This is a genomic window from Mesorhizobium sp. M0983 (assembly GCF_040318975.1).
GTDB lineage: Bacteria > Pseudomonadota > Alphaproteobacteria > Rhizobiales > Rhizobiaceae > Mesorhizobium.
Window position 1 is genome coordinate 444,561 of sequence record NZ_JAMYNH010000001.1, and the last position, 56,530, is coordinate 501,090.

52 protein-coding genes (2 of these 52 only partly in view) are annotated in these 56,530 nt (G+C 62.9%); 23 read left to right on the forward strand and 29 right to left on the reverse strand.

Features of this window, described 5'->3' with window-relative positions:
- The 6 genes in view from NKH71_RS02325 to NKH71_RS02350 are tightly spaced (at most 17 nt apart) and all read left to right on the forward strand, a layout consistent with a single transcriptional unit that may run on beyond the window.
- Nucleotides 1-496 carry the end of an ABC transporter substrate-binding protein gene (locus NKH71_RS02325; RefSeq protein WP_352791243.1) on the forward strand. 509 nt of this gene lie to the left of the window's left edge, so 496 of the gene's 1,005 nt are visible here — the last part of the coding sequence; its start codon lies off the left edge, out of view; it ends in the stop codon at nt 494-496.
- A gap of 3 nt (nt 497-499) precedes the next feature.
- Complete coding sequence (locus tag NKH71_RS02330; RefSeq protein WP_023719906.1) at nt 500-1,342, forward strand: ABC transporter ATP-binding protein; 843 nt, start codon at nt 500-502, stop codon at nt 1,340-1,342.
- On the forward strand, nt 1,329-2,180 hold the full coding sequence (locus NKH71_RS02335; RefSeq protein WP_352495936.1) for an ABC transporter permease: 852 nt from the start codon (nt 1,329-1,331) through the stop codon (nt 2,178-2,180). The genes NKH71_RS02330 and NKH71_RS02335 overlap by 14 nt, the downstream gene beginning before the upstream one ends.
- 17 nt (nt 2,181-2,197) lie before the next feature.
- Nucleotides 2,198-3,496 (forward strand): cytosine deaminase, encoded by a 1,299-nt coding sequence (locus tag NKH71_RS02340; protein ID WP_352791268.1) that lies wholly within the window; start codon nt 2,198-2,200, stop codon nt 3,494-3,496.
- Nucleotides 3,496-4,893 (forward strand): FAD-binding oxidoreductase, encoded by a 1,398-nt coding sequence (locus tag NKH71_RS02345; RefSeq protein WP_084642772.1) that lies wholly within the window; start codon nt 3,496-3,498, stop codon nt 4,891-4,893. The genes NKH71_RS02340 and NKH71_RS02345 overlap by 1 nt, the downstream gene beginning before the upstream one ends.
- Nucleotides 4,890-5,471, forward strand: coding sequence for an NAD(P)H-dependent oxidoreductase (locus NKH71_RS02350; protein ID WP_352894224.1), 582 nt, complete (start codon nt 4,890-4,892; stop codon nt 5,469-5,471). The genes NKH71_RS02345 and NKH71_RS02350 overlap by 4 nt, the downstream gene beginning before the upstream one ends.
- Before the next feature lie 237 nt (nt 5,472-5,708).
- Here the strand turns inward: NKH71_RS02350 and NKH71_RS02355 are convergent, their stop codons facing one another.
- From NKH71_RS02355 to NKH71_RS02375, 5 genes are read right to left on the reverse strand one after another with little or no spacing between them, the layout of a single operon-like run.
- On the reverse strand, nt 5,709-8,183 hold the full coding sequence (locus NKH71_RS02355; RefSeq protein ID WP_352894226.1) for a GcvT family protein: 2,475 nt from the start codon (nt 8,181-8,183) through the stop codon (nt 5,709-5,711).
- The gene (locus tag NKH71_RS02360; RefSeq protein ID WP_023719911.1) at nt 8,180-9,361 is read right to left on the reverse strand and encodes a pyridoxal phosphate-dependent aminotransferase; all 1,182 of its coding nucleotides are present in this window, start codon (nt 9,359-9,361) and stop codon (nt 8,180-8,182) included. Before NKH71_RS02360 ends, NKH71_RS02355 begins: the two co-directional genes overlap by 4 nt.
- Nucleotides 9,361-10,260: a homocysteine S-methyltransferase family protein gene (locus NKH71_RS02365; RefSeq protein ID WP_023719912.1), complete on the reverse strand. Its 900-nt coding sequence runs from the start codon at nt 10,258-10,260 to the stop codon at nt 9,361-9,363. The genes NKH71_RS02360 and NKH71_RS02365 overlap by 1 nt, the downstream gene beginning before the upstream one ends.
- Entirely contained in the window at nt 10,257-12,710 is a 2,454-nt protein-coding gene (locus tag NKH71_RS02370) for a GcvT family protein (RefSeq protein WP_352791106.1), read from the reverse strand. The genes NKH71_RS02365 and NKH71_RS02370 overlap by 4 nt, the downstream gene beginning before the upstream one ends.
- Nucleotides 12,711-12,723: 13 nt before the next feature.
- A complete protein-coding gene (locus tag NKH71_RS02375; protein WP_352791108.1) occupies nt 12,724-13,317 on the reverse strand; it encodes a helix-turn-helix domain-containing protein in 594 nt (197 codons plus the stop codon).
- Nucleotides 13,318-13,590: 273 nt separating this feature from the next.
- Between NKH71_RS02375 and NKH71_RS02380 the strand changes: the two genes are divergently transcribed.
- A complete protein-coding gene (locus NKH71_RS02380; protein ID WP_023719914.1) occupies nt 13,591-14,289 on the forward strand; it encodes a nitroreductase in 699 nt (232 codons plus the stop codon).
- Between the two features lie 20 nt (nt 14,290-14,309).
- Here the strand turns inward: NKH71_RS02380 and NKH71_RS02385 are convergent, their stop codons facing one another.
- The 4 genes from NKH71_RS02385 to NKH71_RS02400 form a co-directional block, all read right to left on the reverse strand.
- A complete protein-coding gene (locus NKH71_RS02385) occupies nt 14,310-14,897 on the reverse strand; it encodes a sarcosine oxidase subunit gamma (RefSeq protein ID WP_023719915.1) in 588 nt (195 codons plus the stop codon).
- Nucleotides 14,890-17,886: a sarcosine oxidase subunit alpha gene (locus NKH71_RS02390; RefSeq protein WP_023719916.1), complete on the reverse strand. Its 2,997-nt coding sequence runs from the start codon at nt 17,884-17,886 to the stop codon at nt 14,890-14,892. Before NKH71_RS02390 ends, NKH71_RS02385 begins: the two co-directional genes overlap by 8 nt.
- Nucleotides 17,883-18,179, reverse strand: coding sequence for a sarcosine oxidase subunit delta (locus tag NKH71_RS02395; protein ID WP_023719917.1), 297 nt, complete (start codon nt 18,177-18,179; stop codon nt 17,883-17,885). The genes NKH71_RS02390 and NKH71_RS02395 overlap by 4 nt, the downstream gene beginning before the upstream one ends.
- Before the next feature lie 91 nt (nt 18,180-18,270).
- On the reverse strand, nt 18,271-19,530 hold the full coding sequence (locus NKH71_RS02400; RefSeq protein WP_352894230.1) for a sarcosine oxidase subunit beta: 1,260 nt from the start codon (nt 19,528-19,530) through the stop codon (nt 18,271-18,273).
- 216 nt (nt 19,531-19,746) lie between these two features.
- Here NKH71_RS02400 and NKH71_RS02405 point away from each other — a divergent pair, with 216 nt between their 5' ends.
- The 7 genes from NKH71_RS02405 to NKH71_RS02435 all read left to right on the forward strand — a co-directional run bounded on the left by NKH71_RS02405 (nt 19,747) and on the right by NKH71_RS02435 (nt 29,127).
- Nucleotides 19,747-22,236 carry a mechanosensitive ion channel family protein gene (locus NKH71_RS02405; RefSeq protein ID WP_352484517.1) on the forward strand — a complete coding sequence of 830 codons (2,490 nt, stop codon included), beginning with the start codon at nt 19,747-19,749 and terminating at the stop codon, nt 22,234-22,236.
- A 156-nt stretch (nt 22,237-22,392) separates the two neighbouring features.
- A complete protein-coding gene (locus NKH71_RS02410; protein ID WP_023676533.1) occupies nt 22,393-22,656 on the forward strand; it encodes a hypothetical protein in 264 nt (87 codons plus the stop codon).
- A 268-nt stretch (nt 22,657-22,924) separates the two neighbouring features.
- The gene (locus NKH71_RS02415) at nt 22,925-25,486 is read left to right on the forward strand and encodes a GcvT family protein (RefSeq protein WP_352791110.1); all 2,562 of its coding nucleotides are present in this window, start codon (nt 22,925-22,927) and stop codon (nt 25,484-25,486) included.
- 96 nt (nt 25,487-25,582) lie between these two features.
- Nucleotides 25,583-26,434, forward strand: a complete 852-nt coding sequence (locus NKH71_RS02420) for a DUF1194 domain-containing protein (protein ID WP_023719921.1) — start codon at nt 25,583-25,585, stop codon at nt 26,432-26,434.
- 111 nt (nt 26,435-26,545) lie between these two features.
- Nucleotides 26,546-27,496 (forward strand): ABC transporter substrate-binding protein, encoded by a 951-nt coding sequence (locus tag NKH71_RS02425; protein WP_023719922.1) that lies wholly within the window; start codon nt 26,546-26,548, stop codon nt 27,494-27,496.
- Nucleotides 27,497-27,568: 72 nt separating this feature from the next.
- Nucleotides 27,569-28,345, forward strand: a complete 777-nt coding sequence (locus tag NKH71_RS02430; protein WP_352484520.1) for an ABC transporter permease — start codon at nt 27,569-27,571, stop codon at nt 28,343-28,345.
- The gene (locus tag NKH71_RS02435) at nt 28,342-29,127 is read left to right on the forward strand and encodes an ABC transporter ATP-binding protein (protein WP_352791112.1); all 786 of its coding nucleotides are present in this window, start codon (nt 28,342-28,344) and stop codon (nt 29,125-29,127) included. The genes NKH71_RS02430 and NKH71_RS02435 overlap by 4 nt, the downstream gene beginning before the upstream one ends.
- Nucleotides 29,128-29,159: 32 nt before the next feature.
- On the opposite strand, the gene NKH71_RS02440 is transcribed toward NKH71_RS02435, so the two are convergent.
- The 3 genes from NKH71_RS02440 to NKH71_RS02450 form a co-directional block, all read right to left on the reverse strand.
- Nucleotides 29,160-30,098, reverse strand: a complete 939-nt coding sequence (locus NKH71_RS02440; RefSeq protein ID WP_302895626.1) for a GlxA family transcriptional regulator — start codon at nt 30,096-30,098, stop codon at nt 29,160-29,162.
- 348 nt (nt 30,099-30,446) lie between these two features.
- Nucleotides 30,447-30,593, reverse strand: a complete 147-nt coding sequence (locus NKH71_RS02445; protein ID WP_198030510.1) for a hypothetical protein — start codon at nt 30,591-30,593, stop codon at nt 30,447-30,449.
- A gap of 322 nt (nt 30,594-30,915) precedes the next feature.
- Nucleotides 30,916-31,101: a hypothetical protein gene (locus tag NKH71_RS02450; RefSeq protein WP_023719925.1), complete on the reverse strand. Its 186-nt coding sequence runs from the start codon at nt 31,099-31,101 to the stop codon at nt 30,916-30,918.
- A gap of 230 nt (nt 31,102-31,331) precedes the next feature.
- Between NKH71_RS02450 and NKH71_RS02455 the strand changes: the two genes are divergently transcribed.
- Entirely contained in the window at nt 31,332-32,231 is a 900-nt protein-coding gene (locus NKH71_RS02455) for a LysR substrate-binding domain-containing protein (RefSeq protein ID WP_023676521.1), read from the forward strand.
- A 6-nt stretch (nt 32,232-32,237) separates the two neighbouring features.
- On the opposite strand, the gene NKH71_RS02460 is transcribed toward NKH71_RS02455, so the two are convergent.
- The 10 genes from NKH71_RS02460 to NKH71_RS02505 form a co-directional block, all read right to left on the reverse strand.
- Nucleotides 32,238-33,221, reverse strand: coding sequence for an alpha/beta hydrolase (locus NKH71_RS02460; RefSeq protein WP_023719926.1), 984 nt, complete (start codon nt 33,219-33,221; stop codon nt 32,238-32,240).
- A 269-nt stretch (nt 33,222-33,490) separates the two neighbouring features.
- Nucleotides 33,491-33,673 (reverse strand): hypothetical protein, encoded by a 183-nt coding sequence (locus tag NKH71_RS02465; RefSeq protein WP_023719927.1) that lies wholly within the window; start codon nt 33,671-33,673, stop codon nt 33,491-33,493.
- 188 nt (nt 33,674-33,861) lie between these two features.
- Nucleotides 33,862-35,931, reverse strand: a complete 2,070-nt coding sequence (locus tag NKH71_RS02470) for an ASKHA domain-containing protein (RefSeq protein WP_023719928.1) — start codon at nt 35,929-35,931, stop codon at nt 33,862-33,864.
- A 113-nt stretch (nt 35,932-36,044) separates the two neighbouring features.
- Nucleotides 36,045-37,019 (reverse strand): methyltetrahydrofolate cobalamin methyltransferase, encoded by a 975-nt coding sequence (locus tag NKH71_RS02475; protein WP_023719929.1) that lies wholly within the window; start codon nt 37,017-37,019, stop codon nt 36,045-36,047.
- Nucleotides 37,020-37,099: 80 nt separating this feature from the next.
- Nucleotides 37,100-38,191, reverse strand: coding sequence for a methylenetetrahydrofolate reductase (locus NKH71_RS02480; protein ID WP_023719930.1), 1,092 nt, complete (start codon nt 38,189-38,191; stop codon nt 37,100-37,102).
- On the reverse strand, nt 38,188-38,811 hold the full coding sequence (locus NKH71_RS02485; protein ID WP_023719931.1) for a methylenetetrahydrofolate reductase C-terminal domain-containing protein: 624 nt from the start codon (nt 38,809-38,811) through the stop codon (nt 38,188-38,190). Before NKH71_RS02485 ends, NKH71_RS02480 begins: the two co-directional genes overlap by 4 nt.
- Nucleotides 38,804-39,106, reverse strand: a complete 303-nt coding sequence (locus NKH71_RS02490) for a virulence factor (RefSeq protein ID WP_023719932.1) — start codon at nt 39,104-39,106, stop codon at nt 38,804-38,806. Before NKH71_RS02490 ends, NKH71_RS02485 begins: the two co-directional genes overlap by 8 nt.
- Nucleotides 39,107-39,342: 236 nt before the next feature.
- Entirely contained in the window at nt 39,343-40,254 is a 912-nt protein-coding gene (locus NKH71_RS02495; RefSeq protein ID WP_352791114.1) for a fatty acid desaturase, read from the reverse strand.
- 47 nt (nt 40,255-40,301) lie between these two features.
- Nucleotides 40,302-41,084 carry a formyl transferase gene (locus NKH71_RS02500; protein ID WP_023719934.1) on the reverse strand — a complete coding sequence of 261 codons (783 nt, stop codon included), beginning with the start codon at nt 41,082-41,084 and terminating at the stop codon, nt 40,302-40,304.
- Nucleotides 41,085-41,166: 82 nt separating this feature from the next.
- Nucleotides 41,167-41,742: a DUF4893 domain-containing protein gene (locus tag NKH71_RS02505; RefSeq protein WP_023719935.1), complete on the reverse strand. Its 576-nt coding sequence runs from the start codon at nt 41,740-41,742 to the stop codon at nt 41,167-41,169.
- A 122-nt stretch (nt 41,743-41,864) separates the two neighbouring features.
- Here NKH71_RS02505 and NKH71_RS02510 point away from each other — a divergent pair, with 122 nt between their 5' ends.
- A complete protein-coding gene (locus NKH71_RS02510) occupies nt 41,865-42,779 on the forward strand; it encodes an NAD-dependent epimerase/dehydratase family protein (RefSeq protein WP_352791117.1) in 915 nt (304 codons plus the stop codon).
- 4 nt (nt 42,780-42,783) lie between these two features.
- Here the strand turns inward: NKH71_RS02510 and NKH71_RS02515 are convergent, their stop codons facing one another.
- On the reverse strand, nt 42,784-43,413 hold the full coding sequence (locus NKH71_RS02515; protein WP_023719937.1) for a DUF1638 domain-containing protein: 630 nt from the start codon (nt 43,411-43,413) through the stop codon (nt 42,784-42,786).
- 64 nt (nt 43,414-43,477) lie between these two features.
- Between NKH71_RS02515 and NKH71_RS02520 the strand changes: the two genes are divergently transcribed.
- A complete protein-coding gene (locus tag NKH71_RS02520; RefSeq protein WP_023676507.1) occupies nt 43,478-43,618 on the forward strand; it encodes an entericidin A/B family lipoprotein in 141 nt (46 codons plus the stop codon).
- Between the two features lie 81 nt (nt 43,619-43,699).
- Here the strand turns inward: NKH71_RS02520 and NKH71_RS02525 are convergent, their stop codons facing one another.
- Nucleotides 43,700-44,398, reverse strand: coding sequence for a cobalamin B12-binding domain-containing protein (locus NKH71_RS02525; RefSeq protein WP_023676506.1), 699 nt, complete (start codon nt 44,396-44,398; stop codon nt 43,700-43,702).
- A gap of 308 nt (nt 44,399-44,706) precedes the next feature.
- On the opposite strand from NKH71_RS02525, the gene NKH71_RS02530 reads away from it, so the two are divergent.
- Complete coding sequence (locus NKH71_RS02530) at nt 44,707-46,281, forward strand: trimethylamine methyltransferase family protein (RefSeq protein ID WP_023719938.1); 1,575 nt, start codon at nt 44,707-44,709, stop codon at nt 46,279-46,281.
- 89 nt (nt 46,282-46,370) lie between these two features.
- Nucleotides 46,371-47,057, forward strand: a complete 687-nt coding sequence (locus NKH71_RS02535) for a hypothetical protein (protein ID WP_352791118.1) — start codon at nt 46,371-46,373, stop codon at nt 47,055-47,057.
- Between the two features lie 45 nt (nt 47,058-47,102).
- Here the strand turns inward: NKH71_RS02535 and NKH71_RS02540 are convergent, their stop codons facing one another.
- The gene (locus NKH71_RS02540; protein ID WP_031194271.1) at nt 47,103-47,384 is read right to left on the reverse strand and encodes a hypothetical protein; all 282 of its coding nucleotides are present in this window, start codon (nt 47,382-47,384) and stop codon (nt 47,103-47,105) included.
- 304 nt (nt 47,385-47,688) lie between these two features.
- Here NKH71_RS02540 and NKH71_RS02545 point away from each other — a divergent pair, with 304 nt between their 5' ends.
- Nucleotides 47,689-48,249 (forward strand): RNA polymerase sigma factor, encoded by a 561-nt coding sequence (locus NKH71_RS02545; protein WP_023719942.1) that lies wholly within the window; start codon nt 47,689-47,691, stop codon nt 48,247-48,249.
- 2 nt (nt 48,250-48,251) lie between these two features.
- On the forward strand, nt 48,252-50,372 hold the full coding sequence (locus NKH71_RS02550) for a vWA domain-containing protein (RefSeq protein ID WP_352495950.1): 2,121 nt from the start codon (nt 48,252-48,254) through the stop codon (nt 50,370-50,372).
- Nucleotides 50,373-50,519: 147 nt separating this feature from the next.
- Here the strand turns inward: NKH71_RS02550 and bmt are convergent, their stop codons facing one another.
- A complete protein-coding gene (gene bmt, locus NKH71_RS02555) occupies nt 50,520-51,536 on the reverse strand; it encodes a betaine--homocysteine S-methyltransferase (protein WP_023719944.1) in 1,017 nt (338 codons plus the stop codon).
- A gap of 88 nt (nt 51,537-51,624) precedes the next feature.
- A complete protein-coding gene (locus NKH71_RS02560) occupies nt 51,625-52,467 on the reverse strand; it encodes a helix-turn-helix domain-containing protein (RefSeq protein ID WP_023719945.1) in 843 nt (280 codons plus the stop codon).
- Nucleotides 52,468-52,695: 228 nt separating this feature from the next.
- On the opposite strand from NKH71_RS02560, the gene NKH71_RS02565 reads away from it, so the two are divergent.
- Both NKH71_RS02565 and NKH71_RS02570 read left to right on the forward strand, forming a co-directional pair.
- On the forward strand, nt 52,696-53,706 hold the full coding sequence (locus tag NKH71_RS02565; RefSeq protein ID WP_352894234.1) for a fatty acid desaturase: 1,011 nt from the start codon (nt 52,696-52,698) through the stop codon (nt 53,704-53,706).
- Nucleotides 53,707-53,789: 83 nt separating this feature from the next.
- Nucleotides 53,790-54,590 (forward strand): phosphate/phosphite/phosphonate ABC transporter substrate-binding protein, encoded by an 801-nt coding sequence (locus NKH71_RS02570; RefSeq protein WP_023719947.1) that lies wholly within the window; start codon nt 53,790-53,792, stop codon nt 54,588-54,590.
- Nucleotides 54,591-54,697: 107 nt separating this feature from the next.
- Here NKH71_RS02570 and NKH71_RS02575 read toward each other — a convergent pair whose 3' ends face one another.
- Together NKH71_RS02575 and NKH71_RS02580 are read right to left on the reverse strand one after the other, a co-directional pair.
- Nucleotides 54,698-56,011, reverse strand: coding sequence for a M24 family metallopeptidase (locus NKH71_RS02575; RefSeq protein WP_023719948.1), 1,314 nt, complete (start codon nt 56,009-56,011; stop codon nt 54,698-54,700).
- Between the two features lie 25 nt (nt 56,012-56,036).
- Nucleotides 56,037-56,530, reverse strand: partial view of a glycosyltransferase family 39 protein gene (locus NKH71_RS02580; protein WP_352495951.1) — the 3' portion only. It continues 1,078 nt past the right edge of the window; 494 of the gene's 1,572 nt are visible here — the last part of the coding sequence; its start codon lies beyond the right edge, outside the window; its stop codon occupies nt 56,037-56,039.

Genomic DNA, 56,530 nt, shown 5'->3' on the forward strand with positions numbered 1-56,530 from the left:
CGCCAACAAGAAGTCGATCCAGCAGGGCTACGTCACCTCGGAGCCATTCGCCGTCCAGAAGCAGGGCGGTTTCACGCCGAACCAGTTCCTGCTGGCCGACTATGGCTGGGACACATATGCAACGACGGTCGAAACCATGCAGGAGACGGTCGACAAGCGGCCCGAGGTGGTCCAGTGCTTCGTCGATGGCTCGGCCAAGGGCTGGTACAATTATCTCTACGGCGACAACAAGGCCGCCAACGAGATGATCAAGAAGGAAAATCCGGACATGACGGATGAGCAGATCGCCTTCTCGATCGAGCAGCTGAAGAAGTTCGGCGTGGTCGATTCCGGCGACAGCGAAAAGCTCGGCATCGGCGCCATGACCGATGCGCGCATCCAAAGTTTTTACGACAAGATGGTCAAGGCCAAGGTAACACCGGCGGGCATCGACATCAAGAAGGCCTACACGCTGGCCTTCGTCAACAAGAGCATCGGGCTCGACCTGAAGAAGTAGGCCGTGAAGCTGGAGAAAGTGGCGCAACAGCCAGGAAGCGTATCGGGGCCGACGCTGTTGGCGCTGCGTGGCGTCGGCAAGGTGTTTTCCAACGGCGTCACCGCGCTCAGCAATGTCGAGCTGACGATCCGGGAAGGCGATTTCCTCAGCCTGCTCGGACCGTCGGGCTGCGGCAAGTCGACGGCGCTGCGGCTGATTGCCGGCCTGTCGACGCCGACCTCGGGTGTGCTCGACTGGCGCGGCAGCGGCGCCCTCGATCGTTCAAATATCGGCGACCGCTCGAATATCGGCTTCGTCTTCCAGGAGCCGACGCTGCTGCCCTGGGCCGATGTCTTCGACAATGTCTGGCTGCCGCTGCGGCTGAAGGGTGTGTCGCGGGCCAAGGCGGCGCCGGCGGTGATGGAGATGCTGGCGCGGGTTCACCTGACCGGCTTCGAGAATGCCGTGCCGCGCGAATTATCAGGCGGCATGAAGATGCGCGTCTCGATTGCCCGCGCCATGGTGACCAAGCCGCGCATTCTGTTGATGGACGAGCCATTCGCCGCACTCGACGAGATCACCCGCTTCAAGCTCAACAACGATCTTCTGGAGCTATGGCAGGATGAGCGTTTTACCGTCGTTTTCGTCACTCACAGCGTCTTCGAAAGCGTTTTCCTCTCCAACCGCGTCGTCGTCATGGCGGCGCGGCCGGGCCGGGTGTTTGCCGAGCTTGCCGTCGATGCATCCTATCCGCGCGACGAGGCGTTTCGCACCTCGCCCGATTATGCCGCGCTCTGCCGCCAGGCATCCGACGTGCTGATCGGCGCCATCAACTCAACTGCCGGACCGCATCATGACGGCCATTGAAGAACAAGTCCTGGCGCTCGACCCGGAGGAGGCGCGTCGCGTTCGCCAGGAGCGCTTCGAGCGCATCGGCAGGTGGCTGCTGCCGCTGGCGATCATGATCCTGGCGATCTGGCTGTGGGACCGCGTCTGCGTCTGGAACGACATCCCGAAATATATCCTGCCGCGTCCCGGCGTGGTGCTGCAGACGCTGCACGACGATGCCGGGCTGCTGTTCTCCTCGCTGCTGGTGACGCTCAGGATCACCTTCTTGAGCCTGCTTCTCGCCGTCATCGGCGGCGTCGGGCTGGCAGTGCTGTTCGCGCAGTCGAAATGGGTGGAGATGTCGTTCTTTCCGTTCGCCATCGTGCTGCAGGTGACGCCGATCGTCGCGATTTTTCCGCTGATCAACATCTATGTCGACAACCAGACGACAAAGCTGCTGCTTTGCGCCTGGATCGTCGCCTTCTTCCCGATCCTCTCCAACACCACGCTCGGCCTCAATTCCGTCGACCGCAATCTGCGCGATTTGTTCAAGCTCAACGGTGCCACCCGCTGGCAGCAATTGCGCTATCTGCGGCTGCCGGCGGCGATGCCTTATTTCCTCGGCGGGCTGAAGATCGCCGGCGGCCTGTCGCTGATCGGCGCGGTGGTGGCCGAGTTCGTCGCCGGCGCCACCGGCCAGTCGTCCGGCCTCGCCTCGCGCATCATCGAGGCCGGCTACCGGCTCAACGCACCAAGGCTGTTCGCGGCGCTGATCCTGATCTCGCTCACGGGCATCCTGATCTTCCTGGTGCTGTCGCTGATTTCGCATCTCATTTTGCGGCGCTGGCACGAGAGCGCGCTGAGGCAGGAGCGGTGATGGTGGACAGCGCCGCCTTGATACCAGCTTCTGGTTCCTACCATCTCGCCAAGGTTCGGCTTCATGCCTCACTGACGCCGGGCTTTTCTGGAGCCTTCGATACCGACGGGTTTGGGCTCGCGGATATCGCCATCGCCGATGGCAAGATCTCCGGGATTACGGCGCATCGATCCAACGCACAGGCAGGCGCCATCGACCTTGGCGGCCGGATCGTCTTGCCCTGCTTCGTCGACTGCCACACCCATATCGACAAGGGCCATATCTGGCCTCGAAAGCCGAACCCGGACGGCACCTTCATGGGCGCGCTGAACGCAACGGGCGCCGACCGCGCGGCGCACTGGAGCGCCGACGACGTTGCCCGCCGCATGGATTTTTCGCTGCGCTCTGCCTATGCGCATGGCACCAAGGCGCTGCGTACGCATCTCGACAGCGTTGCGCCGCAGGAAGAGATCTCCTGGCCGGTGTTCGAGACGATGCGGGAGAAATGGCGCGGCCGCATCGAGCTGCAGGCGGCCTGCCTGCTCGGCATCGAAGGCGTGCGCGACAGGAAATGGTTCGAGAGGCTGGCCAAGCGGGTGGCTGCCGCCAAGGGCGTGCTCGGCGTCGTCACCTATATGGTGCCGGACCTCGAGGAACTGCTTGACCAGGTGTTTGCGCAGGCGATCAAGCATGGCCTCGACCTCGATTTCCATGCCGACGAGACCGACGATGTCTCGGCGATCTCGCTCAAGAAGATTGCCGAAGCCGCCCTCTGGAACGGTTTTGACGGGAACATCCTGGTCGGCCATTGCTGCTCGCTGGCGCGCCAGCCCGATCTCGAGGTGCTCGACACGCTGGACAAGGTCGCCAAGGCCGGCCTGGCGGTGGTGTCGCTGCCGATGTGCAATCTCTATTTGCAGGACCGGCGCGGCGATAACACCACGCCGCGCTGGCGCGGGGTGACGCTGCTGCACGAGATGAAGGCGCGCGGCATTGCCGTCGCCGTCGCCTCCGATAATACGCGCGACCCGTTCTACGCCTATGGCGATCTCGACATGCTGGAGGTCTATCGCACGGCGACGCGCATCCTGCATCTCGACCATCCCGTCGCTGACTGGCCGCAAGCGGTGACAGCGACGCCGGCCAAGGTGATGCGGCTCGATGGTTTCGGCACGCTTGCCGCCGGAGGGCCGGCCGATTTCGTCGTCTTCAAGGGGCGAAGCTGGACGGAATTGCTGTCGCGGCCCGAATCGGATCGCATCGTGGTGCGCGACGGCCAGGCGATCGAACGCCAGCTGCCCGATTATGCCGAACTCGATGATCTGATGGTGGAATGATGGATATTGCGGCGCTCAAGCGCGACCTGGACGGCCTCAAGGTCGACGACCATCCGGCGATCGTCCAGCAGAAGAGCCGCGACTTCTACTGGTACAGCCCGGTGCTGAAGCAGCAGCTCGAGCATGTCACCGGCGACCTGATCGTGACGCCGAAAACGGAAGACGAGGTCGTCCGCGTGCTCGCCGCCTGCCACCGGCATGGCGTGCCGGTGACGCCGCGCGGCAGCGGCACCGGCAATTACGGGCAGGCGATGCCCCTGTCCGGCGGCGTCGTGCTCAATCTCGCCGAGATGAACGCGATCAAGGCGATCGCGCCCGGTCGTGTCGTCACCGGTCCCGGCGCCGTGCTCGCCGACATCGACAAGGCGACGCGGGCGCATTCCGGCCAGGAGCTCCGCATGTCGCCGTCGACCTACAACACGGCATCGATCGGCGGCTTCGTCGCCGGCGGCTCCGGCGGTATTGGCTCGATCCGCTGGGGCGGCTTGCGCGACCTCGGCAACGTCATCCGGCTGAGGACCGTGACGATGGAGGCACAGCCCCGCGTCATGGAGCTCACCGGCGAGGACGTGCTGAAAGTGATGCACGCCTACGGCACCAACGGCATCATCACCGAAGTCGAGATGCCGCTAACCGCCAGTTATGACTGGATCGACGTCATCGTCGGCTTCGACGATTTCATGGATGCGGCCGGCTTCGGCAACGATCTCGCCATCCAGGACGGCATCCTGGCGAAGCTGATCACGCCGATAGCAGCACCCATCCCCTACGATTACTTCAAGCGCCACCAGCGGTTTTTCCGGCGCGGCCAAAGCATCGTCGTCCTGATGATCGCGCCGCATGCGATGGATGCCTTCCTCGCCTTCACTGCGCGCAGTAAGGGCGAGATCGTCTTTCGCGCCGATAAGGAGGCCGATCTCAAGGGGCTGCCGCCGGCCTATGAGCTGACCTGGAACCACACCACGCTGCGCGCCATCCGGGTCGACCCGACGATCACCTATCTGCAGACCCGCTACCCGTCGCCGGACCACCTCGGTCACGTCAAGGCGATGGTCGAACGCTTCGGCGACGAGGTGCCGGCGCATCTCGAATTTATCCGCTTCGATGGCGCCATCGGCATCGCCGGATTGCCGCTGGTGCGCTTCACCACGGCGGAGCGGCTGTACGAGATCATCCGCATCCACGAAGACAATGGCTGCTGGATCTTCAACCCGCACCGCTACACGCTGGAAGAAGGCGGCATGAAGCGGACGGATGAAGTGCAACTGGCTTTCAAGCGTGAGACCGACCCGCAAGGGCTGCTCAATCCGGGCAAGATGATCGCCTGGGAAAACCCGGACTATGATTATCGCTCAGGCAAGTCGTTCCTGTTCAAGGGGCTGGAGAAGACGGGTTGAACGTCCTCGTCCTCTACGCTCATCCGGTCGAGACCAGCTTCAATGCCGGCCTGCACCGGACCATCGTCGAGCGCCTGAAGGCCGCCGGCCATGTCGTGGACGACTGCGATCTCTATGCCGAGGGTTTCGATCCCAGGCTGACGCGGGCCGAACGGCTGTCCTATCACGACGAACGCAGCGACGGCGATCCGGCGTCGCCTTATGTCGAGCGCTTGCTGTGGGCCGAGGCGCTGGTGCTGTCATTTCCGGTGTGGAACTTCGGCTATCCGGCCATTCTGAAAGGCTTTTTCGATCGGGTCTTCCTGCCCGGCGTGTCGTTCAAGCTGGTCGACGGCAAGGTGCAGCCGTCGCTGCACAACATTCGCAAGGTGGCGGCGGTCACCACCTATGGCGGCGGCCGGTTCCGCGCCATTCTGATGGGCGACCCACCGCGCAAGCTGGTCAAACGGGTGCTGCGTGCGACGATCAAGCCCGGCGGCTCGGTTTCCTACCTCGCGCATTACTCGATGAACCTGTCGACCGGCGAGACGCGGACGAGGTTCGTGGCGAAGGTCGCGGCCAGGATGGACGCGTTCTGACGCGGGAGGGGATTTTTCCTTCTCCCCTTCTTGTGGGAGAAGGTGGATCGGCGCGTAGCGCCGAGCCGGATGAGGGGTGCTGGAAGAAACGCGGCGTGGAAAGATCGAGGGATGGGTGCGCTAAATTGACGAGGATGGGAGCGCTAATTCTTTCGAGGTAGCGATCCTTCCAACACCCCTCATCCGACCGAGCTTCGCTCGGCCACCTTCTCCCACAAGGGGAGAAGGGAAGGTGCGCTACGCCCGCACCCGCTCCGCTTTCGGATCATACATAGGTTTCAGCGACGCTTCCGCCGCAAAGCGCTCGCCGGCGATCTCGATCTCGTAAGACGACGACAGCACATTCGCCTCGCTCTCACCCTTGCAAGGCACGTAGCCAAGCCCGATTGCGCCGCCGAGATGATGGCCGTAATTGCCCGAGGTGATCGGACCGACGATCTTGCCGTCGCGCAGGATCGCCTCGTTGTGGAAGAGCAGCGGCTCGGGGTCGTTCAGGCGGAACTGCACCAGCCGGCGTGACAGGCCGGTTTCTTTCTTCTTCAGCACCGCATCGCGGTCGAGGAAATAGCTCTTGGCCGTCTTCACGGCGAAGCCAAGGCCGGCCTCCAGCACATTGTCTTCGTCGGTGATGTCGTGGCCGAAATGCCGGAACGCCTTTTCGATGCGGCAGGAGTCCAGCGTGTGCAGGCCGCATAGCTTCAGACCGACATCGGCGCCGGCCTCTTCTATCGCCTCGAAGACGTGGGCGGCCTGATCGGTCGAGACATAAAGCTCCCAGCCGAGCTCGCCGACATAGGTGACGCGGTGGGCGCGGGCCAGGCCCATGCCGATCTCGATCTCCTGAAACGTTCCGAACGGATTGTTGTCATTGGAGAAATCATTCGGGCTGACCTTTTGGATCAGCTTCCTCGAATCCGGGCCCATCAGGCAAAGCACCGCTTCGGCAGCGGTCACATCGGTAATGACGACGAACTCGTCGGCAAGATGTTTTTTCAGCCAGGCCAGATCGCGCTGCAGCGTGGCGCCCGGCACGACGAGGAAGAAGGCTGTTTCGGACAATCGCGAGACGGTCAGATCGCTCTCGATACCGCCGCGCTGGTTGAGCATCTGGGTGTAGACGATCTTGCCCGGCGCCACGTCCATGTCGTTGGCGCAGAGCCTTTGCAGGAAGGCGCAGGCGTCGCGGCCTTCGACGCGGATCTTGCCGAACGAGGTCATGTCGAACAGGCCGACGCCGTTCCGGACCGCCAGATGCTCCTCGCGCTGGTTGTCGAACCAGTTCTGCCGTTTCCACGAATAGCGGTATTCGCGCTCCTGGCCGGGCCTAGCGAACCAGTTGGCGCGCTCCCAGCCGGCGACCTCGCCGAACACCGCGCCGCGCGTCTTCAGGTGCTCGTGCAGCGGCGAACGCCTCACGTTCCGCGAGGTTGCCATCTGCCGGTAAGGAAAATGATCGGCGTAGAGCAGGCCGAGCGTTTCAGAGACGCGCTCCTTGAGATAGCGGCGGTTCTTCTGGAACGGCTGGGCGCGGCGGATGTCGACCTCCCAGAGATCGAACGGCGCCTCGCCGTCATTGATCCATTGCGCCAGCGCCATGCCGGCGCCGCCGGAGGAGACGATGCCGATCGAATTGTAGCCGGTCGCCATCCAGTAGCCGGAAAGCTCCGGCGCCTCGCCGAGATAATAACGGTCGTCGGGGGTAAAACTCTCTGGGCCGTTGAAGAAGGTGTGGATGCCGGCGGTGGCCAGCATCGGCATGCGGTTGACGCCCATTTCGAGGATCGGCTCGAAATGGTCCATGTCCTGCGGCAACTGGTCGAAGCAGAACTCCTCGCTTATGCCGTTCATGCCCCACGGCTTGGCCACCGGCTCGAAAGCGCCGAGCATCATCTTGCCGGCATCTTCCTTGTAGTAGGCGCATTCGTCCGGCACGCGCAGCACCGGCAGGCGGGAGAGCCCCGGGATCGGCTCGGTGACGAGATAGAAATGCTCGCAGGCGTGCAGCGGGATGGTGACGCCGTTCTGGGCGCCAAGTTCGCGTGCCCACATGCCGGCGCAGTTGACGACGATATCGGCTTCGATCGTGCCTTGCTCGTCGCCTTGCGCCCAGGAGACGCCGGTGACGCGGCCGGCCCTGGTATGAACCTTGGTGACCTTCACGTTCTCCAGGATGGTCGCACCGCGCTGACGTGCGCCCTTGGCCAAGGCCATGGCGATGTTGGCCGGATCGCACTGGCCGTCGAGCGGCAGATGCACGGCGCCGACAACATCCGAAACATTGAGATGCGGGTACATCTCCTTGACTTCACCTGGCGAAATCTCGCGCACGTCGACATCGAAGGCGCGGGCGAGAGACGCCTGCCGATAGATCTCGTGCTTGCGCTCCTCGGTAAGCGCCACCGTGATCGAGCCAACCTGGCGCATGCCGGTGCCGACATCGGTCTCGGCCTCGAGCTTGACGTAGAGATCGGCCGAATACTTCGCCAGCCGGGTCATGTTCTGCGAGCCGCGCAGCTGGCCGATCAGGCCGGCAGCGTGCCATGTCGTGCCCGATGTCAGCTGCTTGCGCTCGAGCAGAACGATGTCGGTCCAGCCGAGCTTGGCCAGATGATAGGCGACCGAGCAGCCGGAGACGCCGCCACCGATGATGACCGCCCTTGCTTTGGGAGGAATGGCCTTGGTCGGTATGGTTTTGGCGGGCGGCGAGTTCATGCGGCTTCGCGGCGGTAGCTGGAGGCGAAGCGGCGCAGGCGCGTGGCAGCCTCCATCAGCACCGGCTCAGGCTGGCAGAGGCTGAAGCGGATGTGGCCGGCTGCAGCTTCGCCGAAGCTCGAGCCGGGCATGACGCCGACCTTCTCCTGGTCGAGGAACGCCCAGGCGAATTTCTCATCGTCCGGCTCGATCGCCGATATGTCGAGCATCACGTACATGCCGCCCTCGGAGCCGCGCACGGTGATGTTGTTCATGCCGCGCATGGCATCGAGAACGACGGCGCGCCTTGCGGCATAGCGCTCGGCGATCTCCTTGACGCCGTAGCCGTTTTCGAGCGCCTCGGCGCAGGCGAGGCTGATGAAGGCCGGCAGGCCGTAGGTCATCACCAGATTGAGGTCGGTCAGCAGCGAGACCATTGGTTCGGGCCCGGTCAGCCAGCCCATGCGCCAGCCGGTCATGCCGTGGCTCTTGGACATCGAATTGATGACCAGCGTACGTTCGGCCATGCCGGGCAGCGAGCGTGGTGAGACGTGCTCGCCGCCACCCAGCGTCCAGTAGACCTCGTCCGACAGCAGCCATAGGTCATGCTCGCGGCAGATCTGCGCCAGCTCTTCCAGGCGCTCGCGCAAATAGACGGCACCGGTCGGGTTGTTCGGCGTGTTGATCAGAATGGCGCGGGTGTTCGGCCGTAGGGCGGCGCGGATCTCGGCGGCGCGCGGCTGAAAGCCATCCTCGGCGGGTGTCTCGACGACGCTGAACGCGGCGCCCGCCGCGCTGAAGGTATTGGGATAGGTGGCGTAATAGGGCGCGACGACGATGGCATGGTCGCCCTGGTCGAGAACAGCTTGAATAGCTGCGTAAAGCGCGGCCTGCCCGCCCGGCGTGGCGATGACCTGGTCGGGGCTGGTCGCAACACCGGTGCAGAGCGTCGAGGCCGCCGCCATCGCCTTGCGCAGCCGCGGAACGCCGGCAAGTGGGGTGTAGTGGTGATTGCTGGCGCGGACCGCCGTCACGCAGGCTTCGATCGTCTCGCTCGGCGTGTCGAAATCATGGTCGCCGACCGACAGCATGATGATGTCCTCGCCGGCCTGCTTGCGCGCCCAGGCAGCGGAATGAACCTCCCAGCCATCCTTGCCCGAAGGCACGATGCCGGAAATGCGCGATGATGGCCTGGGCATTATGCTACTCCCGAAATTTCGTAGCCGGCCTGTTCGAGCCGGTCGCGCAAGGCGGCGATGTGGGCCGGTCCGACTTCGCAGCAGCCGCCGACGATGCCGGCGCCGGCCTCGACCCAGCCGATCGCCTGGCCGGCATAGGCGTCCGGATCGAGGTCGTGGCGGGCGTGCAGCACTTCGACGGTGCCGCCATGCTTGAGCGCCTCGACCGAGGTGAAGCCATTGGCATAGGCGCCGACCGCACCGCCGAGAGCGATCAGTCCGGGCAGCGCTGCAGCGATCGCTTCGGGCCGACAGCAATTGATCAGCCGGGCCGCGACGGGTAGGCCGTCAAGAGCGCCCGACGCCGCCGCAATGGCTTCGCCGCTGCGCAGGCGCGGCATGCCGTGATCCGCGAGCGTCCACGACACCCAGACAGGCTTGCCGCTTTCCGATGCCGCGGTGACGGCGGCGCGCGCCTCTTCGGCCGACGCCATGGTTTCGCACAGAAACAGATCGACGCCGTCCGCCTGCTCGGCAACTATACGGCGATAGATGTCGAGCGTATCCTGGAAGGATATCGTCAGCGCCGGCGCATAGCTGCCGAACAGCGGCGATAGGCAGCCGGCGATCGCCGCGTCGCCGGTCTGGTCGCGTGCTTGCCTTGCCAGTTCGATGCCGCGCTTCTGCAAAGGCTTGAACAGCTCTTCCGCGCCCTCGCGCGCCAGCCGCTCCGGCGTTGCGGAATAAGTGTTGATGGTGATGACGCGGGCTCCGGCGCGGATGAATTCCGCATGCAGGTCGCGCACCAGATCCGGTTCGTCGATCAGCACCCTGGCCGACCAGAGCGGCGTCGGCTCGGAGCTGCTGCGGCGGACCAGCTCCTGGCCCATGCCGCCATCGGTGAGGATGACTTTCTTCATGCTTTGAGCCTCTCGTTCTTCGGATCCCATAACGGCTCATCCTTCTGCACGATCGCCCGAAAACGTTCGCCGAAGATCTCGACCTCGACCGCGGTTCCCGGCTCGGTGAGGTCGGCGCGCAGCATGCCGAGCGCGATCGACTTGTCGATGCGATGACCCCAGCCGCCGGATGTCGTCTCGCCGACGATCCGGCCGTCATGCCAAAGCGTCGACATGTAAGGTGTGTCGCAGTCGCCGGGATTTTCGACGACCAGCGTGACGAAGCGTTTCTTGACGCCTTGCTGCTTTTCGCTCTGCAACGCCGCCTTACCGCGGAAGTCGGACTTGTCCCATCTGACGAAGCGCTCCAGCCCGCCCTGCAGGATCGAGTAGTCGGTCGACAGATCGCCCTTCCACGTACAGTAGCCTTTTTCGAGCCGCAGCGAATCCAGCGCGTACATGCCGAATGGTTTCAGGCCGTGCCTCTGGCCGGCCGCCCAGACAGCGTCGAAGATGACTGCGGTATCGTCGACCTTGCTGTGGATTTCCCAGCCGAGCTCGCCAGCGAAGGATACGCGCACCAGCTTGGCCCAGCGCCCGGCGATCGATGTTTCCTGATGCGTCAGCCAGGGCAGGGTGAGGTCGGCCGCGCAGAGTTCGGCGAGGATGTTTCGCGAGTTGGGTCCGGCGAGGATCTGGGTCGAATACTCTTCTGTCCGGTCAGTCAACTTGAACGTCGCGTCCTTCGGCATGCGCGATTTCAGCCATTCGAAATCGTGCCACTGCGCCACCGCGGCGGTGATCAGCGTCATGTGATCTTCGTCGTGACGCACCACCGACATCTCGGTGACGACGCGGCCCTTGTCGTCGGCAAAGTAGACGAGGCCGATGCGGCCGGGTTTCGGCACCAGGCCTGTCACCTGGAGGCTCAGCCATTCGGCGGCACCCGGACCGTCTAGATTGAACCGGGAAAATCCCGGCAGGTCCAGAATGCCGGCGGCATCGCGGACGGCGAGGCATTCCTCGCGCACACGATGCTGCCAGGGGCCGTCACGGCGGAAGGTCAGCGTGGATTGTTCGGAGATGTCGTCGCCTGGCTTCGCATACCAGGTGGCGCGTTCCCAGCCATTATAGGCGTCGAACCGGGCGCCGAACGCCTTGATGCGGCCGTGGAGCGGCGACAGCTTGCGGTCGCGCCCAGCCGGCCAGGCGTGGCGCGGGAATTGGATGGCATACTCGTTGCCGTAGATCTCCATGCCCTTGGCGACGCAGTAATCCGGCGCCGACGCAAAGGCGGTGAAACGGCGTGGATCGCAGGACCACATGTCCCATTCGGTCTGGCCCTCGGTCACCCACTCGGCCAGCACTTTGCCGGCGCCGCCGCCCTGGGCGATGCCGAAGGTGAAGACGCAGGCCTCGAAGGCGTTGGGCACGCCGGGCATCGGGCCGATCAGCGGGTTGCCGTCCGGCGCATAGGGGATCGGCCCGTTGATGACCTTGGACAGCCCGGCGGTGCCGAGGATCGGCACGCGGGCGACGGCATCGGCCAGGTAATGTTCCAGCCGGTCGAGGTCGTCGGGAAACAGCTGGAACGAAAAGTCGTCCGGCATCGGGTCGTTGTGGCCGACCCAATGGGCGCGGCAATTGCGCTCATAGGGGCCGAGGTTCATGCCGTTCTTTTCCTGGCGCAGATAATAGGACGTATCGACGTCGCGCAGCAGCGGCAGCTTCTTGCCTTGTTCCTTCGACCACGCCGCCAGTTCGGGGATTTCCTCAAACAGGATGTATTGATGGCTCATCACCATCATCGGCACCTCGCGGCCGAACATCCTGCCGACTTCGGCGGCGCGGTAGCCGGCGGCGTTGACGACGATCTCGCAGCGAATCTCGCCTTGCGGCGTCTCGACCACCCACTCGTCGTTCTCGCGGCGCACGCCGGTGACCGGGCAGAAGCGGATGATCTTCGCACCCATGTCGCGCGCCCCCTTGGCCAGCGCCTGGGTCAATTGCGCCGGGTCGATGTCGCCGTCGCTCGGATCGTAGAGCGCGCCCTTCAGCTCATGCGTTTCGATGAAGGGGTAGCGGCGCTTGATCTCGTCGGGGCCGACGACATTGATGTCCATGCCCTGATAGCGGCCCATGCCCTTGGCGCGCTGGAATTCCTGCATACGCTCGATCGTATGGGCGAGCCTGAGCGAGCCGGTGACATGATAGTTCATGGGATAGCCGACCTCGTCGGCCAACCGGCGATAGAGCTCGGTCGAATAGCGCTGCATGTTCATCAGCGACCATGACGAGGAGAACGTCGGCACGTTGCCGGCGGCATGCCAGGTCGAGCCGGAAGTCAGCTCGTTCTTCTCCAGAAGCACGCAGTCGGTCCAGCCCGCCTTGGCGAGATGATAGAGCGAGGAGGCGCCGACGGCACCGCCTCCGATGATCACCACGCGTGCCGTGGTCGGCAAACTGGCCATGTTCTTCTCCAGATCAATAGACGGGCGGCGAAACCACCCAGATCACCACAGCCGGTTCCGCTCCAGGATTGCGCCAGCGGAACGGCTTGCCCTCAAAGCGGAAGGAGTCGCCTGCTCCAAGCCGGTGCCAGACGCCGGCGATTTCGATGTCGAAGCTGCCGGACGCGACGTAGCCGGCTTCCTCGGTCGGCCGGCGGGCCTCGGTCTTCAGCTCGGCACCGGGGGCGAAGACCGAACGCAGCATCTCGAAGCTACCGCCGAGATCCGGCGACAGAAGCTCCTCCACCAGGCCGGAATCGCTTGTGCCAAGGGTGCGCCGGTTGCCGGCGCGCACGACCACGCCGCGTTCGGTCTCGACAGGCACGTCATGGCTGAAGAACAGGCTGACCGGCACGCCGAACAATTCGGCGAAGGCCCTGAGATCGCCGAGCGACGGGATCGACAGGCCGCGCTCGACCTGACTGACCCAGCCGACGGAACGGCCGAGCTTCAGCCCGATTTCGGCAAGCGTCAGGCCGCGCGCCTTGCGCAACGCGCGAATGTCGCCGGCCAGCAGCCGTTCGCCGTTATCTTGTTCCGGTGTTGCGGCGGTTGAGGGCAAAGCCATCCCTGTCTCGATGAAAAATTCCCAGCAAATTTCATGTGACCGCAGGTCTGTGAAAAAATCAAGATGATTTTCATGAACCCACAAGATTTACTTGCGCCATTTTGACGGTTCAGGCAAAGGCTCGGCACACGAGCGGCGAGTGGGGCGTCCGGTCGAGGCGGATAGGGCGTCGAGCGTTCATAGAAACTCGCAAGGATGCTCCATCACTTCTAGTCGGCGCATGATCCTTTCCGGAAAAGCCGGGTTCCAGGATTATGCGCAAAGGGACGGCCCATGCTGGAAAACAACTCCCGGATTGCGGCGGCGATCGTCGATGACGCGATCACCTCGCGCCGGTCCGTACGCGCCTTCTTGCCTGACATGGTCGATGACGACACCATCCGCGATATTCTCGCCGTTGCCGCGCGCGCGCCTTCAGGCACCAACATGCAACCCTGGAAGGTCTATGTGACCAAGGGCGAGGTCAAGCAGCGCATCACCGACGCCATTCTCAGTTCGGGCATCCGCGCCGAAAAGGCGGAGTGGGACGAGTACCGCTACTATCCTGACCAGTTCTTCGAACCCTATCTGACGCGACGGCGGGCCAACGGCTTCGGCCTCTACGGCGTGCTCGGCATCGGCCGGCGCGAGGTCGACAGGATGCGTGCGCAACACGACCGCAATTTCGTCTTCTTCGATGCGCCGGTCGGCTTGATCTTCACCGTCGACCGGCGGCTGAACAAGGGGTCGTGGATCGACTACGGCATGTTCCTGCAGAACATCATGGTCGCGGCGCGGGGCAGGGGCCTACACACCTGCCCGCAGGCCGCCTTCGCGCCCTATCACCGGCAGATCAGGCCCGTGCTCGACATTCCCGACGAGGAGATCGTCGTGTGCGGCATGGCGCTCGGCCACGAGGATACGTCCAAGCCTGAAAATGCCTTCCGCACCGATCGCGCGCCGCTGGAAGAGTGGGTGACGTTCGCCGAGTAAGGTGAAGACGCGCCGTCTAGCTACTGCACTTCGTAGCCGACTTCCTCGCTGGCGTGGCAGAGTGCCTTCCAGAACGAGCGTGCGAACGAGCGGAACACATAGATGTCGAACTGATCGGCGCCGGTGCGCTGGATCTGGGCGAAGACGTCGTGATGCATGGTTGAGCGGCCGGCGCCGATCGGGAAGGCCGGCAGCGCGAAGTCGATGGCGAAGAATTTTGCCAGGACCCACTCGGCCTTTGGCCCGGCGATACGGATCGCGGTGCGGCCGTGCGAAAGGTCGGTCACCGTACCGATGGACGGAGTGACGACGTCGGCAAAGGCCGATGCCAATCCCTCGGCCTCATCGACCATTGTGAACTTTCCCGGCGCAAAGCCGAACACCGACCTGACGCCGTCCGTGACACCGCCGCCGGCGCCGTCGGGCAAAGCTAGGCCGGTAACAGTGCGGATGCCGGCCATCAACGCCTTCTCCTGGCCGGGCCAGGCGGCGAGCTGCAGGATCGAACCCGGCCTGGTTTCGGAGAGGATGATTTCGACACCGTGCTCGAAATTGCCATGCGAGCCTGGATGCAGCACCGGCTCAAGCGGTGATTGGCGCTCAACCATGCATGCGGCTCCCGTCCGGATCGAAGAAATGGTTGGAGACGATCTCGACCGGCCCGAACCGGTTGCGCAACGGGTCGGAGACATAAGCGCGCGTGCCGCGCCGCGCCTTGCCGCCCTTGACCAAGGCAAGCGCTATATATTTGCCGAGCGCCGGCGAATAGCAGCAAGCGGTGATGTGACCGAGCGAGCCGTGCGGATTGGCTTCGTCAAGCTCCTCGACGATGTGTGCGCCGCCGTTTAGCGGCTGGTTGTCGAGCGAAACAATACCGACGAGTTCCAGGCGGTCGGGCGCGATCAGCCCCTCGCGATCCATCATCGCCGAACCGATAAACGGCTTCTTCTTCGACAGCATCCAGTCGAGATGCAGGTCGCGCCCCGTGGTACGACCGTCGATCTCGGCGCCGGTGACGTGGCCCTTCTCGATGCGCAGGGTGCCCAGCGCCTCCAGTCCGTAGGTCACCAGCCCGAACGGCTTGCCGGCTTCGATCAGCGCCTCCCAGACATGGGTGCCGTAACCGGCGCCGGAATAGACCTCGAAGGCCATTTCGCCGGAGAAGGACAGCCGGCAGATCATCACCGGCACGCCGGCGATTTCGCCGTGGACGATGCCCATGAAGGGCAGGGCGGCATTGTCGACAGCGGTGCCGCTGACGCAAGCAGCCAATATCTGCCTGGCGTTCGGCCCGCCGATGGCGGCACCGGCCCATTGGTCGGTGACCGAGGTGACGTGGACCTTCAGCTCCGGCCAGATCACGTCGAGAAAATACTCCAGATGCTGCATTACCTTGCCGGCATTGGCGGTGGTGGTGGTCATCAGGAAATCCTGCTCGCCAAGCCGCCAGGTGGTGCCGTCGTCGAAGGCGAGGCCGTCCTCGCGCAGCATTAGCCCATAACGCGCCTTGCCGACGGCCAGCGTCGAAAACATGTTGGTGTAGACGCGGTCGAGGAATTCCGCCGCGTCCGGGCCTTGCACCGCGATCTTGCCCAGTGTCGAGACGTCGACAATGCCGGCGCTCTCGCGCGTGGCTCTCGCCTCGCGCACATAGGCCTGCTCGATCGTTTCACCGGGATGGCCGTAGATCATCGGCCGGTACCAGAGGCCGGCCGAATACATGGTGGCGCCGTTGGCGACGTGCCAGTCATGCATCGGCGTCAGCCGCTCGGGCTTCAGATCGCCGAAGCGTTCGGCGGCAAGCGAGCCGATCGACACCGCCGAAAAAGGCGGACGAAAGCGCGTCGTGCCGACCTGCGGGATCGGCTTGCCCAGCGCCTCGGCCATGATGGCGAGGCCTGGTATGTTGGAACTCTTGCCCTGGTCGGTCGCCATGCCGAGCGTGGTGTAGCGCTTCAGATGCTCGACCGAGACGAAGCCTTCGCGGTGTGCCAGACGCACGTCGTCGGCCGTCACGTCATGCTGGAAGTCGACGAAGCTTTTTCCTGCGGCCTTGATCTCGAACACCGGTGCCGGATCGGGATCGCCAGGTGCTGCCCCGACGGCAGGCAAGGCCGCCGGCGTGGCTGTTGCGCCCGCAGCGGAAAGGCCGGCGGCGCGACCTTCGGCGATCGCCTCGGCGGTGGAGAAACTGCCGGTGAAGGCGCCGGCGCCGATCCATTGCCGTGTTGTCGGTTTCGGCGGCAGGAACGCTTGTAACGCTTCGTTCCATTCCGCTTTGGCTCCGGCCTGGCTGGCCAGATGGATGGTCGGCGACCAGCCGCCCGACATCAGCAGGCAATCGGCGTGGATGCTGCGCGCATCGCCGGAAAGCGCACCACTGGCCATGTCGAAGCGCTGCACCTTGAAGCCGGAAAGCGCCTTGCCGCCCTCGGTGGCTATCACCGCGTGGCCAGAAAAGATCTCGGCTTCGGTCTCGCCGGCCAGCTTGCGCATTTCGCTCGAAAGCTCTGGGCGCGCGTCGACGATGGCGACGACCGCGGCACCGGCCTTCTTCAACGCCAGTGCTGCGCGATAGGCGCTGTCATTGTTGGTGAACAGCGCGACCCTGTGACCCGGCAGCACGCCATATTCATTGGCATAGCGCTCGGCCGCATGCGCCAGCATCACGCCTGGCCGATCATTGCCAGGAAAGACCAAGGGACGCTCCAGGGAGCCGGTGGCCAGCACCACCGATTTGGCGCGGATGGTCCAGTAGCGATGGCGCGGCTCGCCTTTGTCCGGCGTTTCCTTATGGTCGGTGACGCGTTCGATCGCGGCAAGCGTGTTGCCGTCGTAATAGCCCCAGACGGTGGTGCGCGGCAGCAGGCGAACATTGTCATGGCCTTCGAGCTGGCCGGCGGCGCGCGCCGCCCAGTCGGCGGCCGGCATGCCATCGATCGTCTCGCCCGACCAATTGGCCGAGCCGCCGAAATGCGGCTCGAGCTCGGCCAGGATGACGCGTGCACCCTGATCGGCGGCCGCCCTGGCGGCCATCAGCCCGGCCGGGCCGGAACCGACCACCAGCACGTCGCAAAACGCGTTCATGCGTTCGTAGCGCGCCGTATCGGGAGCCGTGCCTGCCTTGCCCAGGCCGGCGGCACGGCGGATGAAATGCTCGCAGAACATCCAGAAGCGCGTGCCCTTCAGCGGACCGACCACGGGTCCCATGAAGGTCTTGTAGTAGAAGCCGGCCGACAAAAGCTTGCCGCCGAGCTGGTTGATGGCATTGACGTCCCAGGCAAGCGAGGGGAAGCGGTTCTGGCTCATTGCGGCCAGCCCGTCATAGATCTCGACCATGGTGGCGGGAATGTTCGGCTCGCGAACCTCGCCCCTCAACACAGTCACGAGCGCGTTTGGCTCCTCGACGCCGGCAGTCAGCACGCCGCGCGGGCGGTGATATTTGAACGAACGCCCAAACAGGGTGACGCCGTTGGCCAGCAGCGCCGAAGCCAGCGTGTCGCCGGCATGGCCGGTATAAGGCGCGCCGTCGAAGGTGAAGCGGATGGTCCGCAGCCGGTCGATGCGGCCGCCGGTCTCGGTACGGCGCGGGCTCATGACTTGTCCTCGGCCCTGTGCCGCGCAACCGAGTTGTGGTCGCCGCGCGCGAAGGCAGTGCTGGAGATCTCGTGCGTCAGCGTGTTGCGCACCACCCTGAGATGGGCGCGGCAGCCGCCGGAATGCTGCCAGATCTCATTGTGGTCGCCGGCGGGGTTCAGCCGGTCGTAGACATAAGCGTTCCAGGCGTCGAGGTTTTGCGACGCGGGCTGTGGGCGCTGGCGATTGCCGTCGCCCTGATAGGTGAATTCGATAACGTCGCGCGGGCCGCAATAGGGGCAGGTGATGAGCATGGATCTCTTAAACTTCTCGTTTGACCATGATCTTGTCCGAAAACCGGTTTCCACTTTTCGCTGACGCGGACCTGCGGTTCGGGATCATGGCCTAATGCAGCCGGGGCGTGGCGCCCTGGCCCTTGTCGTCGATCACCATGCCACGGTAAAAGCGGTCGAGCGTGAAGGCCGCGTTGAGATCGTGCGGCTCGTCCTTGGCAATGGTCCAGGCAAAGCACCAGCCGGAAGCCGGCGTCGCCTTGAAGCCGCCATAGCACCAGCCGCAGTTGAGATACATGCCCGGCAGCGGACCGGTGGTGATGATTGGCGAGCCGTCCATCGACATGTCGCAGACGCCGCCCCATGAGCGCAGCATGCGGACGCGGGCGAGCCCCGGGAACAGCGCCAGCATCTCGCTCATCACCTCATCGACGATCGGCAGACTGCCGCGCTGGGCGTAGCTGTTGTAGCCGTCGAGGTCGCCGCCATAGACAAGGCCGCCCTTGTCCGATTGCGACATATAGAAATGGCCCATGCCGAAGGTCAGGACCGTATCGATAAACGGTTTCAGCGATTCCGTAACGAAGGCCTGCAGCACGTGGCTCTCGATCGGCATTGTCTCGATGCCGGCAAGCCGCATGACCCGCCCGGTGCTGCCGGCCACCGCGACCGCTACCTTTTTAGCGCGGATTTCGCCGCGGGTCGTCGTGACGCCGGTGATGCGGTCGCCGTCGCGCAGGAAGCCGGTGACCTCGCAGTTTTCGACGATGTCGACGCCGCGGCGATCTGCGCCACGCGCATATCCCCAGGCGACCGCATCGTGGCGGGCGGTGCCGGCGCGTCGCTGCATCAGGCCGCCGACGATCGGGAAACGCGCCGTGGCGGAGACGTCCAGCGCCGGCACCAGGCGGGCGATCTCCGCCGTGGTCATCAGTTCCGCGTGGACGCCGAGATGGCGCATGGCGTTGCCGCGCCGGGCATAGTCGTCGAGCTGAGCAGGTGTGTGGGCGAGGTTCAGGCAGCCGCGCTGCGAGAACATGACGTTATAGTTGAGGTCATGCGACAGGTTCTCCCACAGCTTCATCGAATGTTCGTAGAAGCGCGTGTTGGCGGGCAGCAGGTAGTTGGAGCGGACGGCCGTCGTGTTGCGGCCGACATTGCCGGAACCGAGCCAGCCCTTCTCCAGCACCGCGACATTGGTGATGCCGTGCTCCTTGGCGAGATAGTAAGCGGTCGACAGGCCATGGCCGCCGCCGCCGATGACGATGACATTGTAGGACGCCTTCGGGTCGGGCTTGCGCCAGGCCGGCCTCCAGTCCTTGTTTCCGGTCAGCGCGTTCTTGAGAAGCGAAAAGGCCGAATATTCCGCCATTCTTATTGTCATCCATTTCAGGCTTGGCGGCAGACTATAGAGCAGGCGGCCAACGCAAAGCCAAGATTGCGCCATCGCTTTTCGACTCCCCGACTTCGATTGGATATGGCCGACTTCGAAAGCGGGCCGTCAGGGACGGCTTGCCCCAAGATATGTCGGTCTTTATCAAGAGCGGGCCTTTAGAACGCCTTATCGCCCGTGAGTCGCCAGACAATCATGTTTTTCCGACTGCTCCGCTTCGTTCTGGTCCTGATGCTTGTCGCCTCGGCGCCGCTTTCGTTGCGAGCGGTGGCGCAAGGGCTTGGCCAGGCGCCCGCGGGACTGGTCAGTGATCAGCAGAAAATCCTCCAGGACCTGACGACGAAGACCGACAATCTCGAAACGAAGTTCCAGCAGGACGGCGACGATGACGCCAGCCTTGTCGATATTCGGCTGCAGCTGGAAGAAATGTCGCGTGCCTCGCTCAACAGCGCGCTCGCTTTCCGGCCGCGGCTGAGCGAGATCAACAGCCGGCTAGAGCAGCTAGGCCCGCCGCCGGCCGCGGGCCAGCCGGCCGAGCCCGATATCGTGACCGGCGAACGCCAGGCGCTGGCCTCCGAAAAAGCCGAGATCAATGCCGTCATCGCCACGGCGCAAAACCTGTCGATCCGCATCAGCGGGCTGATCGAGAAGATCGGCAATATGCGCAGCGAGCTTTTCCGCAACCAGCTCACCAAGCGCTACGTGCTGTCCGATGCATTGAGCCCGGAGGTCATTTCCGATGCCAACAACGAATTTACCAGTTTCTACAAGGCGGTGTCGTCCTGGCTGAGCTTTGCCTTCAAGTTCAAGTTCCAGGCCGTTCTTGCCGCGGCCTTGATGGCGCTTGCCTTGGCCGCCGTGCTTTTCGTCGGCGGGCGGCGCCTGTTCGGCCGTGTGTTCGAAGCGGACCCCTCGGTGGAGGATCCCTCCTATCTCAGCCGGCTGTCGGTGGCGTTCTGGTCGACATTGCTGCCGACGCTGGCAGTCGGCGTCTTCCTTGCCTCGACCATTTTCTTTTTCAATTATTACAACGTCTTGCGCGGCGATATCGGCATCTTCCTGAATGCGCTGGCTGCCGTTGTCGCGGGTGTGTTCTGCGTCAACCGGCTGACCAATGCGGCGCTTGAGCCGCGACTGCCGAACTGGCGTCTGATCCCTGTCGAAACCGGCCCGGCGCGCTGGCTGGTGCGGCTGACGACGGCCATGGCCGTCGCCATCGGCATCAATTATTTCCTGTCGGTCGTGAACGACAAGATGGGCTCGCCGCTGTCGCTGACCATCGCCAGAAGCTTTGTCGCCACCATCATCGTCGGCGTCATCCTGATCCTGATGGGCCTGCTGAAGCCGTTCAAGGCCGCCGACGGGATCTGGCGGCCGTGGCCGGCGTGGCTGCGTTACACCGCCGTGGCGCTGGGGCTGTTCACCATCGCGTCGGCGCTGTTCGGCTATATCGGCCTTGCCATGTTCGTCTCGGTGCAGGTCGTGATCACCGGCACCATCCTGGTCACCGCCTATATCGGCTTCCTGTCGGCGCGGGCGATCGGCGAGGAAGGCGGCTTCGCCAATAGCTCGATCGGCCGTTGGCTATCCGCCAATTCAAGCTATGAGCCGACCGCGCTCGACCAGCTCGGCCTGGTCGTCAGCGTCGCCATCAACGTGATGATCGTGCTGGTGTTCCTGCCGCTGATCCTGTTGACGTGGGGCTTCCAGCCCGGCGACATCCAGGCTTGGGCCTACAAGCTGGCAACGGGGCTGACCATCGGCTCGGTGACGATCTCGATCACCGGCATCCTCTCAGGCGTCGTTGTCTTCATCATCGGCTATTTCCTGACGCGCTGGTTCCAGGGATGGCTGGACGGCTCGGTGATGGCGCGCGGCCGCGTCGACACCGGCGTGCGCAATTCGATCCGGCTGGCGGTCGGCTATGCCGGCGTCGCCGTCGCGGCACTGGTCGGCATCTCGGCCGCCGGCATCGACCTCTCCAGCCTCGCGCTGGTCGCCGGTGCGCTGTCCCTCGGCATCGGCTTCGGCCTGCAGAATGTCGTCTCGAACTTCGTCTCGGGCCTGATCCTGTTGGCCGAGCGGCCGTTCAAGGTCGGCGACTGGATCGTCGCCGGCGACATCAGCGGCACTGTCAAGAAGATCAGCGTGCGCGCCACCGAGATCGAGACGTTCCAACGGCAATCGGTGATCCTGCCCAATTCAAACCTGATCAACAATGCGGTCGGCAACTGGACGCACCGCAACAAGCTCGGCCGCGTCGACATCAAGGTCGGCGTTGCCTATGGTAGCGACGTCAAGCACGTGCATGGCGTCCTTTTGGAGATCGCACGCAGCCATCCGCTGGTGCTGAAGAACCCGGAACCCTTTGTGCTGTTTTCCAATTTCGGCCCGGCCGCGCTCGAATTCGAGATTCGCGTGTTCCTGGCAGACGTTCTTAGTGGCAATATCGTCCAGAACGACATCCGCTTTGCAATCTTCGATGTGTTCGCCGACCAGCATATCGAAATTCCGTCGGCGCCGCGCGCCGTCGTCGAGACCAAAAAGCACGAGGCGTGGCCGATCGACGACGACAAGATCGAAGTCGAATTCGCCGAGCGAGAGCAAGCAAAAGCACTGGCAGTGGCGGAGGCGAAACGTCTCGCCAAGTCGGGACGCAAGGTGCGGAAGCCTGATCCTGACTAGCTGTTTGGAGCTTGCCTTCAAGCCTTCGGAAACCAATTGCGGCATGAATGCGGCATTCAGTTGCCGTTCAGCTTGCATTGCATATAAGCTCACCTGCAAACGGCGAGAATGCCTTGCAAAATGCAACAGAGGCGGTGGCAACACCGATACTGCAAAATGTGGAAGTCTCTCGTCGCCGCCATCGCTTTTCTGGCCGTGGGCGGTTCGGCCCATGCCGCCAGCGCGGTCAACAAGGACGCTGAGACCCGCACGCTGATCGTGACCGAAGGCGGCGGCAAGACCGAGCTGGCGCTGGCCGCCGGCGAAACCGTGGAATTTTGCCCGAGCGGCTGTTTTGTTACCTTGCCGAATGGCGACCTCGAGGCGCTGACCGGTTCGGAGACCATTGAGATCTCGGGCGGCGTCGCGCGCATCAAGTAAAGTCGACGCCATGATTTTTTGAAGGCCGGGCAAACGCCCGGCCTTTTATTTGCTTCCGGTAATCGGCGATGAAGGTATGCACTTTTCTTCGAAGCTGCGCAGGACGGGCTGTAGCAGCGCCTTCGTACTGAGCAGGGCGAAGGCGTAGGTCTAACTGCATTCGACGGGCTGGTGGCGCGGGCTTTTTTGGCGATGTCGCAAACAGGCTGCAAGCGCGGCGCGGCGCCGCCCTATAGTCTGGCGCAATAGCATCTTGGAGTCGCGGGCAATGGCAGGGTTTCCGGAAAAGGCGAAGGTCGTCATCGTCGGGCTTGGCGGCATCGTCGGCGCATCGGTCGCCCATCACCTGATCGAGCGCGGATGGGACGATATTGTCGGCATCGACAAATCAGGCATCCCGACGGATATCGGCTCGACGGCGCATGCCTCCGACTTCTGCTACACGACCAGCCACGATTTCCTGTCGTGCTGGACGACGCTCTATTCCATCGATTTCTACGAAAAGATGGGCCATTACGCGCGCATCGGCGGCCTCGAGGTCGCCCGCGTCGGCGACGACGCCCGCATGGCGGAGATCAAGCGCAAGATCGCCTCGGCGAAGGCCTTCGGCACACGCGCCCGCCTGATCGATCCCGCCGAGATCAAGGAAAAATTCCCGCTGATCGAAGAACAGATGGTACAGGGCGGCCTGTGGGATCCCGACGCCGGCCTCGTCATCCCGCGCTCGCAGACGGTCGCCGGCAAGCTGGTCGACCAGGCGGAAGCCTCCGGCAAAGTCAGGGCGTTTGCCAATACCTCCGCCAAGTCGCTCGTCATCGAGAACGGCCGCATCAAGGGCGTGGTGACCGACCGCGGCACTATCGAAGCCGACTATGTCGTGGTCTGCACCGGAATCTGGGGACGGCTTATCGCAGAAATGGCGGGCGAGGACCTGCCCGTGATGCCGATCGACCATCCGCTTACCTTCTTCGGGCCGTACACCGAGTTCGCCGGCACCGGCAAGGAGATCGGCTGGCCGCTGCTGCGCGACCAGGGCAACTCGGCTTACATGCGCGATACCGGCGATCCCAAGACGGCCGAAGGCGGGCAGATCGAGTGGGGCTACTACGAAGAGACCAATCCGCGCCTTTGCCATCCGCGCGGCATTCTCGAGAAAAATGAGGCACGGCTTTCGCCGTCGCAGCGCGATCTCGACATGGAGCAGATCATGGCGCCGCTCGAGCGCGCCATGGAACTGACGCCGATCCTGGGCGAGTTGGGCTACAATGAGAGCCATTCCTTCAACGGGCTGTTGCAGGTGACGGCGGACGGCGGCCCGTCGATGGGCGAAAGCCAGAAGGTCAGGGGCCTCTGGTATGCCGTTGCCATCTGGGTCAAGGATGGCCCGGGCATGGGCAAGCTCATCGCCGACTGGATGACGGACGGCCGCACGGCGATCGACCACCACGCCATCGACTATTCGCGCTTCTATCCGCACCAGACGAAAGAGCAGTTCATCTGGGACCGATGCACCGAAACGGCGATGAAGGTCTACAACCCGGCGGTGCATCCGCGCGAACCCTTCTCCAAGGCCCGCAATGTCCGCCGCTCGCCCTTCTGGGAGCGCGAGAAGGAACTCGGCGGCTATTTCATGGAGCTCGGCGGCTGGGAGCGCGCCCATGGCTACGCCGCCAACGAGCATCTGCTCGAGAAATACGGCAACCGGGTGCCGATGCGTCAAAACGAGTGGGACAACCGCCATTTCTGGCGCGTCTCGAACGCCGAGCATCTCGCCATGAGCGAGGATTGCGGCATCGTCAACCTGTCGCATTTCGCCATGTACGACGTCGAAGGCCCCGATCACGTCGCGCTGATGGAATGGCTGTGCGCGGCAAAGATCGGCGGCGACGGCAATATCGGCAAGGGCATCTATACCCATTTCCTCGATGAGGAAGGCATGGTGCGCGCCGACCTGACCGTCATCCGCATGGCCGACCGCTGCCGCGTGATCGACGGCGCCGATGCCGGACCGCGCGACTTCCAGTACATGCGCCGGACGGCAGAAGACAAAGGCTTCGACGTTACCGTCACCGACGTGACCGAGAAGTACGTGACCGTCGGCATCTGGGGTCCGAATGCGCGGGCGGCATTGAGCAAGGTCGTGGAAAATCCCGACGGACTGACGCCGGAGAATTTTCCCTTTGCCGCCATCAAGCCTGTCAGGATCGCCGGCAAGGACGTGACCGCCTTCCGCATCTCCTATGTCGGCGAGCAAGGCTGGGAACTGCATATGCGCTACGAGGACGGCCTGGCCGTCTGGGACGCCCTGCGGTCGACCGGCGTAATGGCCTTTGGCGTCGAGACCTATGCCAACAGCCGCCGCATGGAAAAGAGCCTGCGCCTGCAGAACGCGGATCTCTTGACCGAGTACAATCTGCTGGAGGCTGATCTTGCCCGGCCGAAGGTCAAGGAGGCCGATTTCTGCGGCAAGGCAAAGCATCTGGAATATCGCGCCCGGGCGCATCAGCCGGCCATGCTTTGCACCCTTGTGATGACGGACAATACCGATTCCAACGGCGTTCCCCGCTATCCGGTCGGCACGATGCCGGTGATGGACCCGCAAACCGGCGAGACGCTGGTCGACGAGCTCGGCCGTCGGTCGTTCACGACCTCGGTGGCCTATGGTCCGACCCTCGGCAAGAATATCGCGCTCGCCTACCTGCCCTGGGCTTATTGCCAGGAGAGCCGCAAGTTGAGCGTCGAATATTTCGGCGAGAAATACCCGGTCGAAGTGGCCGCCGTCGGCTACAGGCCGCTCTACGACCCGGAGAACCTCAATCCGCGCAGCTGAACTTAGAGACGTGCTCGCAAAAACGTGACTGGAACAGCCGCGCTCTCGGCCGGGCTTTCCTCTTTGTCGGTCGTCGATTTTAGCTTACCGTGCGGCATGTCTGCTTTTGCCTGTGCAAGACATCTCGTCTCGGGTGCCGCCGCGCTGGCGTCGGTGCTATGGCCGGCGGCAATCTCCCGCGCCGCCGAGCCGGTTGACGTCGAACTGGTGCTGGCAGTCGACGTGTCCTTGTCCATGTCGCCCGACGAGCTCGAAATCCAGCGCCACGGCTATGCGGCGGCGCTGACGCACGACGACGTGCTGCAGGCAATCGGCGACGGCGCTCACGGCAAGATTGCCGTCACCTACGTCGAATGGGCAGGCGCGACCTGGCAGCAGGTCGTTGTGCCGTGGACGGTAATCGCCAACCGTGCCGACGCCGAGCGGCTGGCAGCGCAGCTTTCCGCTCATCCGCCGGCCAGTGCCAGGCGCACCTCCATCTCCGGCGCGCTGGAATTCGCCAGCGATCTGTTCGCCGAAAGCGGCTTCCAGGGCGTCAAGCGGGTGATCGACATTTCGGGCGACGGCCCCAACAACCAGGGCGCACCTGTCGACATCACCCGCGACGCCGTGATCAAGCAGGGCATCACTGTCAACGGCCTGCCGCTGATGACCAAGGGCGGCGGGTTCAGCAGCGCTTACGATGTCAACAATCTCGACCGTTACTACAGCGATTGCGTCATCGGTGGGCCGGGTTCCTTCATGATCCCGGTCAATGACTGGACGCAGTTTCCGGAGGCCATCCGCCGCAAGCTGGTGCTTGAGCTTGCCGGTCCGGCCTCGCCGCAGCGAGCGGCGGAAGAGGCGGCGCATCCGCCATTGGTCTTGGCACAGGACAGCCCCGTCACCGACTGCCTGGTCGGCGAAAAAATGTGGCGCGACCGCAGCTGGATGTACAACACGCGCTAATGGCGAAGTTTGCTGCCGGCGGTGAGATACCGCAGTGCAGCATCGGCTTCATTGACAAGCCTGCGGGCGTCTGTGACACAATTCCGATCCGAACAAAAAAGGGGAACCGACATGAACAGGATCGGAATTCTTGCCACAGGCTTGACGCTTGTCGCTGGGTTGTGCGCGCCGGCGATGGCCGCCACATCGGTCAGCATCGGCATCAGCGGATGGACGGGCTTTGCGCCGCTGACGCTCGCCAAGCAGGCCGGCATCTTCGAAAAGCATGGCCTCGACGTCACCTTGAAGAAGGTGCCGCAAGCCAGCCGGCCGCTCGCCATCGCCAGCGGCGACTTGCAATGCGCCGCCACCACGGTCGAGACCTGGCTGGTCTGGAACGCCAACGGCGTGACGACCAAGCAGATATTCCAGCTCGACAAATCCTACGGCGCCGACGGCATCGTCGCCCGCAACGACATCAAGACCGTTGCCGATCTCAAGGGTAAGTCGGTCGCGTCTTCGGCGCCGGGCACGTCACCCTATTTCATGCTGGCCTGGGTGCTCAACAAGAATGGCATGTCGACCAAGGACGTGACGGTCGTCAATCTGGAGCCGGATGCCGCGGCGCAGGCGTTTCTTGCCGGACAGAACGATGCGGCAGTCACCTATGAGCCGTTCATCTCGGCGGTGCGCGAAAAATCCGAGCAGGGGCATATCCTCGTGACCACTCTCGACTATCCGATGGTGCTCGACACCGTCGGCTGCACGCCGGAGTTCCTCAAGGCCAATCCGGATGCGGCCAAGGCGCTTGCCGACAGCTATTTCGAGGCGCTCGACCTGATCAAGAGCGATCCGGCGAAATCCTATGAGACGATGGGCGCCGACGTGAAGCAGTCGGCCAAGGAGTTCGAAGAGTCGGCCAAATACCTGAAATGGGCCGACAAGGCTGAAAACAAGCAGTTCTTCACCAAGGAGTTCCAGGACTTTTCCAAGACCGCCGGCGAGCTTCTGCTGCAGATGGGCCTGATCAAGGAAGCGCCCGACGTCTCGACATTGGCCGACACCAGCGCCGTCGCCGACTGACCGGCAGGATTGTCGCCCGGCGGCGGTGCCCTGCGCCGCCGCTTTTTCATTCAGATCAAAGGACGGTTGACGATGCCGCGCCCCTTGCATCCGGTCTCGCCCGGCATTCGAACCGTGCTCGGCATCTCGTTCTTCGTGCTGTTCGTGGCGTTCTGGGCGTGGATCACGCTTGGCGGCCACGTCAATCGCATCTTCCTTGCCGATCCGCTTTCGATGCTGAGAGACGGCTGGCGGCTGCTGGTCGAGGACCGCTTCTGGCTCGACATCCTCATCACCATCTGGCGCGTCTTCGGCGGGTTTCTGATGGCAGCCATCGTTGCCGTCCCGCTCGGCATCGTGATGGGCGCCTGGAAGCCCGTGGAGGCGTTCCTGGAGCCGTTCGTCTCCTTCGCCCGCTATCTGCCGGCATCGGCCTTCATCCCGCTGCTCATCCTGTGGGCGGGCGTCGGCGAACTCGAAAAACTGCTGGTGATCTTCGTCGGCTCGGTGTTCCAGATCATTCTGATCATCGCGGTCAAGGTCGGCGGCACACGGCGCGACCTGGTCGAGGCGGCCTACACGCTGGGCTCGTCCGACAACGGCATCGTGCGGCGCGTGATCATGCCGGCCAATGCGCCGGAGATTGCCGAGACCCTGCGCCTGGTGCTCGGCTGGGCCTGGACCTATGTCATCGTCGCCGAGCTGATCGGCTCGTCGTCGGGCATCGGTTACATGATCATCAACAGCCAATCGCGGCTGGCGACGGGGCAGATCATCTTCGGCATCATCGTCATCGGCCTGATTGGGCTGTTGTCCGATTTCGCCTTCAAGGCGCTCAACCGTTGGCTGTTTCCATGGAGCCTGGCGTGAGCAAGCTTCTTATTGAAGGCGTCTCGCGCACGTTTGCCGGTGTCGGCGGCGGGCAACCGGTCCAGGCGCTGATGCCGATCGATCTGGCGGTCGCCGCCAACGACTTCATCACCATCCTCGGGCCGTCCGGCTGTGGAAAATCGACGCTGCTCAGGATCGTCGCCGGCCTCGAAGCGCCGAGTGAGGGCCGCGTGTTGCTCGACGGCAAGGCGGTGGACCGGCCGGGTCCAGACCGTGGCATGGTTTTCCAGTCCTATACGCTGTTCCCGTGGCTGACGGTCGCCGAGAACATCGCCTTCGGCCTGCGCGAACGTGGAATGGCCGAGCGCGAGCGCAGCGACATCGTCGCGTCCTATGTCGATCTGGTCGGTCTGAAAGGTTTTGAGAACCATTGGCCGAAGCAGCTTTCCGGCGGCATGCAGCAACGCACGGCGATTGCCCGGGCACTGGCCAACGATCCGGAGATCCTGCTGCTCGACGAGCCGTTCGGCGCACTCGACAACCAGACCCGCGGGCTGATGCAGGAACTGCTTCTCGGCATCTGGGAGCGCCGGCAAAAGACGGTGCTGTTCGTCACCCACGACATCGAGGAGGCGATCTTCATGGCGTCGCGCGTGGTGGTGATGACGGCGCGGCCCGGCCGCATCAAGTCGGACGTTGCCGTCGACCTGCCGCATCCGCGCCACTATACGCTGAAGACCAGCCCGGAGTTTTCGGCACTGAAGGCGCGGCTGACGGAAGACATCCGCGTCGAGGCAATGCGCACGGCCGAAGCGCATTAACTCAGTGGACTTTCTTCAGCTGATGGCTCGGATCAAGCCGCCAGAAGCTGCTTGCGGTCGACGCGTTCTTGTTGCGGCGAGCGGGCATAGAGTTCGCGATAGCATTTGGAGAAATGCGAGGCGGAAACAAAGCCGCAGGCGACTGCCACTTCGACCACCGGCAACGACGACTGGATCAGCAGGTGCCGGGCGCGGTCGAGGCGGATTTCCAGATAGTAACGGGCAGGGGAGCGCCCCATCTCGGTGCGGAACAGGCGCTCGATCTGCCGGCGCGACAGGTCGACATGGTCAGCGATCTCGATCAGCGAGAGCGGCTCGGAGAGATTGGCCTCCATCAGCTCGATAATGGTCAGAACCTTGGAATTCTGCACGCCGAGACGGGCGCGTAGCGGCAGGCGCTGGCGGTCGGTCGGGCTGCGCACGCGATCGGTCAGCACCTGCTCGCAGACGCGGTTGACGAGGCTCTCGTCGAAATCGTCGCCGATCAGCTTCAGCATCATGTCGAGCGCGGCGGTGCCGCCGGCGCAGGTGTAGATGTTCTGGTCGATCTCGAAGAGGTCGGCGAAGACATTGGCCTTGGGGAACGCCTCGGAAAAGCCCGGCAGGTTCTCCCAATGGATGGCGCAGCGCTTGTTGGACAGCAGGCCGGCGGCGGCCAGGATATGCGCGCCGGTGCACAGGCCACCGACGGCAACGCCGCGATTGTACTCCTCGCGCAGCCAGGCAAAGGCCGATTTGTTCTGGTAGCGCTCGACATTGATGCCGCTGCAGACGATGGCCATGTTCGGCCGGTCCGGTCCGGACATTTTCTTGCGCTCTTCCTCCAGCGAGGTGTTGACGGCGCATTCGACGCCATTCGAGGCGCGCACCGGCTTGCCGTCGATGCTGGCGAGCCGCCAGCGATAGGCTTCATAGCCGAGCATGCGGTTGGCCGAACGCAACGGATCAAGCGCCGTCGCGAAGGCGATCATGGTGAAATCGGGGATCAGGAAGAATACAAACGATCGCCGGATCGGGTGCTTTACGACGTTCACGGGTAGATCCTCACGCTGCAATGGCGCGAACAGGATGTCGCGATCAGCATAGCGACATCAGGAAAAACGTTTCCTGTCAATTGGCTAGATGGCAACGGAAAGACTTTATTTGCGACATGGGTCGCAAATGGGCAATCGCTATGCGGCGAAGGGCACAACGTGCCGCCGGATTGTCCAAACGAGCCGAACAGTCTGCGCACACGAAAACGCCGCCTCGGCAAAGCCGAAGCGGCGCTGGATCGACTTCGAAGCAGCGCTAGGCTGCTTCTGCCAAGATTTGCTGTTTCAGGCGACAAAGCCGAGGCGCGCGGCGGCCATGGCACCGGTCTGGCCAGGCATGGTGTTAGCCAGGCGCTGGCGCTCGAGCGCGGTCGTCAGGTTCATTTCGCGGCGGGCAAAGAGGCGGGCAAAAAGCTTCATGATCATCTCCATTCGGTTGCTCAGACGGGTCGCCTTCGCTTGATGGAGTGGGGCAGCTCGTTTGTTGATGATGATATAGGCTTAGGTGAGGGGAAACTAAATCGCAAAAGCGAAGCACTTGATATGAAAAGCGACACGGAATGCGACAAATTTGGGCATTCTGCCCAGGATTTACGATTATTTACAACGTGTTGATTGCCGGCGCGGGCTGCTATGCGACTTGCTCATATGCGTCATGCGGCGGCGACATGGCTCGGGGAAATCATTTGAATACAAACAAAAAGGCCTGCCGGGCTGATCTGCGCGGCAGGCCTTCAGCTGTTGATACACACGGTTACTTTGCTCCGGCCCAAGATCCCACACCATGGCGAGTGCCAGTCTTGGCATCGGCAGCTTCGGGCCAGCCGATATCCTTCTGCAGTTCAATCGGCAGCGCGCGGATGGCGCGTTCCGTCTGGTAGCGGGCACGGGCCTCGCTGAACTCGGTCGCGATCCGACCGATGGATGACAGGATAGACATCTCATTCTCCTTCGCGTTGGGCCGGGATTGTCCCGGCGCTTGCAGCGTCAGGCGGTACACCGGGTTTGTTTCAGCTTCATTTCGTGTCGATTGCAGGTCCGTGTCATGGTTGTTTCGGGACCACTTCTACGTGTCTTGCCTTCGATGGAGTTGACTATCCTCCCAAACTGATGTTCAATCAAACGAAATGGAATGATGGTTTGCATCAGAAAAATTGAAGGTCGCTCCCCATGAACGCCCCACTCAATCATCCACTGCCGCTGCTCGATCTCGATGTTCTGCGCACTTTCGTCGCAATCGCCGAGACCGGCAGTTTCACCACTGCGGCCAATGCGGTCTTCCGCACGCCGTCGGCCGTCTCCATGCAGATCAAGAAGCTGGAGGACATTCTCGGCCGCTCGGTGTTCGCGCGCGACGCCCGTTCGGTGACGCTGACCACCGATGGCGAGATGCTGCTCGGCTATGCGCGCCGGCTGCTGTCGATCAATCGCGAGGTGGTGTCGAAGTTCATCATTCCAGACATTGTCGGGGTGGTGCGGCTCGGCTCGCCGGACGATTACGGCGAACGTGTGCTGCCGCATGTGCTGAAGCGGTTCGCACAATCGCATCCATCGATCGCAGTCGACGTCACCATCGACCAGAGCGTCAATTTGCGCCGGCGCATGGACGACCGGGCGCTCGACATCACGCTGCTCACCAACTCCTACAAGACCAGCGCGATCGGCGCCGAAGTGCTGCTCACAGAGCCGATCGTCTGGGCCGGTGCCAAGGGCGGTTGCGCGCATCTGCGCGAGCCGCTGCCGGTCTCATTGTGGGAAGAGGGCTGTGCCTGGCGGGCAGGGGCATTGGAGGCGCTTGGCCGCGAGGGCCGCAACTACCGCATCGCCTATATGAGCGCACACACGGCCGGCCAGCGCGCCGCGATCATGGCGGATCTTGCAGTCGCGCCGCTGCCGAAATCGTTCCTCGGCAGTGACATGGTCGAGTTGTGCCCGAAGGACGGTATGCCTGACATCGGCACCTACAATCTCGCCATGGTGGTGACGCCAGACGCCAGCGCGCCGGTGAAGGCAGTCGCCGACCATATCCGCGCGACGTTTGAGATGTTCAGGGAAACTGGGAAGTTCTGACCCAAACTACGACCTGAGCGGCGCAACCAGATCGCGAGGGGTTCCGTCGCGGTCTGTCCTCTGCAGCGACAACACGCCTGCCGTGGCATGATAACTGTCAGTTTCGTTGGTCAAGAAGGCCACTATACTGTCCCGCGCGCGTCGCGCCTCCGGCATGTCGATCAACGGCCAGACATGGAACATGCCTTGCTCGTGGACGACCTCAATTTCGACGCCGGCCGCGCGTGCCTTTTCAGCGAAGATCAGATTGTCGGGGGTGAGCAGATCGCGTGAACCGGTCAGCAGCAACGTTTTGGGCAGCACCGACAGGTCGCCGTAAACCGGGCTGATGCGCCAGTCGGTGGGATCTATACCGGCGCTGTAAAGCCGGATCGCCTCGCGGCCGCCAGCAATGCCCAGCCACGGATCGTTGCGTTCAGCCTCATACATTTCTGGGTTGGCGAGCGACACGTCGAGGCCGGGCGAAATCAGCACGTGGCGTGATGGCAAGGGCAGGCCGTCTTGCGCAGCCATCATGGTCAGCACGACGGCCATGTTTCCGCCGGCGGAATCGCCCATGAAGATGATGTCATTCGCCCCGGTTTCGCCGAACATCTGGCGGTAGACGGCGCCGACCATGCCGAACATGGCGTGGAAATCGTGTTCGGGAGCAATGGGATAGATCGGCACAGTGATGCCGAACCCGAGACGGTCGGCCATGTCCGCGATCAGCCGCCAATGATAGGGTGTGATTTCAAAGACGTAAGCGCCGCCGTGCAGGTAGAGAATCCGCCTCCGCTCGCCAGCCTTGGGCGCGATCTCGTAGACGGGGAAGCCGCTGATCGTGCGGGTTGTGATCTCCAGGCGCGACTGCAGCGACGCAGGCGGCTGATGGTTTTCAGTCTTGCGCGCATAGGCGATCCAGCGCTGCAGGTTCTCCGGGCTGGAAAACGCCTTCTTGCGGCTGTACCTGAGGACGAACGACACGACGTGGCTTTTGAGGCTGGGCATACAGATACACGGACTTCGGCTGAGCCGACTAAGAGAACCCCCGACTATTTCGAAGATTGTGTCGCCACCAAAAAAGTCAAGATTTATGCGATCTCAACACGGTGGTTTGATCCCGGCCGGCGACAAAGTGTCCGGCCTATGGAGTCCCTGGCCCAGCGGCGCAGCTCAACGCCGGGGCAGTAATGCGGCGCGCAGCCAATTGCTGGGTGCAGCCGGAGCCGCATTGCGGCCCCGGCGAATACCGAGCAGCTTGCATTTGTCGGTGAATTTCATCCGCGCTGCATGCCCCAGCCGACCGAAAGCTGCTTTTTGCTCGATCGCGGCGACACCGGCCAGCCAATGTCCTTCTGGATCTCAGGCGGCAGGCTGTTCAGGATGCGCAGTGACTTGCGCGCTTCGCGTGCTTTCTTGAAGGCCGCACCATAGCGGCCGAGGCTTTCGAACATCGACATCTTGATCTCCTTTGGAGCGTTGCGGTGGCCGGAAACTGGTTCTGCCTGCCGTTCGATGCCGGTTAAATGCACCGCCTATGTATCTGGCGGATTTCACGAAAACGCGATTTCGTTTCCAGATCGGCGCGATCTGGAAACATTTGCATACAAATGAAAATGGAAGGTATGACAGGCCTAGCGGGGGCGAGTCATCCCCGCCCGCGCCGCGCGGCGTGGCCTTCGCGCGAACGCCGCCGCGGGGCGGCGTCGCCGGCAATGCCGTCTTCGCTCACCGTCTTGCGCGGCGGCAGTTTGACCGCCGCCGAAAGCTTGGGGAACGGGTCGATCTTGTTCGGCAGCGCCATGGCGTAGACGAAATGCTCCTGGAATTTCGGCTCCAGGGCCGTCTCAATCTTCTCGATCCTGCTGACGGTTTCCTCGATCTCGCGGCGATAGCCGCGGTTCAACAGCGCCATGCGGGCACCGGCGCCGGCCGCATTGCCAACGGCCGAGACCTTGTCGAGGTCGCAATCCGGGATCAGGCCCAGCACCATTGCGTATTTCGGGTCGATGAACGAGCCGAATGCACCGGCGAAGTGGATGCGGTCGACATGATCAGTGTGCTGCTTTTCCATCAAAAGCTTGGTGCCGGCATAAAGGGCGGCCTTGGCAAGCTGGATAGCGCGCACGTCGGTCTGGGTGATGGTGATCTTGGGCCCGCCTTCCTTCAGCACATAGGAGAAGGTGCGGCCGTTGGCGACGACGCGCGGCGAGCGGGCGCTCAGCGATCCGTCGACGACACCGTCCTCGGAGATGACGCCGGCGAGATACATCTCGGCGACTACCTCGATGATGCCGGAGCCGCAGATGCCGGTGACGCCGGTCGCCTGCACGCTGTCGAGGAAGCCCGGCTCGTCGGACCAGAGTTCCGAGCCGATGACGCGATATTTGGGCTCCAGCGTTTCGGGATCGATACGGACGCGCTCGATGGCACCCGGTGCGGCGCGCTGGCCGCCGGAGATTTCCGCGCCCTCAAAGGCCGGGCCGGTCGGCGAGGATGCCGCCACGACCCGCTGGCGATTGCCGAGCACGATCTCGGCATTAGTGCCGACATCGACGATCAGCATCATTTCGTCCTGGCGGTGCGGCCCCTCCGACAGCGTCACCGCCGCCGCATCGGCGCCGACATGGCCGGCAATGCAAGGCAGCATATAAAGCCTGGCGCCCTGGTTGAGCTTCAGGCCGATATCCGATGCCTTGATGTGGACGGCGCCGGAGATCGCTAGCGCGAAGGGAGCGCCGCCGAGCTCGGTCGGATCGATGCCGAGGAACAGATGGTGCATGATCGGATTACCGACGAAAATGGAATCCAGTATGTCGTTGCGCTGGACGCTGCCTTCGGCGCAGACCTTGTCGACGAGGCCCGAAATGGCCTCGCGCACGGCGACTGTCATGCCTTCGCGGCCGTCCGGGTTCATCATCACGTAAGAGACGCGGCTCATCAGATCCTCGCCGAAGCGGATCTGCGGATTGGATGTACCCGACGAGGCGGCGACGCGGCCCGATAGCAACGACACCAGATGCATGGCGATCGTGGTCGAGCCGATATCGCAGGCAAGCCCGTACGCCTCGTTCTTGAGGCCTGGCCACAAGGCGATGACCCGTGCGGTCTCGCTGTCGGTGTCCTTGTGGATGGCGGCGGTCGCTGCCCAGTTGCCTTTGCGCAAAATGCCTTGCACCTGCGGCAACAGATGGAAATCGAAATCGAGGCTCTTGAGGCCCCAGTCCTTCATCAGCGCGATTTTCAGGCGGTCGAGGTCGCCGAGCGGCTTGTGCATGTCGGGTTCTTCGATCTCGACATAGCACATGCGGATTGCCGCATCGCGGGCGATGACCCTGGTGTCGGCGTCTTTGCGGATGGTTTGCGCGTTGATGACGGTGTCCTGCGGCACGTCGACGACGAGATCGCCGAGAATCTGCGCCGAGCAGGACAGGCGGCGGCGTTCGGGCAGCCCACGAACGCGCTCGTAGCGCTCTTCCTTTGCGCCCTTGGGCGAGATGTGGTCGTTGGAGGAAACGATCTTGTGCTTGGCGAAATTGCCTTCCTGCACCTCAATCTGGCAACGCCCACAAGTGGCACGCCCGCCGCACACGCTCTCGACATAGACACCGAGCTGGCGCGCGGCATCCAGCACCGGCGTGCCGACCGGAAACCGCCCCCGCTTGCCAGACGGCATGAACAGCACGAGCGGATCGGTGATGTTGACGGGAGAGTTCATACGTTCCAGACTTTACTTTCTACGCTGCTCAGGTCTTGGCCGCGGCAGCGATGCCGCAGTGTTTCGGTTCCTCCCCAGTCCTAAGCCCCATATCGTGTCGGCCAAGCCATGGCTCAACCCCGGGCCATCCGCGCTTCGCGGCCGCCGCGCCTGCGTCCGCCATTGCCATTGCCATCGCCCGGCGCGTTGACCTGCGTCCGGGCGGCAACGGCCTGGCCGCCTTCGGCAGGCTTGTAATCCTTGTAGGTCCTGATCCAGTTGGTGCAGTTCTCATCGGTGCCGTTCAGCACATTGGCGCCACGCACCGCTTCCATTTCCTGCGGCCGCACCGGGTTCATGATCGCCGAGGTCATGCCGGCGCCGATCACCATCGGAATGAAGGCGGCGTTGATGCCATGACGGTGCGGCAGGCCGAACGAGATGTTAGAGAGGCCGCAGGTGGTGTTGACCTTGAGCTCCTCGCGCAGGCGGCGTAGCAGTGCAAACACCTGGCGGCCGGCATCGCCCAACGCGCCGATCGGCATGACCAGCGGGTCGACGACCACGTCATGCGCCGGAATACCGAAGTCTGCGCAGCGCTGAACGATCTTCTTGGCGACGGCAAAGCGCACGTCGGGGTCCATCGAAATACCGGTCTCGTCGTTGGAAATGGCGACGACCGGAACGTTGTATTTCTTGACCAGAGGCAGGATGGCCTCGAGCTTTTCCTCCTCGCCAGTGACGGAGTTGACCAGCGGTCGGCCCTTGGCGACTTTCAGCGCCGCTTCGATCGCCGCGGTCACCGAGGAGTCGATCGACAGCGGCAGGTCGACCAGGCCCTGCACGATCTCCAGGGTCTGCACCAGCAGGCCGGGTTCGGTCTCGTTCGGGTTGACCGAGGTGACGCCGGCATTGACGTCGAGCATGGTTGCGCCGCAGGCGGCCTGTTCCAGCGCATCCCTGATGACGGTCTCAAAATTGCCCGCGATCATTTCGGCGGCCAGCTTTTTGCGGCCGGTCGGGTTGATGCGCTCGCCGATCACGCAGAAGGGCTGATCGAAGCCGATGATGATTTCTCGTGTCGCCGAGGCGACGATGGTCCGGGTCATGAAATCTCTCCATCGTGATATAAAGAGTTCTTTATATCGTTATCTGTTTCTGATCAAGCGAATGCTGACGATTCGCGCTGTCAATGCGCGGTCTTGACCATGTCGACCTGGGTTTCGGTGAGGTCGTCATGCAGTATGTGGTCGAGCCGGTCGGCAACGAGCTGGTCGTCGCGGCGGATTTCGCGCTTCCACGGCCGGCGGCCCTTCAGCACGCCGGACTCGTCGACGATCTCGGCGACATACTCTTCCTGGCGATAGGCCATCACATGGACGCCGGACACACCTGGAATTTCCTTCACCTCATTGATGATGTCGATGCAGAGCTGCTTGCCTTCCTTCTTCTGATCCTGAGCGCCTTCCAGGCGCTTGACGATCTGATCGGGAATGTGAATGCCCGGCACGTTGGAGCGGACCCATCTGGCCGTCTTGGCCGAGGCCAGCGGCCCGACTCCGCACAGGATGAAGCATTTCTCGGTATAGCCGAGGTCGCGGACCTTCTGCATGTAGGTGCGGAACATCGGTACGTCGAAGCAGTACTGGCTCTGCACGAACTGCGCGCCGGCGGCGATCTTCTTGCCCAGCCGATACGGCCGGAAATCGATCGGCGGCGCGAACGGGTTGATGGCCGCGCCAAGGAAAAGCTGCGGCGGCGTGGTGAGTTTGCGGCCGGACAGGAATTTGCCGTTATCGCGCATGATGCGGCAGGTTTCGAGCAGCGACATGCAGTCGAGATCGAACACCGGCTTGGCGCCGGGCTGGTCGCCGGCCTGCACGCCGTCGCCAGTCAGGCACAGCATGTTGGCAACACCCATCGCGGCACCCCCCAGCACGTCGCCCTGGATGGCGATGCGGTTCCGGTCGCGGCAGGCGATTTGCATGATCGGGGCATAACCCATGCGGGTCAGCAGCGCGCAAATACCGACCGACGACATGTGGCAGTTGGCCCCGGAAGCGTCGACGGCATTGATCGCGTCGACCCAGCCGTCGAAAATCCTGGCGCGGTTGTAGACGTCTTCCGGATCGGCGCTGTCGGGCGGATTGAGCTCGGTCGTCACTGCGAACTCGCCGCGCCGCAGGACCCGCTCAAGCCGGCCGCGCGAGGTGTGACCGGGCAGGGGATCGAGCGGCAAATGGATGCCGGCCGGATTCTCGTCTGGCTGACGGCCGATCATGCCGACGCTCCGGTGTTCGTAGTATTCTGGGCCGCATTGCGGGCGGCCGCGGCCTGCGCGGTCACCCGCAGCCAGGCGGAGGTTTCGCGCAAGGACTGATCCACCGGCTTCTGCACGTCCAAAATCTTGTCGCCATGCACCATGTTCTGCGAGCCTTCCCAGGCCTTGACCCAGACGCAAGGCATATCAGGCTCGACCTCGCAATTGCCGTTGGCGCGCACACCGCCGCAAGGGCCGTTGCGCAATTGCTTAGGGCAGTTCATCGGGCACGACATGCCGGTCGAGGAAAGAATGCACTGACCGCACATGCGGCAGTCGAACATGAAGCCCTTGACGCGCTTCTCGACGAATTTCACCGGCCCTTCGACACGGCTGTAGCCGATGCCTTTCCATAGCGGGTGGAGAGTCAGGAACATGTCGGCGAATTTGGCGTAGAACCACTCGAGCAGCCGCGAATGCCGCACCGACCAAAGCCGCACCGCAAACGAGCGCTGCACGCGCCGCTGCGGCGACACGTCAGCCGGCTTGTAGTCGGATTTCGGCGCCGCCTTCTTGACGATTGTCGCCTGGGTCACGCCGCCTTGAGCCGTCGTCGCCGGCATTGATTGGGGATCAGACATTTTCTTTGCCGCCCGCCTTGACCAGAGCGACCAGCCGCTCACGGTCGTATTTCGCATCGAGCTCCTGAAGAGCCTTCTCGGCCTCGACTTCAAGATCGTCACTGACTGGGACGGGCTCTGCCTTGCGCCATTCGGCAAGATAGTCGTCGGTGCCGCCGGCGCCGGTGCGCATGGCGCACATGTCGATCGCCTCGGTGAAGCGCAGCGGCAGTTCGCGCTTGGCGTTCTGCCGGCCCTTCTTGATGATGACCTGGGCGGGGATGTCGCGCCAGTAGACGACGATCAGATCGGCCATGAATTCCTGCTCCTGGAGAGCGCCGCGCGTCCAATCGAACGCACAAACGATGCTCTACCACCTAACTCCGCTGCATCGTGCCCTCCGAAGATCGATTCCGATCCTTTGGGCCGATGCAGTGGTTTCGAGCATTGCCGGAAGCGCTGTTGGGCTGCTTGTTATGGGACGACGCGGGGGCCTTCAAAAGCGACGCAATCGACGGCTGCGGCTGAAAGCGGAGTCTCTTCCAGCACTGGTCAGCCGGCGCGGCCATCGAAGCTGCCGACCAGTTTCCTGTGGAAGCGCACGTAACCTCGTTCGGTCGTGCGTAAATGCTCCGCGATGATCTCATGGAAGCGCGGCAGGCGATGGAAGGGAACGGCCGGATAGGAATGGTGCTCGGGATGGTACGGCATGTTCCAAGCCACGAAGCGCACCAGCCTTGTGGTGAAGGTGGTGCGGGTGTTCTCGAGCATGTTGGCGACATGCGGGCACAATGCGTGCTCGGCCAGCAGGTAGGCCCGCAAAAACGGCTGTGCGACCAGCACCGGCACGATCCAGACCCACAACAGCAGCGCCGACTGTGCGGCGAGCGATGCGGCCAGCAACACCGCATAGCCGATCAGGAACAGCCGCGCTTCAATAACCACCTTGCCGCGGCCCTTTTCCGGCACAAAGCCGTCGCGGTTGCGGCCCGCCGCATTGGTTGCGATCACACGCGCCATGCCTATCCAATAGGGGCCGCCGGACAGATAGCGCAGATATTGGCTGATGGTCTCCGGCTTCGGCGCCATCAGTTCGGGGTCGTTGTCCGGGTCGTGGGTGTGGCGGTGATGGGCGAAATGGAAATAGCGGAACCATGCGGGCGGCAGCAGGATCAAGAAGCCGGCCACGGCGGCAACAGCGCGATTGAGCCACGCCGTTCTGAACGCCGTTTCATGGATGGTCTCGTGCAACAGCGTGAAGAAGAAGACGATCAGGATCCCCTGCGGCAAGACGAGAAGCGGCCAGAACGGGATGCGGGCGGCGATCAGTGCGCCCAGCACGACAACCAGCCCGCCATGGACGGCCAGCCGGACAATGCCTGGCCCGTCGACCCGGGCGGTGAGGTCGCGACGTTCCTCAACCGAAAGACCGGCAATGATGGTGCGGTGGTCAATGTCGCTCATGATGCAATGTTAGCGGCGGGTGGCTGTCGGGTAAATCGGCGCGCGTGTCACCAGACGCCGTTTCTTATCCCGGTCCAGAGATAGAACCAGACCGTCGGATGATACCATTGTCTCGAAGGCAGACCGGGATCGACCGTGCCGAGCTTGCCGGCCAGCGCATCCCTGACCGCCTCGACGCAGATGTCGCGCGAGAATGCCGCCTGCCGCAACGCGTAGCTTGAAATAGTGTCGCTAGGTTGGGGTTTGCCGCGTGCCTGCCGCAACACCCCGCCAGTGTCGACGCCGGCGTCGACCAGATGCACGGTGGTGCCGAAGTTTTCCGCATCGCCTGAAGCCAGCGCCCAATAGCCGCCGTTCATGCCACGATATTTCGGGGCGATGCCGGCATGGTAGTTGAGGACCGGGCAAGGGATTTTCGCCAGCGTCTGCCGCGACAGCAAGCGGCAGCCGGCGAGCAGCACGACACCCGGCTGGATTTTCTCGATCGCCTGCAGGCACTCCGGCGCGTTGGCCGACGAGACCTGGACGATCTTTTGCCCAGGCTTCGGTTCGGTTTGCAGCTTTTGCTCGGCGGCGAGCCGTGCTGCGTGGCCGGCGAAGAAGCGCTTGCCGAGCCGGGTCAGCATCATCGTGCCGAGTTGACCGATGGCCGAGGTCCAGCCTTGCCGCCGCGCCCGCCCGAGAAGCAATTGCCTTTTGGATTCAGGGGTTTCGAGGATGACGCTGACAGGCGCGAGGTGGTCGGCGATGGCGTTGACGATCGCCCAGATATGCGGGCCGCCTTCGGTGACGACGACGATCGGCCGTTGGTTTGTTTTCGACCGTGCCATGCTTCGCGACCCCCGCAAAGAGCTGTTCTTTGTGCGCGAATGCTAGGTTGACCGGGTTAACCCTTGGTGATCGGGGGCGGGCTCAGCGCTTGAATTCGAGGATGTCGAGCTTCGATTCGTAGTGGGGCGCCGGGAACTCGATGCGCCATTCGCTGGCGCTGTGGCGGAAGGCATAGCCGACCTGATCGCTTTCCGGGCCGCTGCCGTAGGGCTTTGCCGGATCGTCGTTGACGTAGAAGGAACCTAGATAGATCGCGCGTTTCTCGCCATCGTCGAAGAAGCGGCCCTTGGTGCGCTGCGAACCGGTGATCTTTTCCAGTCTCCAGCCGGAACCGTCGTCGCTCACCTTGCATTTGAACCAGCCATAGATGACGAGCGGGCTCAATCCGCCGGCCTTGATGGTGCGGCATTGCCAATTGCCGGTCAGGTCCTTGTCGGAGAAGGAAACCAGCGGCTTTGCCAGCAAGGCGTCGAGCTGCTTGACCTCGGCGGGATCGCCGGCCTTCGCCTCGTCAAGCGCTGCCTTGCGCGTCTCGCCATATTTGTCGAGGCGCGCCTTGTCGGCAGCGGTGATCAGCTTCTGCACTTCGCCATCGGCGAACGCGGGCAACGTCAAGCAGAGGACAGCTGCTACGGCAAACATAAGGCGAGCGATCATTGGTGGCGTTTTCCCTTTTGATGACTGGAGCAGCCTGTTTTCTTGTCTGGCGCATACCTTAATGTTTCGCCGCGCTCTGTCATCCTTGCTTGAGCATCGACAGCAGAAACGAGGTGGAAAGAATGCGGATCTTGCTGACGGGATCGTCGGGTTGGCTGGGCAGGGCCTTGGCGCCACGCCTGCGGACTCTCGGCCATGACGTCACTGGCCTCGATCCCGTCCCATCCTCGGAAACGCGAATCGTCGGCTCAGTCGCCGATCGCGACCTGGTCATGAGGGCGGTCGAGGAGAACCGCATCGAGGCCATCATCCATAGTGGCGCGCTGCACAAGCCTGACATCGAACATCATCGCAACGAGAATTTCGTCGAGACGAATGTGCGCGGCACGCTCAACCTGCTCGATGCGGCGGCAACTTTCGGCGTTCAGCGCTTCATCTTCACGTCGACGACATCGCTGATGATTACCCAGGCCATCCGCGCCGGCTTGCCCGGCAGGGCGGCTTGGCTAACGGAAGACATGTCGCCTGAACCGCGCAACATCTACGGCGTGACAAAGCTTGCGGCGGAACATCTTTGTCGGCTCTACCATATCCAGTTCGGCCTGCCGGTGATCGTACTGCGCACCGCCCGCTTCTTTCCCGAAGCAGACGATATGGCGCATGTGATCGAACAGTCGGACGCCAACACCAAGGCCAATGAGCTGTTGTTTCGCCGGCTGACGGTGGAGGATGCTGCCGACGCCCACATCGCTGCCTTGGAGAAAGCGCCGCAATTGGGCTTCGACACCTTCATCATCTCGGCACCGACACCTTTCCAGCCCGACGATTGCGCGGCATTGATCGCCGACGCACCGTCGATCGTCGCGCGCTATTTTCCGGATTATCCGGCACGCTACTTGAAGAAAGGCTGGACGATGTTTTCGTCGATCAACCGGGTCTACGATGCGTCCCGGGCGAGGGACCGGCTGGATTTCGTCTGCAAGACGAGCTTTGCCGATGTGCTCGCTGGGCTCGAAGCTGAAGAAAACGGTGCCTAAAGTGTCAGGCCAGGGCTGAGGCCCCAGCCAGTTCCTTCGTCAGGTCGCCGTAGCCGGTCGAGCGGCGCTCATAGGCGAGGCCGAGCATTTTCGCCGCCTTTTCGGCGACCTTGTCGAGTTCCGGGTCGTCGGTCTGGGCGATGTAGATCAGCTTCTCGTAATTGCCGAAATAGTCCTTGATCAGCTCCGGGTGCTTGTCGAGGCCGAGCGGCTTCATGAAGAAGGCATCGAATTGCCGGCAGAGGAAATCGGTCATGTAGAACGACATCATGTCGTCATCGGCAACCTTCGCATAGGCATCCATGCCTTGGTAGAAGGCAAAGCAATGCGGCCCGGCCATGCGCTCGACGCCATGCTTCTCGCAGATCCGGTCGAGCAGGCCACCCGTGCCGCAATCGGCATAGCCGACGAAGATGTGTTTGTAGCCGTCAGCCCTGGCCTTGGCGATTGCCTTGTCCATGGCCGGCGCAATGCGGTCCGGATAGAAATGGAACTCCGCCGGGAGGCAGGTCAGGTCGAGATGGTCGAGCCCGAGCTGCTCCTTGACCGCCAGAACTTCGCGCGCAATCATCCCGCAGGCGATGACGAGCAGCCTGTCGCCTTGATCGGATTGTTGTTTTCGCGCGGTAGTCATGGAACCAGTCTAATCCATCTTCGTTGCTGTCCAGCGAATTTATATTCTGAGGGAGACACCAATCATGAAATTGTTCCGCGTTGCGCCAATCGCTATTCTCGCCTGCGCCCTGGCTGTTTCGGCCTGCGCCAACACGGTGCGCGGCGTCGGTAAGGATATCAAATCCACTGCGAAGGCGGTTGACGATACCGTCAAGAAACCCTGATCTGCACGATTTCAAACATTTGGGAATAAAAAAGCCGCACTGCAAGGCGCGGCTTTTCTCGTCGGTGCCGAATTTATTGACTCAGGCCGAAGCGCGGACGTTGTGCTTGCGCTTCATGAAGTCCTTGGCGGTCTCGACCGCCACCGCGGCGTCGCGGCAATAGGCGTCGGCGCCGACGGCTTTGCCGAATTCCTCGTTGAGCGGCGCGCCGCCGACCAGCACGACATAATCATCGCGAATGCCTTTTTCCTTCATCGTATCGATGACGACCTTCATGTAAGGCATGGTCGTCGTCAGCAGGGCCGACATGCCGATGATGTCGGGCTGATGCTTTTCGATGGCATCGAGATATTTTTCGACCGCATTGTTGATGCCGAGGTCGATGACATCGAAGCCGGCGCCTTCCATCATCATGCCGACGAGGTTCTTGCCGATGTCGTGGATGTCGCCCTTAACGGTGCCGATCACCATCTTGCCCTGCTTCGGCGCGCCGGTGGCGACAAGCAACGGACGCAGGATGAACATGCCGGCCTTCATCGCGTTGGCCGACAGCAGCACTTCCGGAACGAACAGAATGCCGTCGCGAAAATCCTCGCCGACGATGCGCATGCCTTCGACCAGAGCCTCGGTCAGCACCTTGTAAGGCGCCCAGCCGCGCTCGAGAAGGATGTTGGTGCCTTCCTCGATTTCTTCCTTCAACCCATCATAAAGGTCGTCGTGCATCTGCTGCACCAACTCGTCGTCGGAGAGTTCCGAAAGGATGATCTCGTCGTCGGCCATTTTTTCTCAGGCTCCTTGCCGGCTACAACTATCGCGGCAGCTTAAAAATATCGCGCCATTACCTAACCCGCGCGGGCCGGTTGTCCATAGCTGATTTGCGACTTCCCGCAAAACGAAAGCGACCGTAAATCTCTTGGAATTCTTGTCGATTTTGCGACAGGCGTTGGCGCTGGCGGGCCGTTTCGAATAAGGTGCATGGCTACGATCCGGCCAGAGACCGCAATATGCGGCTGCAAATGGATTTCAGGCCGGAACAAGAGCCCGGCCAAAGCAAATCAGGCCAGAACGAAAGCCAGGGAAGAACGATTATGAGTGAGAACGCGCCGGTCGATCAGGAAGCGTCAAACGCACGGCGCGGGCGCGCTGCCAGCGGTGGCGCCGCAGCGCGCCGGGCTGCACGTTCGGGCGGCGGCCCCGGTACACAGCTCACCTATATCAAGCGCAAGATCAACGTCTATGAAGTGCTGGACGAGGAAGGCCTGGCGCTGATCGAAAAGAACACCGACACGGTGCTGGAAGAGATCGGCATCATCTTCCGCGACGACGCCGAGGCACTGCAGCTTTGGAAAGAGGCGGGCGCCGACGTCAAGGGCGAGCGGGTGCATTTCCCCAAGGGCCTCTGCCGCTCGCTGTTGAAGACCGCTCCGTCCGTCTATACCCAGCACGCCCGCAACGGCGAGCGCTCGGTGCAGATCGGCGGCAACGCGACCGTGTTCGCGCCGGTCTATGGACCGCCCTTCGTGCGCGATCTCGACGGCGTCAGGCGCTACGCGACGATCGAGGATTTCCGGAATTTCGTAAAACTTGCCTATATGGCGCCATCGATCCACCATTCGGGCGGCACGGTTTGCGAGCCGGTCGACGTGCCGGTCAACAAGCGCCATCTCGACATGGTCTACAGCCATATCAAATATTCGGACAAGCCGTTCATGGGCTCGGTGACCGCGCCCGAGCGCGCCGAAGATACGGTGGCGATGGCCAAGATCGTGTTTGGTGACGATTTCGTCGAGAACAACACGGTGTTGACCAGCCTGATCAACGCCAACTCGCCGATGGTCTTCGACGAGACCATGCTGGGAGCGCTGAAAGTTTACTCGCGCCATAACCAGGCGTGCATCGTCACGCCGTTCATCCTTGCCGGCGCGATGAGCCCGGTGACGGTCGCCGGCACACTGACCCAGGTTTTGGCCGAGGTTCTGGCCGGGGCGTCGTTCACACAGCTGATCCGGCCGGGTGCGCCGGTACTGTTCGGCACCTTCGCCTCGTCGATCTCGATGCAGTCGGGCGCGCCGACCTTCGGCACGCCGGAGCCGTCGCTGGTCTCCTATGGCGCCGCCCAGCTTGCTCGCAGGCTCGGGCTGCCGTTCCGCACCGGCGGCTCGCTTTGTGCTTCGAAAATCCCCGATGCGCAGGCGGCCTATGAGAGCGCCAACACGCTGAATTCGACGATCCTCGCCGGCACCAATTTCGTGCTGCATTCGGCCGGCTGGCTCGAGGGCGGGCTCGCCTCCTGCTACGAAAAGTTCATGATGGATATCGACCAACTCGGCATGACGCAGAAGTTCTCCGAGGGTGTCGACCTGTCGGAAAACGGTCAGGCGATGGATGCCATCCGCCAGGTGGGTCCGGGCAGCCATTACCTCGGCTGCGATCACACCCAGGCCAATTTCCAGACCGCGTTCTACCGCTCCAACATCGCCGATAACAATTCCTACGAGCAGTGGCTGGCCGAAGGCGAAAAAACCGCGCCGCAGCGCGCCAACGAGCTCGCCCGCCGCTGGCTGGAGAGCTACGAGGCGCCTTATCTCGACCAGGGCATCGACGACGGGCTGAAGGACTTCATCGCCAGGAAGAAGGCGTCGATGGCCGACGCCTTCACCTGAAAGGAGCCCGAATCAGGCGGGGCTAAAGTCGCCAACATCATCCACAAGGAAGTCTGGCGGAGCGCCTTCTCCGACCCGGACAAGAAGGGATGATTCTCGAGCGCGGCATGGTCGAAACCATCGCGGCCGCGCTTTCCGCCCACGGCCTCATCCTGCGCGGCGGCTTCAATTTTGCGGGCGGTGAGGGGACACCTTCCGGTCTCTCCGGCGCCGCCGCCAGATCCGTCCTGCTGGTGGGGCAGGCAGGCGCCGTACCTTGGCCGCACTTCCTGCGCTGGTTGGAGAAACAGTCACAGCCGATCGACGATCCGCTCGACAGATGGTCGCGCGGAGTGATCGGCGCTGTGGCCGAAAAATTCGGGGCACGCGCGGTGTCACCGTCCGACAGGCCTTATCTGCCGTTCCAGCAATGGGCGATGCAGGCGGAGGGGCTGAAGCCGTCGCCGCTCGGCATCCTCATGCATCCGCAATACGGGCTCTGGCATGCCTATCGCGGCGCGCTGTTGTTCGAGAACGAGATTGCGCTCCACGAACGTCGCGACGTGATTCACCTTTGCGACACATGTTTGGAAAAACCTTGCCTGAAATCCTGTCCGGTCGCGGCTTATTCTGCGGATGGTTTTGTGCATGAAACCTGTCTGGCGCATGTGCGTGGGCAAAACGGCGGACCTTGCCGGACCGGCGGCTGCCTTGATCGCAACGCCTGTCCTTACGGCATCGATTATCGCTATCCGGCCGAGGTTCAGGCCTTTCACATGGCAGCATTCGCGCGCTAGCCAGACAAGACCCCGCTGCACGCAAAGACGTCGACCGTTCCGATCTCAGGATTTTTGGCCGAAAGCCAGCCCCGCCGCGTGAAAGAGACCCATCAGCAGCACCCCGATGGCACCAGAGACCAACGAGACGATGGGATACTGTGCGAAGTTGGCCCCGTACGCGAAGAGGGCCACCACGAAGCTCGCCCAGCCGGCTATCAGATTGGGCACGGCGGAGTTACCGAAGACGCACGGGTAGGAACCCTTGGTTATCCCACTCACGAAATGTGGGACGCCATTGGCGCCAAAAACACCCGCGAAAAAAGCAAGGAATGCCGTCAGCCACATATGAGCTCCGTCCCTTGGCAAATTGAAGCGCGCCGTTCACTTCAGGCCGCCATAGCATGGCAGGCAGTCGGCGAAATTGTGCACAAAGCCAGCGTAAAGCAACCCCGATACGCATTTGTGAACGTGGCGGCTCCACATAGTGCCTTCGATGCAGCCGGCGCCGAACGCCACTGGGAGCGGCTGACGATGCTGTTTGCGGAGACGCTCGGCCAAGGCGCGCCAACCATTACGACGTGACTGCCCGCCAAAAAATTCTTCCCATCACCCAAGGAATCGCCATTAGCCTTCGTCCAACAGGCAAATGATGGCGATGATGCTGGACGAAAGCGAAGCCTCCGACGCCGAACTGATCGGGCGGGCGAAGGGCGGAGACAGGGGTGCTTTCGGCAAGTTGCTCGAAAGGCACTACGGTTTCGTCTATCGCGCCGCCTATCGCTGGTGCGGGAAAAAGGCCGACGCCGAGGATATCGCCCAGGAAGTGTGCGTTCGGCTCGGCCGGGCGATCCGCGACTATCACGGCAGCGGCGCCTTCACGACGTGGCTCTACACCATGACGCTGAATGCGGCGCGCGACATGATGCGCAAGACCGCCCGCGATACGGCCAAGACCGAGGCCTATGGCGCCTATGCGCTGATTTCGGGGGAAACCTCGTCCGAGGCGGAAGACCCGGTCGAGGCGCTCTGGGCAGCGGTGCGCAAGCTGCCGGACAAGCAGCGCGACGCGGTGCTGCTGGTCTATGGCGAAGGGCTGAGCCACGCAGCCGCCGCCGAGGCGATGGCGATCTCGGAGACGACGGTTTCCTGGCACATCCATGAGGCGAAGAAACGGTTGAAGACGCTGATGCGTTCAGCCGGGGAAGTGTGACCATGGTCGACGACAAGCAACTGAACAGGCTGCGCGATATCGCAGCACCGGCGCCTGACGCGGATGCAAAGGCGCGTGCCCTCCAGGCCGCGCTGCGCGCCTATGACATGGAAGAAAAAACTTTACCGGCCGCCCAAGGATCGGCAGGCGGGCTTCGTCTCACAGAGCGAGCACAAAGGCTCTGGAGCGAAATCATGCAAAAGAAACTCTTCGCCACGCCGGCCATTGCCGGGCTCGTTGCCCTGCCGATCGCCGGATACGCCACCATCTATATGCTTGGGGAATCCAAATTCGGCGGGCCCGAATTCGGCGGCGACGATAAGATCACCGAAACGCTGGCTGACAAGCCGGCGACCGTCAAACCGCCGGTTGTTGCCGAAGCAGATAAGCAGAAGAAGGCGGACGCCGACAGCGAAAGCCGCGACGCCGGCGAGGCGCTTGTGGCGCCGACATCGCCGCCGAAAGCGGAATCGACCGCGGTCGGCGGGTTGACGCAGCAGGATGTGCTCACCCGCAATGCACCCGAACCGGCGCAGAGCGGCGAGTTTGCGCTGGATGGCGGTGCAAACTCCGTGGCTCCGGCAGTCGATGGTGGCGCGCGGGTCGGACGCATGCCTGGCACGGTTGCCGAGTCCAAGCTGATGGCACAGCAGCCTGCCGCTGCGCCGGCCGACCAGATGCTGCCGCGAGAGGAAAACCGTGACCGGGTCGAGGATTTCAAGACCAATCCGGTGCATGCCGCACTCGAAGACCCGGTCTCGACGTTCTCTATCGATGTCGACACCGCTTCCTATTCCTTCGTCCGGCGCTCGCTGAAGGAAGGTTTTATCCCGCAGGCCGATACGGTGCGCGTCGAGGAGATGGTCAACTACTTCCCCTATGACTGGAAAGGCCCGGACTCCGCCTCGACGCCGTTCAACTCGACCGTCAGCGTCATGCCGACTCCGTGGAACGAGCACACCAGGCTGATGCATGTCGCCATCAAGGGTTTCGACGTGAAGCCGGCCGAGCAGCCCAAGGCCAATCTGGTCTTTCTGATCGATGTGTCGGGCTCGATGAACGAGCAGGACAAGCTGCCGCTCCTGCAGTCGGCCTTTCGGCTGCTGGTCAACAAGCTGAGACCCGACGATACCGTCTCGATCGTCACCTATGCGGGCGATGCCGGTACCGTGCTGGAGCCCACCAAGGCTTCGGAAAAGGACAAGATCCTCGCTGCCATCGACAACCTGACATCCGGCGGCTCGACGGCAGGCGAGGCGGGCATCAAGGAAGCCTACAGGCTGGCGCAGAAATCCTTCGTCAAGGACGGTATCAACCGGGTGATGCTCGCCACCGATGGTGATTTCAATGTCGGCCAGACCGACGACGACGACCTGAAGCGGCTGATCGAAAAGGAGCGCAAGACAGGCGTGTTCCTGTCGGTGTTCGGCTTCGGCCGCGGCAACCTGAACGACCAGATGATGCAGACCATCGCCCAGAACGGCAACGGCACCGCCGCCTATATCGACACTTTGGCGGAGGCCGAGAAGGTGCTGGTCGAGGATGCCTCCTCGACACTGTTCACCATTGCCAAGGACGTGAAGATCCAGGTCGAGTTCAACCCGAACAAGGTCTCGGAATACCGGCTGATCGGCTACGAGACCCGCGCCTTGAACCGCGAGGATTTCAACAACGACCGCGTCGACGCCGGCGAGATCGGCTCAGGCCATTCGGTCACCGCGATCTACGAGATCACGCCTAAGGGCAGCGGCGGCGAACAGATCGATCAGCTGCGCTATGGCCAGGCCTCGGTGAACAATGGCGGTGTCGCCAATGCCGACGAATATGCCTTCGTCAAAATCCGCTACAAGCTGCCGAACGAGGACACTTCGAAGCTGATCACCACGCCGGTGACGTCAGCCAACGAGGTGGCATCGTTCGACCAGGCCAGCACCGACCAGCGTTTCTCCGTTGCCGTCGCTGCCTTCGGCCAGAAGCTGCGCGACGAGGATGCGACCGCGAAGTTCGGCTACGACAAGATCATGGAGATTGCCACCGCCGCCAGAGGAGCCGACCCGTTTGGGTACCGGTCCGAGTTCCTCTCGCTTGTGCGCCTTGCCTCGGCGCTCGGCGGTAACCGGTAGTGGCAATGATGGCCGGTTTCTTTCAGATGGGATCGTTCTGACAGGGGGAACCGGCCTACGGGCGGGTGAGGCAGGCCGGCGAGGGAAACCTTGCCGGCCTTTTTTCGTGGCTGCACCGCTTCGCGGACCGCGTCGCAGCCGAAAGCGTCAGGCGCGTCCGCGGCGCCGTTCGCGGCGGGCTTCGCTGGTCTCGGCGACGTTGACCGTCGCCTGCTTGTTGCGCATCGGGCCGATGCGTTCGACGATCTGCTCGACGGTCGGGCGATCCGACCTGGTGTGCGCATCGAGCGCCTTGCGCATGGCGGCAAGGTGCTGGAACGAGGTACCGCAGCAGCCGCCGACGATCTTGGCGCCGGCATCGACGGCCAGGCGCACATAATCGGCCATCAGCTCGGGCGTGCCCGAATAGTAGATCTCGGCACCGCGAAATTCGGGGATGCCGCAATTGCCCTTGACGATCACCGTTGCCTCGGGCTTCGCCTCGGTCATGTCGAGCAGCGAAGCGAGAATATCGGAGGCGCCGACACCGCAATTTGCGCCGACACCGAGCGGCGTCTGCGACAGGCCGTCGACGACACCGTGGATGTCCTTCGGCAGCAGCCCCATCATGGTGCGGCCGGCGGTGTCGAAGGAGCCGGTATAGGTATAGGGCAAGCCGACGCGGATGGCGGCTTCGGCGGCGGCACGGATCTCGTCCGGCGCCGACATGGTTTCGATCCAGGCGACTTCGGCGCCGCCGGCCTTCAGGCCCTCGATCTGCTCGGCAAAGGCCTCGACCGCCTCGTCATAGGTCATGGCGCCGAGCGGCACCAGCAATTCGCCGGTCGGGCCGACTGAGCCGGCCACGATCACCTTGCGGCCGGCCTTGCCGGCGACGGCGCTTGCGATCTCGGCGGCGCGCTTGTTCAGTGCGTGGACGCGGTCCTGCGCATGGTGCAGCTTGAGCCGATGGCGGGTCCCGCCAAAAGAGTTGGTCAGGATGATGTCGGCGCCGGCATCGACAAAGTTCTGGTGCAGGCTGGTGATGGTGTCGGGCGCGGTCTCGTTCAAGAGCTCAGGAGCCTCTCCGGCCTCAAGGCCCATCGCGAACAGATTGGTGCCGGTGGCGCCATCGGCGAGCAGGACGCCCTTTTCGGCAAGCAGAGCGTCGATCGGATTGGTCATGTGAAATACGCCTTCCCGGAAGAATAACTGAGATAAGGATATAAAGAATTCTTTATGTGCCGTCAATGTCGACACGGAGAGCAACCGGTCAAAATCGCATCTCCGCCAGCTTTCGTGTGAAGCTGGCCGCTTCATGCGCGTTGACGTCCGCGGCACGGATCAGATTGTCGAAATGGCTGGTCAGGATGCGGATCGGCTGCGTGGCGTTCAGCACCAGATACATGTCGCCGACGTAAATGGCTGCGCGATAGGGCCCGAAGATGGTGTACGGGATCGAATAGCGCATCCGCCCGTCATAGAGAAACAGGCGGAAGGTGGGATAGAGGTCGTCGAGTAGCGTCGCCATGTGCAGGAGCTGCTGGTGGCGGTCGGCCTCCGGAAAGCGGTCCCACACGCCCAGCCCGCGCGCGAAGATCTCCAGCGTGTGGCGCGGCATACAGACTTCCATGTCGGTTTCGGGCCGTCGGTTGTAGTCGATGCGGTACTGCGTTTCGCCGGCCTGTGCCTCGCGGCTCTTGTTGGCGATGACGGCTTCATAGTCGACAAGCGCCTCGGTGCGCAGAAGATCGGGAATGCCGGCCGGGACGTAGCGGATTTTCGTTCCCGCCGCCTCGGCATGCCAGCGAGCCAGCAGCGTGCGGTCGAAGCCGTCCGGCGCCTCCTCGATCTCAAGGCTCTCGCGGATTTCACCGGTGACGCCCTCGTCCTGGCTGAGGCCGAGCAGCCAGTCGAGCGAGACTTTGAATTCGGCGGCGATGTTGAGCAGCGTTTCGGCGCGGGGAAGGCGGGTCGAGGCGCCGGAGAGCAGCTGCGACAGCGCCGAACGGTCGATGCCAACCGCGGCGGCGAAGGCCGACTGGTTCAGATCGGACCTTGTCAAGAGCATTTTCAGGCGCTCGCGAAAGATCGTCGACAGGTCGCGCTTGTCCAAATCGCCACCCCACCCGATAGGAGGAAAAATTTGCGCTGAAGCCGCGAACGCGGAGCTTCAGGCGTAAATGAATCCGGTGCGTTGTTTACAATGCATAACATGTGCAGCTGAAAATGCGCAATCGCAACAGTTTGTGCGCTTTATCGCGTTGCAGCAATGCAACGCTCCTGACACAATGCTGTCAGGAATCAAACGGGTTCCGGCGACTGGAAGGCAGTGGTCGATAGCATGACGAGCATGGGCAACAGGCGACATGGCGCGGCGACCATCGAATGGCCGACGGTGTTTCTCGCACTTTTCTGCTACGGCGGCTGGCTCGCTACCGGCTTTCTGCTCTGGCCATCCTACCCGCTGTTGGCGCTCGCCCTTCTGGCCCTGATTGCGGCGCTGCAATCCTCGCTGATGCACGAGGCCCTGCACGGCCACCCAACCCGGAACGCGCGGCTCAACGAAGCCGTTGTGTTCCTGCCGATTGGCCTTGTCTGGCCGTTTCGCCGGTTCAAGACCATTCATCTGCGCCACCATGCAGACGAGCGCCTGACCGATCCGCTCGACGATCCCGAAAGCTATTACAAGGCGCTCTGGCAGCACGAAGAGCTGCCGTCGGCTATGAAGTTCCTGCTGAAGGTCAACAACACGATGCTCGGGCGTTTGGTGCTCGGTCCGTGGCTCTCCTGCATCGGCTTCTTCATCGACGACGCCAGGCAGGTTGCCGCGGGCGACAATTCCATCTGCAAGGCATGGCTGCTGCATGCGATCGGCCTCGCCGTAGTGTTGCCTGTCGTGCAGTTCGGCTTCGGCATGCCGTTGTGGCTCTACATACTGGTGCCGGTGTGGCTTGGGCAGTCGCTGATTTCGATCCGCACCTACGCCGAGCATCAATGGTCTGAACATCCGGAAGGCCGCACGATCATCGTCGAGCGCTCGCCGCTGTCCTTCCTGTTCCTCAACAACAATCTGCATTTCGTCCATCACAAGAGCCCGACGGTGGCCTGGTACAGGCTGCCGAAGCTGTTTCGCGACCGCCGCGACGAGTGGCTGCGGATGAACAATGGCTACGCCTATCCGAACTATTTCGCGCTGCTCAAGGCCTATGCCTTCAAGGCGAAGGAACCGATCGTCCATCCCGTGCTGCGGCGCATGCCGGAACCAAGACGCGCGTTCAAGCCGCGCGTCAGGGCACGCAGCCTCAATGGGCTTGGCAGCGCACCGGTACCCGCCGAGCCGCCGAAGGAATGATCCTCGCGGCATTGCAGGCGCTGCCGCGCGGGCAACGCTTTCCTGACCTTGTCAATTTCCCTGCATAACGGTCAAATCCCGGCATGAGCGAATTCATTGCGGCTTTGCCGATGTACGACTGGCCGGAAGCGCGGGACGAGGTCGACGCAGAATGGGCGCGGCTGCGCGATGCTTTCAGACAAAAAGGCATCGATGCGCCGGAGACGATTATCCGCCGCAATGGCGATTTGCCCCCGGTGCCTGGCGGTATTCGCGACGATAAGGGAAAACTCATCGCGCCCGATCCGGCGACATTGCCGCTGGACGAACTGGATTTTCACCGGCTCTGGCTGCACCCGGCGCTGCTCTTTGCGCAAACCTGCTGGGGACCGATGGAACTCGGCCTGTCGCAGCGTGTCCACCTCGTCGGCCAGCCGCGCTACGACGCCTTTGAGGGCGGACAGGGCGAACTCTATTCGAGCGCCATCGTCATGAGGGCGGGCGAGGCACCGCCGGCAAGGTCGCCGGCCGACGGCGGCGCCGTCATTCCGCTCGATCAGCTTCGCGGCAAACGTTTCACCTTCAACAGCCTCGATTCCATGTCGGGCATCATCGCGCCGACACGCGACCTGCAAGCACTGGGCGAGAGTTTGGATATCTTTTCCGCGCTGAGCGAAAGCTGGGGGCACCGCGCTTCGATTGTTGCTGTTGCCGAGGGCAGGGCCGACGTCGCGGCGATCGACTGCGAGAGCTGGGCGCTGGCGCAGCGTTTCGAGCCTGCAGCGCAGAAGATGACGGTCGTCGGCTGGACAAGGCGGCGCAAAGGATTGCCGTTCATCACGGCCAGCAGGACGCCGGAAACGATCGTCGCCATGATGCGCGAGGCGATCGAGGCGCTCACATAAAGCGCGTCGCGTCCGGTCGGCCTCATGCGACGCTTTAAATTCTTGTTTTACGCATGTCGTTATCGCAAAACCGCTGCACACTTTTGCGCGACATGCATTAGGTTCGCTCAGCCCCCAAGCAGCCGATTGTCGAGCGGATAGGTCGAAAGCTTCTCGTTGCCGGTGTCGGTGATCAGGATCTGTTCCTCGATCTTGACGCCTTCGTAGGCGCCAAGCCTGCCGATGTAGCTCTCGACGCACAGCACCATGCCTGACACAAGCACGCCGTCCGGCGTGTCGTCGGTCCAGTCGCCGGCATGCGGCAATGTCGGGTATTCGTCGGCCAGGCCGACGCCGTGATAGAGCACCCCGTAGCGCGCCGGGAAGCAGTCTCCCGGCGGCACCGACGAGCCCTCGACGAGATCGCGGAAGGATATGCCCGGCCGCATCAGTTCGGTGTTGTGGGCGATCTGGTCGGCAGCGATCTGAAACAGGTCACGCTGTTCCTGCGACGGCGGCGCGTCACCGCAAAGCCAGGTGCGCGACAGGTCGGCGCAGAAGCCGTAAGGACCGATCAGGTCGGTGTCGAAGGCGACGAGATCGCCGGCCTCGATCGTCCGCGACGAACACTCCTGGAACCACGGATTGGTGCGCGGACCCGACGACAGGAGCCGGGTTTCGATCCATTCGCCGCCGCGCGCGATGTTGCCGCGATGGAGTTCGGCCCACAATTCGTTCTCGGAAATACCAGGTCTCAGCGCCTGCTCCATCTCGCCCATCGCCGCCTCGCAAGCGACGATCGCCCGGCGCATGGCAAGGATCTCGTCGGGCGATTTGATCAGCCGCGCATTTTCCATCACCGCCTCGCCATTGCCGGTCGAAATGCCGAGACGGGCGAGTTCCTCGATGCCCTCGGGATTGATGTGATCGACCGCGATACGGCGATTGCCGCCGCCATGTTCCAGTACCAGCTCGGCGATGCCGGCTGCCCAGCGGCGGACTTTTTGCCCGGTCAACTCGCCGCTGTAGAGATACGCCCACGACACCGCCGGCCGCACCTCGTCGACGACGCCGGAATGGTCGGAAAGGTGCTCACAGGAAAAATAGTCGAACAGTACCACCGGCCCATCGGTGGCGACGAAACAATGCCTGGTCGGATTGTGCGCGACCCAGAGCTGCATGTTGGTCGCATCGGTCGCGTAGCGGATGTTGACCGGATCGTAGAGCAGGGCTCCCGCATAGTCGCGGCGCTTCAGCTCGGCGCGGATGCGCTCGAGCCGGTATCGGCGCATGGCGGGCAAGTCAGGAGCGTCAATACCCGCCGCCTGCCACTCGGCTTCCGCCAGCGCACCATAGCCCAGCAGATGCTGGTTGAGTTCAGCGGCCTTCAGGCGCGATTTTTTGCGCAGCGCATCGATCGAGTCCTCCGGCTCGAACGGCATGATCTTGCGATGATGACGGGGCCGGTCAGTCGGATTCCTGTCCACCCTCGACTCCTTCGCCAGCGCCTTCCTTGGGCGCCATGGCTCCTTCCATTCTCTTCAGTCGGACGAATGCGCCGGGCCGGGCGGACTTGTCGGTGCCACGCAACAGCGGAACCATGATTTGCCGCGGTTGGCCGTCCGGCTCATAGCCGGCCGCTTTGAGCTGGTCCAAAATGACCGGCCGCGGATCGTCGTGATCAAGCCAGACGAGTACGGCCGGCCCCCGCATCAGCGTTTCGAAATTAGGCACTTCCTGGTCAAGTGCGACCAGTTTTTCGTCGACCAGCCGCAGGTTGCCGACCCATGCACCGTCGGATATTGCAGTTTTCACCGGTCCGTCCGCGGTCAGTTGGCGATAGAGGGCCGGGTAATCCAAGCGGATCATGCGGGAGAGGCCACTGGTCCCGTTTATCTGGACGTACCAAGTGGCGGGCGCGAGCAACACGGCGATGATCGCTCCAGCCGCGATCACCAGGA

What these genes read in the sequence shown, in the direction of transcription:
- NKH71_RS02550 (WP_352495950.1), top strand. Translation starts at nt 48,252, where the DNA reads ATGGTCGACGACAAGCAACTGAACAGGCTGCGCGATATCGCAGCACCG.
- bmt (WP_023719944.1), bottom strand. Translation starts at nt 51,536, where the DNA reads ATGACCAATCCGATCGACGCTCTGCTTGCCGAAAAGGGCGTCCTGCTC.
- NKH71_RS02405 (WP_352484517.1), top strand. Translation starts at nt 19,747, where the DNA reads ATGTTTTTCCGACTGCTCCGCTTCGTTCTGGTCCTGATGCTTGTCGCC.
- NKH71_RS02575 (WP_023719948.1), bottom strand. Translation starts at nt 56,011, where the DNA reads ATGCCGTTCGAGCCGGAGGACTCGATCGATGCGCTGCGCAAAAAATCG.
- NKH71_RS02355 (WP_352894226.1), bottom strand. Translation starts at nt 8,183, where the DNA reads ATGAACTCGCCGCCCGCCAAAACCATACCGACCAAGGCCATTCCTCCC.
- NKH71_RS02535 (WP_352791118.1), top strand. Translation starts at nt 46,371, where the DNA reads ATGATTCTCGAGCGCGGCATGGTCGAAACCATCGCGGCCGCGCTTTCC.
- NKH71_RS02510 (WP_352791117.1), top strand. Translation starts at nt 41,865, where the DNA reads ATGCGGATCTTGCTGACGGGATCGTCGGGTTGGCTGGGCAGGGCCTTG.
- NKH71_RS02505 (WP_023719935.1), bottom strand. Translation starts at nt 41,742, where the DNA reads ATGATCGCTCGCCTTATGTTTGCCGTAGCAGCTGTCCTCTGCTTGACG.
- NKH71_RS02375 (WP_352791108.1), bottom strand. Translation starts at nt 13,317, where the DNA reads ATGGCTTTGCCCTCAACCGCCGCAACACCGGAACAAGATAACGGCGAA.
- NKH71_RS02530 (WP_023719938.1), top strand. Translation starts at nt 44,707, where the DNA reads ATGAGTGAGAACGCGCCGGTCGATCAGGAAGCGTCAAACGCACGGCGC.
- NKH71_RS02455 (WP_023676521.1), top strand. Translation starts at nt 31,332, where the DNA reads ATGAACGCCCCACTCAATCATCCACTGCCGCTGCTCGATCTCGATGTT.
- NKH71_RS02395 (WP_023719917.1), bottom strand. Translation starts at nt 18,179, where the DNA reads ATGCTCATCACCTGCCCCTATTGCGGCCCGCGCGACGTTATCGAATTC.
- NKH71_RS02380 (WP_023719914.1), top strand. Translation starts at nt 13,591, where the DNA reads ATGCTGGAAAACAACTCCCGGATTGCGGCGGCGATCGTCGATGACGCG.
- NKH71_RS02365 (WP_023719912.1), bottom strand. Translation starts at nt 10,260, where the DNA reads ATGAAGAAAGTCATCCTCACCGATGGCGGCATGGGCCAGGAGCTGGTC.
- NKH71_RS02450 (WP_023719925.1), bottom strand. Translation starts at nt 31,101, where the DNA reads ATGTCTATCCTGTCATCCATCGGTCGGATCGCGACCGAGTTCAGCGAG.
- NKH71_RS02495 (WP_352791114.1), bottom strand. Translation starts at nt 40,254, where the DNA reads ATGAGCGACATTGACCACCGCACCATCATTGCCGGTCTTTCGGTTGAG.
- NKH71_RS02390 (WP_023719916.1), bottom strand. Translation starts at nt 17,886, where the DNA reads ATGAGCCCGCGCCGTACCGAGACCGGCGGCCGCATCGACCGGCTGCGG.
- NKH71_RS02460 (WP_023719926.1), bottom strand. Translation starts at nt 33,221, where the DNA reads ATGCCCAGCCTCAAAAGCCACGTCGTGTCGTTCGTCCTCAGGTACAGC.
- NKH71_RS02400 (WP_352894230.1), bottom strand. Translation starts at nt 19,530, where the DNA reads ATGGCGGAATATTCGGCCTTTTCGCTTCTCAAGAACGCGCTGACCGGA.
- NKH71_RS02480 (WP_023719930.1), bottom strand. Translation starts at nt 38,191, where the DNA reads ATGATCGGCCGTCAGCCAGACGAGAATCCGGCCGGCATCCATTTGCCG.
- NKH71_RS02385 (WP_023719915.1), bottom strand. Translation starts at nt 14,897, where the DNA reads ATGGTTGAGCGCCAATCACCGCTTGAGCCGGTGCTGCATCCAGGCTCG.
- NKH71_RS02425 (WP_023719922.1), top strand. Translation starts at nt 26,546, where the DNA reads ATGAACAGGATCGGAATTCTTGCCACAGGCTTGACGCTTGTCGCTGGG.
- NKH71_RS02565 (WP_352894234.1), top strand. Translation starts at nt 52,696, where the DNA reads ATGACGAGCATGGGCAACAGGCGACATGGCGCGGCGACCATCGAATGG.
- NKH71_RS02470 (WP_023719928.1), bottom strand. Translation starts at nt 35,931, where the DNA reads ATGAACTCTCCCGTCAACATCACCGATCCGCTCGTGCTGTTCATGCCG.
- NKH71_RS02515 (WP_023719937.1), bottom strand. Translation starts at nt 43,413, where the DNA reads ATGACTACCGCGCGAAAACAACAATCCGATCAAGGCGACAGGCTGCTC.
- NKH71_RS02540 (WP_031194271.1), bottom strand. Translation starts at nt 47,384, where the DNA reads ATGTGGCTGACGGCATTCCTTGCTTTTTTCGCGGGTGTTTTTGGCGCC.
- NKH71_RS02345 (WP_084642772.1), top strand. Translation starts at nt 3,496, where the DNA reads ATGGATATTGCGGCGCTCAAGCGCGACCTGGACGGCCTCAAGGTCGAC.
- NKH71_RS02360 (WP_023719911.1), bottom strand. Translation starts at nt 9,361, where the DNA reads ATGCCCAGGCCATCATCGCGCATTTCCGGCATCGTGCCTTCGGGCAAG.
- NKH71_RS02465 (WP_023719927.1), bottom strand. Translation starts at nt 33,673, where the DNA reads ATGTCGATGTTCGAAAGCCTCGGCCGCTATGGTGCGGCCTTCAAGAAA.
- NKH71_RS02485 (WP_023719931.1), bottom strand. Translation starts at nt 38,811, where the DNA reads ATGTCTGATCCCCAATCAATGCCGGCGACGACGGCTCAAGGCGGCGTG.
- NKH71_RS02475 (WP_023719929.1), bottom strand. Translation starts at nt 37,019, where the DNA reads ATGACCCGGACCATCGTCGCCTCGGCGACACGAGAAATCATCATCGGC.
- NKH71_RS02370 (WP_352791106.1), bottom strand. Translation starts at nt 12,710, where the DNA reads ATGGCCAGTTTGCCGACCACGGCACGCGTGGTGATCATCGGAGGCGGT.
- NKH71_RS02430 (WP_352484520.1), top strand. Translation starts at nt 27,569, where the DNA reads ATGCCGCGCCCCTTGCATCCGGTCTCGCCCGGCATTCGAACCGTGCTC.
- NKH71_RS02420 (WP_023719921.1), top strand. Translation starts at nt 25,583, where the DNA reads ATGTCTGCTTTTGCCTGTGCAAGACATCTCGTCTCGGGTGCCGCCGCG.
- NKH71_RS02445 (WP_198030510.1), bottom strand. Translation starts at nt 30,593, where the DNA reads ATGGAGATGATCATGAAGCTTTTTGCCCGCCTCTTTGCCCGCCGCGAA.
- NKH71_RS02525 (WP_023676506.1), bottom strand. Translation starts at nt 44,398, where the DNA reads ATGGCCGACGACGAGATCATCCTTTCGGAACTCTCCGACGACGAGTTG.
- NKH71_RS02500 (WP_023719934.1), bottom strand. Translation starts at nt 41,084, where the DNA reads ATGGCACGGTCGAAAACAAACCAACGGCCGATCGTCGTCGTCACCGAA.
- NKH71_RS02410 (WP_023676533.1), top strand. Translation starts at nt 22,393, where the DNA reads ATGTGGAAGTCTCTCGTCGCCGCCATCGCTTTTCTGGCCGTGGGCGGT.
- NKH71_RS02415 (WP_352791110.1), top strand. Translation starts at nt 22,925, where the DNA reads ATGGCAGGGTTTCCGGAAAAGGCGAAGGTCGTCATCGTCGGGCTTGGC.
- NKH71_RS02570 (WP_023719947.1), top strand. Translation starts at nt 53,790, where the DNA reads ATGAGCGAATTCATTGCGGCTTTGCCGATGTACGACTGGCCGGAAGCG.
- NKH71_RS02520 (WP_023676507.1), top strand. Translation starts at nt 43,478, where the DNA reads ATGAAATTGTTCCGCGTTGCGCCAATCGCTATTCTCGCCTGCGCCCTG.
- NKH71_RS02335 (WP_352495936.1), top strand. Translation starts at nt 1,329, where the DNA reads ATGACGGCCATTGAAGAACAAGTCCTGGCGCTCGACCCGGAGGAGGCG.
- NKH71_RS02440 (WP_302895626.1), bottom strand. Translation starts at nt 30,098, where the DNA reads ATGATCGCCTTCGCGACGGCGCTTGATCCGTTGCGTTCGGCCAACCGC.
- NKH71_RS02490 (WP_023719932.1), bottom strand. Translation starts at nt 39,106, where the DNA reads ATGGCCGATCTGATCGTCGTCTACTGGCGCGACATCCCCGCCCAGGTC.
- NKH71_RS02545 (WP_023719942.1), top strand. Translation starts at nt 47,689, where the DNA reads ATGGCGATGATGCTGGACGAAAGCGAAGCCTCCGACGCCGAACTGATC.